Annotated in this window: 51 protein-coding genes, 2 tRNA genes, 1 other RNA gene and 3 pseudogenes (2 of these 57 cut by a window edge); 23 read left to right on the forward strand and 34 right to left on the reverse strand. The window is 71.3% G+C overall.

Annotated elements, in window-relative coordinates; translation table 11 throughout:
* Position 1: a 1-nt sliver of an SLATT domain-containing protein gene (locus C8250_RS21305; protein WP_244809256.1), read on the forward strand. The gene continues 743 nt to the left of window position 1, outside the view; only 1 of the gene's 744 nt is visible here; its start codon lies off the left edge, out of view; only part of the stop codon is in view: it crosses the left edge, with 1 base visible at position 1.
* A gap of 63 nt (positions 2-64) precedes the next feature.
* Here the strand turns inward: C8250_RS21305 and C8250_RS21310 are convergent, their stop codons facing one another.
* From C8250_RS21310 to C8250_RS21320, 3 genes are all read right to left on the reverse strand, one after another.
* The gene (locus tag C8250_RS21310; protein ID WP_138355838.1) at positions 65-715 is read right to left on the reverse strand and encodes a hypothetical protein; all 651 of its coding nucleotides are present in this window, start codon (positions 713-715) and stop codon (positions 65-67) included.
* 119 nt (positions 716-834) lie between these two features.
* The gene (locus C8250_RS21315) at positions 835-1,512 is read right to left on the reverse strand and encodes a GntR family transcriptional regulator (RefSeq protein WP_138355839.1); all 678 of its coding nucleotides are present in this window, start codon (positions 1,510-1,512) and stop codon (positions 835-837) included.
* Positions 1,513-1,715: 203 nt separating this feature from the next.
* Positions 1,716-3,086: an aspartate aminotransferase family protein gene (locus C8250_RS21320; protein ID WP_138355840.1), complete on the reverse strand. Its 1,371-nt coding sequence runs from the start codon at positions 3,084-3,086 to the stop codon at positions 1,716-1,718.
* A 260-nt stretch (positions 3,087-3,346) separates the two neighbouring features.
* Here C8250_RS21320 and C8250_RS21325 point away from each other — a divergent pair.
* A pseudogene (locus tag C8250_RS21325) lies at positions 3,347-5,016 on the forward strand (serine/threonine-protein kinase).
* A 113-nt stretch (positions 5,017-5,129) separates the two neighbouring features.
* Here the strand turns inward: C8250_RS21325 and C8250_RS21330 are convergent.
* A complete protein-coding gene (locus C8250_RS21330) occupies positions 5,130-6,413 on the reverse strand; it encodes an adenylosuccinate synthase (RefSeq protein WP_138358690.1) in 1,284 nt (427 codons plus the stop codon).
* 136 nt (positions 6,414-6,549) lie between these two features.
* Between C8250_RS21330 and C8250_RS21335 the strand changes: the two genes are divergently transcribed.
* Positions 6,550-7,437: a diacylglycerol kinase family protein gene (locus C8250_RS21335; RefSeq protein WP_244809258.1), complete on the forward strand. Its 888-nt coding sequence runs from the start codon at positions 6,550-6,552 to the stop codon at positions 7,435-7,437.
* Positions 7,438-7,485: 48 nt separating this feature from the next.
* Here the strand turns inward: C8250_RS21335 and C8250_RS21340 are convergent, their stop codons facing one another.
* The 5 genes from C8250_RS21340 to C8250_RS21360 all read right to left on the reverse strand — a co-directional run bounded on the left by C8250_RS21340 (position 7,486) and on the right by C8250_RS21360 (position 11,247).
* Positions 7,486-8,739: a cytochrome P450 gene (locus tag C8250_RS21340; RefSeq protein ID WP_244809260.1), complete on the reverse strand. Its 1,254-nt coding sequence runs from the start codon at positions 8,737-8,739 to the stop codon at positions 7,486-7,488.
* On the reverse strand, positions 8,739-9,578 hold the full coding sequence (locus C8250_RS21345) for an MBL fold metallo-hydrolase (protein ID WP_138358692.1): 840 nt from the start codon (positions 9,576-9,578) through the stop codon (positions 8,739-8,741). The genes C8250_RS21340 and C8250_RS21345 overlap by 1 nt, the downstream gene beginning before the upstream one ends.
* Entirely contained in the window at positions 9,575-10,525 is a 951-nt protein-coding gene (locus tag C8250_RS21350; RefSeq protein ID WP_138358694.1) for an NUDIX hydrolase, read from the reverse strand. The genes C8250_RS21345 and C8250_RS21350 overlap by 4 nt, the downstream gene beginning before the upstream one ends.
* Positions 10,526-10,627: 102 nt before the next feature.
* Positions 10,628-11,089 carry a RidA family protein gene (locus C8250_RS21355; protein ID WP_138358696.1) on the reverse strand — a complete coding sequence of 154 codons (462 nt, stop codon included), beginning with the start codon at positions 11,087-11,089 and terminating at the stop codon, positions 10,628-10,630.
* Positions 11,086-11,247, reverse strand: coding sequence for a DUF4177 domain-containing protein (locus tag C8250_RS21360; protein WP_138358698.1), 162 nt, complete (start codon positions 11,245-11,247; stop codon positions 11,086-11,088). The genes C8250_RS21355 and C8250_RS21360 overlap by 4 nt, the downstream gene beginning before the upstream one ends.
* Before the next feature lie 139 nt (positions 11,248-11,386).
* On the opposite strand from C8250_RS21360, the gene C8250_RS21365 reads away from it, so the two are divergent.
* A complete protein-coding gene (locus C8250_RS21365; RefSeq protein WP_138358700.1) occupies positions 11,387-12,397 on the forward strand; it encodes an ArsA-related P-loop ATPase in 1,011 nt (336 codons plus the stop codon).
* A 57-nt stretch (positions 12,398-12,454) separates the two neighbouring features.
* Positions 12,455-13,753, forward strand: a complete 1,299-nt coding sequence (locus C8250_RS21370) for an ArsA family ATPase (protein ID WP_138358702.1) — start codon at positions 12,455-12,457, stop codon at positions 13,751-13,753.
* On the opposite strand, the gene C8250_RS21375 is transcribed toward C8250_RS21370, so the two are convergent.
* Positions 13,735-14,067 (reverse strand): WhiB family transcriptional regulator, encoded by a 333-nt coding sequence (locus tag C8250_RS21375; protein ID WP_138358704.1) that lies wholly within the window; start codon positions 14,065-14,067, stop codon positions 13,735-13,737. The two genes, C8250_RS21370 and C8250_RS21375, sit on opposite strands and share 19 nt — an antisense overlap.
* A 384-nt stretch (positions 14,068-14,451) precedes the next feature.
* On the opposite strand from C8250_RS21375, the gene C8250_RS21380 reads away from it, so the two are divergent.
* Entirely contained in the window at positions 14,452-16,713 is a 2,262-nt protein-coding gene (locus C8250_RS21380) for a transglycosylase domain-containing protein (protein WP_138358706.1), read from the forward strand.
* Positions 16,714-16,824: 111 nt separating this feature from the next.
* On the opposite strand, the gene C8250_RS21385 is transcribed toward C8250_RS21380, so the two are convergent.
* Positions 16,825-17,292 (reverse strand): GatB/YqeY domain-containing protein, encoded by a 468-nt coding sequence (locus tag C8250_RS21385; protein ID WP_138358708.1) that lies wholly within the window; start codon positions 17,290-17,292, stop codon positions 16,825-16,827.
* Positions 17,293-17,609: 317 nt separating this feature from the next.
* Here C8250_RS21385 and C8250_RS21390 point away from each other — a divergent pair, with 317 nt between their 5' ends.
* The 6 genes from C8250_RS21390 to C8250_RS21415 all read left to right on the forward strand — a co-directional run bounded on the left by C8250_RS21390 (position 17,610) and on the right by C8250_RS21415 (position 22,177).
* A complete protein-coding gene (locus C8250_RS21390) occupies positions 17,610-18,551 on the forward strand; it encodes a hypothetical protein (protein ID WP_138358710.1) in 942 nt (313 codons plus the stop codon).
* Positions 18,548-19,486: an alpha-L-glutamate ligase gene (locus tag C8250_RS21395; RefSeq protein WP_187144932.1), complete on the forward strand. Its 939-nt coding sequence runs from the start codon at positions 18,548-18,550 to the stop codon at positions 19,484-19,486. Before C8250_RS21390 ends, C8250_RS21395 begins: the two co-directional genes overlap by 4 nt.
* Positions 19,453-20,403 (forward strand): metallophosphoesterase, encoded by a 951-nt coding sequence (locus C8250_RS21400; RefSeq protein WP_138358712.1) that lies wholly within the window; start codon positions 19,453-19,455, stop codon positions 20,401-20,403. The genes C8250_RS21395 and C8250_RS21400 overlap by 34 nt, the downstream gene beginning before the upstream one ends.
* A gap of 4 nt (positions 20,404-20,407) precedes the next feature.
* A complete protein-coding gene (locus C8250_RS21405; RefSeq protein WP_138358714.1) occupies positions 20,408-21,100 on the forward strand; it encodes a Pr6Pr family membrane protein in 693 nt (230 codons plus the stop codon).
* A gap of 12 nt (positions 21,101-21,112) precedes the next feature.
* A tRNA-Pro gene (locus tag C8250_RS21410) sits at positions 21,113-21,186 on the forward strand.
* A gap of 178 nt (positions 21,187-21,364) precedes the next feature.
* The gene (locus tag C8250_RS21415) at positions 21,365-22,177 is read left to right on the forward strand and encodes a methyltransferase domain-containing protein (protein WP_138358726.1); all 813 of its coding nucleotides are present in this window, start codon (positions 21,365-21,367) and stop codon (positions 22,175-22,177) included.
* Between the two features lie 410 nt (positions 22,178-22,587).
* Here the strand turns inward: C8250_RS21415 and C8250_RS21420 are convergent, their stop codons facing one another.
* Complete coding sequence (locus tag C8250_RS21420) at positions 22,588-23,481, reverse strand: methyltransferase domain-containing protein (protein ID WP_138358716.1); 894 nt, start codon at positions 23,479-23,481, stop codon at positions 22,588-22,590.
* Positions 23,482-23,535: 54 nt separating this feature from the next.
* Between C8250_RS21420 and C8250_RS21425 the strand changes: the two genes are divergently transcribed.
* A complete protein-coding gene (locus C8250_RS21425; RefSeq protein WP_138358718.1) occupies positions 23,536-25,320 on the forward strand; it encodes a prolyl oligopeptidase family serine peptidase in 1,785 nt (594 codons plus the stop codon).
* Between the two features lie 12 nt (positions 25,321-25,332).
* On the opposite strand, the gene C8250_RS21430 is transcribed toward C8250_RS21425, so the two are convergent.
* The 11 genes from C8250_RS21430 to ffs all read right to left on the reverse strand — a co-directional run bounded on the left by C8250_RS21430 (position 25,333) and on the right by ffs (position 35,443).
* On the reverse strand, positions 25,333-26,205 hold the full coding sequence (locus C8250_RS21430; protein WP_138358720.1) for an SURF1 family protein: 873 nt from the start codon (positions 26,203-26,205) through the stop codon (positions 25,333-25,335).
* An 85-nt stretch (positions 26,206-26,290) separates the two neighbouring features.
* Positions 26,291-27,109: a hypothetical protein gene (locus tag C8250_RS21435; RefSeq protein WP_187144933.1), complete on the reverse strand. Its 819-nt coding sequence runs from the start codon at positions 27,107-27,109 to the stop codon at positions 26,291-26,293.
* 466 nt (positions 27,110-27,575) lie between these two features.
* On the reverse strand, positions 27,576-28,139 hold the full coding sequence (locus C8250_RS21440; RefSeq protein WP_138359461.1) for a SigE family RNA polymerase sigma factor: 564 nt from the start codon (positions 28,137-28,139) through the stop codon (positions 27,576-27,578).
* Between the two features lie 392 nt (positions 28,140-28,531).
* Positions 28,532-29,593, reverse strand: coding sequence for an aspartate-semialdehyde dehydrogenase (locus C8250_RS21445; RefSeq protein WP_138359459.1), 1,062 nt, complete (start codon positions 29,591-29,593; stop codon positions 28,532-28,534).
* Positions 29,590-30,864: an aspartate kinase gene (locus tag C8250_RS21450; RefSeq protein WP_138359457.1), complete on the reverse strand. Its 1,275-nt coding sequence runs from the start codon at positions 30,862-30,864 to the stop codon at positions 29,590-29,592. Before C8250_RS21450 ends, C8250_RS21445 begins: the two co-directional genes overlap by 4 nt.
* A gap of 287 nt (positions 30,865-31,151) precedes the next feature.
* Positions 31,152-31,874, reverse strand: coding sequence for a DUF5063 domain-containing protein (locus C8250_RS21455; RefSeq protein WP_232485823.1), 723 nt, complete (start codon positions 31,872-31,874; stop codon positions 31,152-31,154).
* Positions 31,867-32,466 (reverse strand): recombination mediator RecR, encoded by a 600-nt coding sequence (recR, locus tag C8250_RS21460; protein WP_138359453.1) that lies wholly within the window; start codon positions 32,464-32,466, stop codon positions 31,867-31,869. Before recR ends, C8250_RS21455 begins: the two co-directional genes overlap by 8 nt.
* A 17-nt stretch (positions 32,467-32,483) precedes the next feature.
* Entirely contained in the window at positions 32,484-32,816 is a 333-nt protein-coding gene (locus tag C8250_RS21465) for a YbaB/EbfC family nucleoid-associated protein (RefSeq protein WP_138359451.1), read from the reverse strand.
* Between the two features lie 118 nt (positions 32,817-32,934).
* Entirely contained in the window at positions 32,935-33,813 is an 879-nt protein-coding gene (locus tag C8250_RS44870; RefSeq protein WP_346268762.1) for a hypothetical protein, read from the reverse strand.
* 112 nt (positions 33,814-33,925) lie between these two features.
* Positions 33,926-35,281, reverse strand: coding sequence for a DNA polymerase III subunit gamma and tau (locus tag C8250_RS44875; RefSeq protein ID WP_346268763.1), 1,356 nt, complete (start codon positions 35,279-35,281; stop codon positions 33,926-33,928).
* A gap of 71 nt (positions 35,282-35,352) precedes the next feature.
* An RNA gene (ffs, locus tag C8250_RS21475) (signal recognition particle sRNA small type) lies at positions 35,353-35,443 on the reverse strand.
* Between the two features lie 75 nt (positions 35,444-35,518).
* On the opposite strand from ffs, the gene C8250_RS21480 reads away from it, so the two are divergent.
* From C8250_RS21480 to C8250_RS43605, 3 genes are all read left to right on the forward strand, one after another.
* Positions 35,519-35,603 (forward strand) — tRNA-Ser (locus C8250_RS21480).
* Between the two features lie 291 nt (positions 35,604-35,894).
* Positions 35,895-38,324 carry a helicase-associated domain-containing protein gene (locus C8250_RS21485; RefSeq protein WP_138356222.1) on the forward strand — a complete coding sequence of 810 codons (2,430 nt, stop codon included), beginning with the start codon at positions 35,895-35,897 and terminating at the stop codon, positions 38,322-38,324.
* Positions 38,325-39,206: 882 nt separating this feature from the next.
* Positions 39,207-39,527: a hypothetical protein gene (locus C8250_RS43605; RefSeq protein WP_232485824.1), complete on the forward strand. Its 321-nt coding sequence runs from the start codon at positions 39,207-39,209 to the stop codon at positions 39,525-39,527.
* Between the two features lie 61 nt (positions 39,528-39,588).
* On the opposite strand, the gene C8250_RS21495 is transcribed toward C8250_RS43605, so the two are convergent.
* Positions 39,589-39,792, reverse strand: coding sequence for a hypothetical protein (locus C8250_RS21495; protein WP_138356224.1), 204 nt, complete (start codon positions 39,790-39,792; stop codon positions 39,589-39,591).
* Between the two features lie 75 nt (positions 39,793-39,867).
* Between C8250_RS21495 and C8250_RS21500 the strand changes: the two genes are divergently transcribed.
* Together C8250_RS21500 and C8250_RS21505 are read left to right on the forward strand one after the other, a co-directional pair.
* Positions 39,868-40,086: a hypothetical protein gene (locus C8250_RS21500; protein WP_138356225.1), complete on the forward strand. Its 219-nt coding sequence runs from the start codon at positions 39,868-39,870 to the stop codon at positions 40,084-40,086.
* 259 nt (positions 40,087-40,345) lie between these two features.
* Positions 40,346-40,624, forward strand: a complete 279-nt coding sequence (locus C8250_RS21505; protein ID WP_138356226.1) for a hypothetical protein — start codon at positions 40,346-40,348, stop codon at positions 40,622-40,624.
* A 29-nt stretch (positions 40,625-40,653) separates the two neighbouring features.
* Here C8250_RS21505 and C8250_RS21510 read toward each other — a convergent pair whose 3' ends face one another.
* The 9 genes and pseudogenes from C8250_RS21510 to C8250_RS21545 form a co-directional block, all read right to left on the reverse strand.
* Entirely contained in the window at positions 40,654-41,472 is an 819-nt protein-coding gene (locus tag C8250_RS21510) for a serine hydrolase domain-containing protein (protein ID WP_307811559.1), read from the reverse strand.
* Between the two features lie 160 nt (positions 41,473-41,632).
* Complete coding sequence (gene dacB, locus C8250_RS21515) at positions 41,633-43,237, reverse strand: D-alanyl-D-alanine carboxypeptidase/D-alanyl-D-alanine-endopeptidase (RefSeq protein ID WP_138356228.1); 1,605 nt, start codon at positions 43,235-43,237, stop codon at positions 41,633-41,635.
* A 187-nt stretch (positions 43,238-43,424) separates the two neighbouring features.
* A complete protein-coding gene (locus C8250_RS21520; protein WP_244809262.1) occupies positions 43,425-45,875 on the reverse strand; it encodes a SpoIIE family protein phosphatase in 2,451 nt (816 codons plus the stop codon).
* A gap of 380 nt (positions 45,876-46,255) precedes the next feature.
* Positions 46,256-47,380: pseudogene (locus tag C8250_RS43610) on the reverse strand (ATP-binding SpoIIE family protein phosphatase); the annotation flags it as partial.
* Positions 47,381-47,608: 228 nt separating this feature from the next.
* Positions 47,609-48,112 (reverse strand): annotated as a pseudogene (locus tag C8250_RS43615) (ATP-binding cassette domain-containing protein); the annotation flags it as partial.
* Positions 48,113-48,417: 305 nt separating this feature from the next.
* Positions 48,418-49,725, reverse strand: a complete 1,308-nt coding sequence (locus C8250_RS21530; protein WP_138356231.1) for a mannosyltransferase family protein — start codon at positions 49,723-49,725, stop codon at positions 48,418-48,420.
* Positions 49,726-49,852: 127 nt separating this feature from the next.
* Positions 49,853-50,374 (reverse strand): hypothetical protein, encoded by a 522-nt coding sequence (locus tag C8250_RS21535; RefSeq protein WP_138356232.1) that lies wholly within the window; start codon positions 50,372-50,374, stop codon positions 49,853-49,855.
* Positions 50,367-50,954, reverse strand: coding sequence for a SigE family RNA polymerase sigma factor (locus C8250_RS21540; RefSeq protein WP_138356233.1), 588 nt, complete (start codon positions 50,952-50,954; stop codon positions 50,367-50,369). The genes C8250_RS21535 and C8250_RS21540 overlap by 8 nt, the downstream gene beginning before the upstream one ends.
* Positions 50,955-51,156: 202 nt before the next feature.
* A complete protein-coding gene (locus C8250_RS21545) occupies positions 51,157-52,797 on the reverse strand; it encodes a helicase HerA-like domain-containing protein (RefSeq protein WP_138356290.1) in 1,641 nt (546 codons plus the stop codon).
* 197 nt (positions 52,798-52,994) lie between these two features.
* Here C8250_RS21545 and C8250_RS21550 point away from each other — a divergent pair, with 197 nt between their 5' ends.
* Positions 52,995-53,291: a type II toxin-antitoxin system VapB family antitoxin gene (locus C8250_RS21550; RefSeq protein WP_138356234.1), complete on the forward strand. Its 297-nt coding sequence runs from the start codon at positions 52,995-52,997 to the stop codon at positions 53,289-53,291.
* Positions 53,292-53,435: 144 nt separating this feature from the next.
* The gene (locus tag C8250_RS21555; protein ID WP_138356235.1) at positions 53,436-54,080 is read left to right on the forward strand and encodes a LytR C-terminal domain-containing protein; all 645 of its coding nucleotides are present in this window, start codon (positions 53,436-53,438) and stop codon (positions 54,078-54,080) included.
* Between the two features lie 153 nt (positions 54,081-54,233).
* Here C8250_RS21555 and upp read toward each other — a convergent pair whose 3' ends face one another.
* Complete coding sequence (gene upp, locus C8250_RS21560) at positions 54,234-54,869, reverse strand: uracil phosphoribosyltransferase (protein ID WP_138356236.1); 636 nt, start codon at positions 54,867-54,869, stop codon at positions 54,234-54,236.
* Between the two features lie 167 nt (positions 54,870-55,036).
* Between upp and C8250_RS21565 the strand changes: the two genes are divergently transcribed.
* The 3 genes from C8250_RS21565 to tadA all read left to right on the forward strand — a co-directional run.
* Positions 55,037-55,273: a hypothetical protein gene (locus C8250_RS21565; protein ID WP_138356237.1), complete on the forward strand. Its 237-nt coding sequence runs from the start codon at positions 55,037-55,039 to the stop codon at positions 55,271-55,273.
* Positions 55,274-55,480: 207 nt separating this feature from the next.
* Complete coding sequence (locus C8250_RS21570; protein WP_138356238.1) at positions 55,481-56,026, forward strand: hypothetical protein; 546 nt, start codon at positions 55,481-55,483, stop codon at positions 56,024-56,026.
* 62 nt (positions 56,027-56,088) lie between these two features.
* Positions 56,089-56,284, forward strand: partial view of a tRNA adenosine(34) deaminase TadA gene (gene tadA / locus C8250_RS21575; RefSeq protein WP_138356239.1) — the 5' end (the start) only. It continues 260 nt past the right edge of the window; the window shows 196 of its 456 coding nt (coding positions 1-196); the start codon lies at positions 56,089-56,091; its stop codon lies beyond the right edge, outside the window.

Here is a 56,284-nt window from a genome sequence, read left to right on the forward strand (position 1 = left end):
AGCGGCCGGCGGCCCCTCCGTCAGCTGAGGGCCGCCTCGAACGTCGCCTCGACCGGAGGCCGCCTCAGCTGAAGACCACCATCGAGCCCTGCGCCAGCGAGCGGGTCGCCGCCGCGTGCAGGCCGAGCCAGACATGCCGTTCGCGGGCGAACGGGCTGGGATCGTACGACGGCGGGGCGGCCGGCTCCTCCAGTCCGGTGGGCCGGTCCGGCGGGGCCGGGGCCTGCGGCGGGTTGGCCGCGTCGATGCCGATCGCCGCCGCGACGGACGCGAGATCGCGCAGCAGTCCGTGGCTCGAACCCAGCGGGCCGCCGCCTTCGAGCAGTTCGTCGTTGACGACCGGGTGCGGGAAGTCCAGCGGCACGTACGCGCCGGCGTGGTCGTAGTGCCAGACGAGGTGCGACTGCTGGGCGGTCGCCTCGAACATCTCCAGCAGTTGCTCGTAGTCGCCGCCGAGCGCGTCGACGGGGGTGACCTCCAGGCCCTGCAGGTTCAACAGGAAGGCCCGGCGCAGGAAATGCAGGGCGTCGTAGTCGAAGCCGGCGACCGGGCCGACGTCGCCGGACAGCCCCGGCATATAGGTGTGGACGGGCACCGGCGGCAGGCCCGCGTCGTTCAAGGCCTTGTCGTAGCGGGCCAGTTCCTCGGAGAAAGGGTTTTCGGGGCTGTGGCAGAGCACATCCACGAGGGGAACCAGCCACAAGTCGCAGGCCACAGGCGCTCCAAGTCGTCTATGCGATCGTCGGGCCAGCGTAGTGCGAGGCACGGTCGGCGTCAGGAGGTGGAACCCTTCCGGCTGTCCTGAAGGGTCGTTCGCGCGGTCGCCCGCCCTCGTTATCGGGGGGCCAGCTTCGCCATGAGGGCGAGGGCGTGCTCGTTGTAGTCGGCGACGATACGGCGTGCCGCGGCCAGATCGCGGTCCCGGACGGCGTCGACGAGTTCGACGTGGTCCGACCAGCAGACGCCCGCGAGCATCGGATGGGCGCGCAGATACGGGATCGAGTACATCCAGGTCTGGGTGCGGATCCGGTCGAGGAATTCGCAAATGTGTGGATTGCCCGACAATGCCGCGACTTCGCGCCAGAAGCGGATGTCACAGCCGATGAGTACGTCGAGCATGCCGGACCGCGCGGCCCGCGCCGCGGCCTCGCCACGGCGGCGCACCGACGCGAGGACATCGGCCGGCACTTCCCGCAGTTGGTCGCCCTCGATGCGCCGGAAGATCCCCTCGGTCACCAGGTTGCGGGCCTCGACCATGGAGACGAAGTCGTCGGGGCCGAACCGCCGGACCTGGAAGCCGCGGTGCTGCTCGACGTCGAGCAGGCCCTGCGCGGCCAGGTCGACCAGCGCCTCACGGACGGGCGTGGCGGAGACGCCGTACAGCTCCGCGATCTCCTTGACGGTGAAGTCCCGCCCGGCCGGGAGCCGGCCGGTGAGCACCTCGTCGCGGAGTGCGTCGGCGATCTGCTGCCGCAGGCTGTTGCGCTTCACCGGTGTGGTGTCCGCAAGCACTGCCGCCTCCTCGCCCGAACGTACGTTTCACTCCGATTACTCCGCACACGATAGGCGAAGGTTCGGAAATCAACCGCACGTCCGGGGAGGGAAGCGTGTGGGGGTTATGTGCATTTCGCGATGAGCCACGCGGTGTTGACGGCCGGCGGAGGCCGCTACCGGGGGTCGGCGGGCCGTTGCCGGGCGGTCGCCGGGGGCAAGCGCTATCCGTTGACGGCGTACCGGTCGGTCACCGCGAGCGCCTCGTCCAGTGCCGCCAGGCCCTCCTTGGCCTCGGCCTCGGTCACCGTGCACGGCGGGACGACATGCGTGCGGTTCATGTTGACGAAGGGCCACAGACCGCCCTTCTTGCACGCCGCCGCGAACTCGGCCATCGGCGCGTTGTCGGCGCCGGCCGCGTTGTACGGCACGAGCGGCTCGTGCGTCGCCTTGTCCTTGACGAGGTCGAGGGCCCAGAAGACACCGAGGCCGCGCACCTCGCCGACCGAGGCGTGCCGGGCGGCGATGTCGCGCAGCGCCGGGCCGATGACCCGTTCACCGATGTCGGCGGCGTTCTCCACGATCCGCTCCTCGCGCATCGCGTTGATGGTCGCGACGGCGGAGGCGCAGGCCAGCGGGTGGCCGGAGTAGGTGAGACCGCCCGGGTAGGCGCGGGTGGCGAAGGTCGCGGCGATCTCCGGGGAGATGGCGACGCCGCCGAGCGGCACGTAGCCGGAGTTGACGCCCTTGGCGAAGGTCAGCAGGTCCGGGACGACGCCCCAGTGGTCGGCGGCGAACCACGCGCCGGTGCGGCCGAAGCCGGACATGACCTCGTCGAGGATGAAGACGATCCCGTACCGGTCGCAGATCTCCCGCACGCCGGCGAGGTAGCCGGCCGGCGGCACCAGGATGCCCGCGGTGCCGACCACCGACTCCAGGATGATCGCGGCGACGGACTGCGGGCCCTCGAACGCGACGAGCTGCTCCAGGTGCTCCAGCGCGCGCTCGCACTCCTGCTCCTCGCTCGTCGCGTGGAACTGCGAGCGGTACAGGTACGGGCCCCAGAAGTGCACGACGCCCGCCGAGGCGGTGTCCGACGGCCAGCGGCGCGGGTCGCCGGTGAGGTTGATCGCGGTGGAGGTGGCGCCGTGGTACGAGCGGTAGGCGCTGAACACCTTGTGCCGGCCGGTGTGCAGCCGGGCCATGCGGACGGCGTTCTCGACCGCCTCGGCGCCGCCGTTGGTGAAGAAGACCTGGTTCAGATCGCCGGGGGTGACCTCGGCGATCAGCCGGGCCGCCTCGGACCGGACGTCGACGGCGAAGCCCGGCGCGATGGTGCAGAGCTTGGCGGCCTGCTCCTGGATCGCGGCGACGACCTTCGGGTGCTGGTGCCCGATGTTGGTGTTCACCAGCTGGGACGAGAAGTCCAGATAGCGGTTGCCGTCGTAGTCCCAGAAGTACGAGCCCTCGGCCCCGGCCACGGCCAGCGGATCGATGACCGCCTGCGCGGACCACGAGTGGAAGACGTGCGCCCGGTCGGCGGCCTTGACGGCGGCTCCGGTCTCGGGATCGGCGACGGCGAAAGGAGGGGTCATGCGCTCCAGGCTAAGGATCCCCGCCGGTCAGGGACACGGTCACCTTGTATGGCACACGCCACGTTCCCCGACAGGCTGTCATGGGATCCGGTCCCACGGAGCTCCCGGAACGGGGTCCCGGGAATCCGGCGCGGGACCTTACGTGGACCCGGTGCGGGCGCCTTTCAGGCCCGGGCCACCCGCCCCGGGGGCCCGCTCGAACGGTCAGACTATTCTTCGGCTACGGGTCGGCCGGAAGGCCGGGAGGAGGCACGGGGGGCATGGAAGAACTCAGGGCCGGCGATCCGCAGTGGATCGGCGCGTACCGGCTGCTGGGCCGGCTCGGCACCGGCGGTATGGGGCGGGTCTTCCTGGCCCGTTCGGAACGCGGCCGGACCGTCGCGGTGAAGCTGGTGCGGGCCGAACTGGCCGCCCAGGACGAGTTCAGGGCCCGCTTCCGGCAGGAGGTCCAGGCGGCCCGCCGGGTCGGCGGCGCATGGACGGCGCCGGTCCTCGACGCCGACACCGAGACCGAGATCCCCTGGGTCGCCACCGGCTACATCGCCGGGCCGACGCTGCAGCACGTCATCGCCAAGGAGTACGGCCCGCTGCCGGAGCGCTCGGTGTGGGTGTTGGCGGCCGGGCTGGCCCACGCGCTCAAGGACATCCACGCCGCCGGGCTCGTCCACCGCGATCTGAAGCCCTCGAATGTCATGATCACGATCGATGGCCCACGGGTCATCGACTTCGGCATCGCCCGCGCCCTGGAGACCGTCACCGGCGGGGTGACGAGCACCGGCGCACTGGTCGGCTCGCCGGGCTTCATGTCGCCGGAGCAGGTGCGCGGCGACCGGGTCACCCCGGCCTGCGACGTCTTCTGCCTGGGCTCGGTGCTGGCGTACGCGGCGACCGGGAAACAGCCGTTCGGCGCCGCGAGCAGCGGGGTGCACGCCCAGATGTTCCGGATCGCGCAGGAGCCGCCGGACCTGGACGAGCTGCCCGGCGCGTTGCGCGAGCTGGTCGCGGAGTGTCTGGTCAAGGTGGCCGACCAGCGGCCGGACCTGGACGCGGTGCTGGAGCGGATCGCCGCCCACCCGCCGGAGGACGGCAGGACCTGGCTGCCCAGCGCGATCGTCGCGCAGCTCGGCCGGCACGCCGTGCGGCTGCTGGAGGCCGAGAACCCGCACGACGGAGGTGCCACCCCGACGCCCCCGGCCGCGCGGCCCGCACCCGAGCCGGAATCCGGCTCCGCTCCCCTCCCGACCCCGGCCCCCGCCTCCGCGCCGTCGCTGCCCGCCCGGCCGACCGCGGTCGGCCGGCCCCCACCGGCCCCGTCCCGTACGCGCCCGGCGGCTACGGCTACCCGCACCCCGGATACGGACACCCGCCGGAGTACGCGGATCCGCCGCCGCGCCGGCGGCGGCAGGGTGTGCTGATCGCCGTCGCGGTGGCGGTCGCGGTGCTCGCGGGCGCCGGTGCGGCCGTCGTCGCACTCGACCTCGGCAAGGGCAAGGGCGACAGCACGGGCAACCAGGGCCTCGGCGGCGGTCCCGGGACGGGAACCCCGTCCGGCTCCGGTACGCCGCAGAACTCGCCGTCCACGTCGGAGACCGCCTCCACCCCGCCCGGTGAGGTACCCGACCGGCTCGTCGGCACCTGGCAGGCGGGGTTCGACAGCAACGGCACCAACACCCGCACGCTGACGATCCGGCGGAACGGCACCGTCACGCTGGCCGGCACCGGAAGCACCTATCAGTGCGAGTGGACGATGCACATGACGTCGGCCGGTCCGCCGCTGGCGCTGAGCCCTTCGCTCCTGACCAGCGCGGTGCCCGCCACCTCCTGCAACCCGGGGCTGTCCTCGACGCTCACGGCGATCGACGACTCCCATCTGCTGCGCGACTCCCGTGAGCCGGGCAAGGCCCCGCTCACCTACACGAAGATCGACTGACGGCGCGGAACGACGGACAGCTGGTCCGCGGACGGCAGAACGCGGCGCGCCCCGGTGGTCCTGCCACCGGGGCGCGCCGCGTCGATGCCGTCGGCCTGACCGGCCGCCGTCCGTCAGAGGAACGAGTTGATCTCGATCGTCTCGGTACGGCCGGGGCCCACGCCGATCGCGGAGATCGGCGCGCCCGACATCTCTTCGAGCGCCTTGACGTACGCCTGCGCGTTCTTCGGCAGGTCGTCGAAGGTCTGCGCCTTCGTGATGTCCTCGGACCAGCCGGGGAGCATCTCGTAGATCGGCTTCGCGTGGTGGAAGTCGCTCTGGTTGTAGGGCAGCTCCTCGACGCGCTTGCCGTCGATCTCGTAGGCCACGCAGACCGGGATCTGCTCCCAGCCGGTGAGGATGTCGAGCTTGGTGAGGAAGAAGTCCGTCAGGCCGTTGACGCGGGTCGCGTACCGCGCGATGACCGCGTCGAACCAGCCGCAGCGACGGTCGCGGCCGGTGGTGACCCCGCGCTCGTGGCCGATGACCCGCAGCTTCTCGCCGTCCTCGTCGAACAGCTCGGTCGGGAACGGACCGGCGCCGACTCGCGTCGTATAGGCCTTGAGGATGCCGATCACACGGCTGATCTTCGTCGGGCCGATGCCGGAGCCCGTGCAGGCACCGCCGGCGGTCGGGTTCGACGAGGTGACGAAGGGATAGGTGCCGTGGTCGACGTCGAGCAGCGTGCCCTGGCCGCCCTCCATCAGCACGACCTTGCCCTCGTCCAGCGCCTTGTTCAGAATCAGACCGGTGTCGGCGACGAAGTCCTTGATCTGCTCCGCGTAACCGAGGTATTCCTCGACGACCTGGTCGACGCTGATCGCACGCCGGTTGAAGAGCTTGACCAGGAGCTGGTTCTTCTCGTGGAGTGCGGCCTCCACCTTCTGGTGCAGGATCGACTCGTCGAAGAGGTCCTGAACGCGGATCCCGACGCGGTTGATCTTGTCGGCGTAGGCCGGGCCGATACCGCGCCCGGTCGTACCGATCTTGCGGCTGCCGAGGAACCGCTCCGTCACCTTGTCGATGGTCTGGTGATACGGAGTGATCAGATGGGCGTTCCCGCTGATCAGAAGCTTGGACGTATCGACGCCGCGGTCGTTCAGTCCGCTCAGCTCGGAGAGCAGGACCGCCGGGTCCACGACGACACCGTTACCAATGACCGGGGTACACCCCGGCGACAGGATTCCGGAGGGGAGGAGATGCAGTGCGTACTTCTGGTCGCCGACGACGACCGTGTGGCCGGCATTGTTGCCGCCCTGGTAACGCACGACATAATCCACGGAGCCACCGAGCAGGTCAGTGGCCTTCCCCTTGCCTTCGTCACCCCACTGAGCACCGAGCAGCACAAGTGCGGGCACAGGCGTACACCCCTTCCGGGCGGGGCATGTCCAACGTGCAGAGAGCCGTCGAACCGGTGCCCCGGAATAGACCAAGCCCCTGACGCAACGGCGCAAGGGGCTCTTGCACCGAGATTTTACCTGAGGAAGGACCAAGGTGTCGGCTCAGCCACCTGACGGGCGTCAATTGCTCGTGGTCATCGACCCCGCGGCACGTGCCGTCGACGGCGAATCCGTCCGCATCGCGAAGGATGTCCTGTGTGCGGGCGCGTCCTCCGTAAAAATCGCTCTTCCGGATTCGGCCGAAGAGGTGGCCCGGGTGCTGGCCCATCGCGGCCGGCGCCGTCCGGTGGTGCTGGGCGACGACCGGACCCTGCTGCGGGCGGTGCGGGCACTGCACCATGAGCGGGCACTCGGCGAGGCCCCGCTGGCGCTGGTGCCGATCGGGCCGCGCTCCTCGCTCGCCCGGGCGCTGGGCGTGCCGGGCCAGGTGCTGCCCGCGGCGCGGGCGGTGCTCGACGGCATGGACCGCGAGCTGGACCTGCTGGTCGACGACAGCGGCGGCATCGTGCTGGGCACGCTACAGATCCCCTCCAACGGCGCGGGATCCTCGTCGCACTGGTGGTCGCCGAATAGGGATGGGGAGCGAAGCGATTCGTTGAAAGGGTGGTGGCGGGTGACGGGTGGGCGCACCGCCCGGTCGCTGGTCCGGACGCTGACGATGCCGGCGCCCTCGAACGCGCACGGGCCGGGGCACGGGCACGCGCCGCGCCAGCGGCTGCGGATCGAGGCGGACGGGGTGGTGCTGGTGGACCTGGACCACCCCGTGCACGAGGTGTCGTTCCGGACGGTGAACCCGGGGCTCATCGAGGTCCGGGTGAGCCTTCCCGACAGCCCGGAACCGCTGTGCGTGGAGGCCGCGACCGTCACCGTCTCGGGCCGGGACTTCCGCTACCGCGCGGATTCCGCCCTCGCCGGACCGGTCAGGACCCGCACCTGGACGGTCCAGCCGGGCGCCTGGCGGCTCACGGTGCCCCGCGCCTGAGGAAGAGACGCAGATCACGTCGGGGGCCGGGCGCGTCACCAGCTCGCGTCACCAGCTGACGAGCAGTTCTTCCAGGCCCCGGATGACGTAGCCGGGCTTCCAGCGCGGTTCGGCGGCGAGCCGCAGACCCGGCGCGCGGCTCAGCAGCGTGCCGAAGGACGCGGCCAGCTCGATGCGGGCCAGCGGCGCGCCCAGGCAGTAGTGGATACCGGCACCGAAGGTGAGATGCCGGTTGTCGGCGGCCGGGCGGCGCAGGTCCAGCCGGCCGGGGTCGGGGAAGCGCGACGGGTCGCGGTTGGCGGACCCGAAGAGCAGCGCGACCTCGGAACCCCGCGGGATCACCGTGTCGCCGACCTGGATGTCGTCCAGGACCCAGCGCTCGAACATCTGCAGCGGGGTGTCGTACCGCAGCAGTTCCTCGATGGCGTCGCGGAGCAGCCCGGATTCCGCGCGGAGCAGTTCGAGCTGATCAGGATGGCGGAACAGGGTGAACCAGCCGTTCGCTGTGGTGTTCACCGTCGCCTCGTGGCCGGCGTTGAGCAGCAGCACGCATGTGGAGACCATCTCCTGCTCGCTGAGCGTGTCCCCGTCCTCGTAGGCGGCGATCAGGGCGCTGATCAGGTCCTCGCCCGGTGTACGGCGGCGCTCGGCGATCAGCCCGCGCAGATACTCCGAGAACTCCTCGCTCGCCCGCACCGCCCGCCGGGCGGTCTCCTCGTCCGGGTTCAGCTCGTACATCCCGCAGATGTCCGCCGACCAGGGCCGCAGCGGCTGCCGGTCGCCGGGCGGGATGCCGAGCGTCTCCGCGATGACCGCGACGGGCAGCGGTTCGGCGACCCGGGCCAGCAGGTCACCGCCGCCGTCCGCCTGCAGACCGTCGACCAGCTCGTCGGCGAGCCGTTGCACGGTCGGCGCGAGCCGCTCGACGGTGCGCGGGGTGAACGCCTTCGCGACCAGCCGGCGGATCCGGGTGTGGTCGGGGGCCTCCAGGTCCAGCAGGCCGTTGTCGTTGAGGACGTGGAACGGCTCGTGCCCGGCCGGCGGCGCCTCGCGGCCGAACTCCTCGTGGGTGAACCGGTGCAGATACGTACGCCCCAGCCGGCGGTCGCGCAGCAGCGCGCTCACATCGTCGTAGTGCGGGATCAGCCACTGCCGGGTGGGCTCGAACCAGTGCGCGCGGCCCGCCGCGCGCAGCGCCTCGTACGCCGGATACGGGTCCGCGACGAACGCGGCGGACCACGGGTCGAACTCCTTCACCGCCGGGCCGGACGTCTCCTGGCCGCTCATCGGTCGATCCGTCATCAGTAGGTCCGCCGGTCCTCGATCAACCCGTGCTCGCGCAGATAGTCCAGCTGCGCCCGCACCGACAGCTCCGCCGCCGGCCACAGCGACCGGTCGACGTCGTAGTAGACGTGCGCGACCACCTGGGCGGGCGTCAGACAGCCCGCCTCCACGGCGGTCTCCACCTGCGCCAGCCGGCTCGCGCGGTGCGCGAGGTAGTACTCGACGGCGCCGCGCGCGTCCTTCAGCACCGGGCCGTGGCCGGGCAGCACCGTGTCGACGCCGGCCATCGTCATCGCCTGCAGACGGCGCAAGGAGTCGAGGTAGTCGCCGAGCCGGCCGTCCGGGTGCACCACGATCGTCGTGCCGCGCCCCAGCACCGTGTCACCGGTCAGGACGGCGCTGTCGGCCGGCAGATGGAAGGAGAGCGAATCCGCGGTGTGCCCGGGCGTGCCGACGACGCGCAGCTCCAGACCGCCGGTGGTGATGACGTCGCCCGCCGCCAGCCCCTCGTCGCCCAGCCGCAGCGCCGGGTCGAGCGCCCGGACCTTCGTCCCCGTCAGCTCGGCGAAGCGCGCGGCGCCCTCCGCGTGGTCCGGGTGGCCGTGGGTGAGGAGCGTCAGCGCGACGCGCTTGCCGGCCGCCTCGGCGGTCGCGACGACGTTGCGCAGATGCGCGTCGTCGAGCGGGCCCGGGTCGATGACGACCGCGAGATCGGAACCCGGCTCGGAGAGCAGCCAGGTGTTGGTGCCGTCCAGGGTCATCGGCGACGGGTTCGGGGCCAGGACGCAGACGGCACGTGCCGTCGCGGGGCCGCCGACCGTCGGCTGCGGCCTGCCGGGCAGGATCGCCGACGTCATTCAGCAGCTCCTTGCGACGAGTTGGGTCCTTGCTCGGATCCTTGCCCGGTTCCTTGCTCGGATCCTTGCGGAATGTGCTTGGTGAATTCCTCGTGCCCCGGCCAGCTCAGCACGATCTGCCCCTCTTCGAGCACCGCCCGCGCCAGCACCGGCGTCAGATCCCGGCTGGCCGCGCCCGCCAGGGCCGCCTTCACCGAGTCGTACGGGAGCAGCGCGCGCAGCGTCGCGATGGTCGGCGGCATCATCACCATCTCGCCGCGCCGGTAGCCCTCCACGGCCTCGGCCGGGCGCAGCCACACCGTGTGGTCGGCCTCGCCCGAGACGTCCAGGGTGCGCTGCCCGGCCGGCATCATCGCGACGAAGAACCAGGTGTCGTAACGGCGCTCCTCGAACTCCGGGGTGATCCAGCGCGCCCACGGGCCGAGCAGATCGGAGCGCAGCACCAGCTCGCGCCGGGCCAGGAAGTCGGCGAACGACAGCTCCCGGCTGACCAGTGCCTCGCGGTCGGCCTCCCAGCTCTCGCCGGTGGTGTCCGCCACGACGCTGTCACCGTCGGGACCCGCCAGCAGGACGCCCGACTCCTCGAACGTCTCCCGCACCGCCGCGCAGACCACCGCCTGCGCCGACACCGGGTCCACCCCGAGGGCGGCCGACCACTGCGCGAGCGACGGGCCGGCCCACCGGACCGGCTTCTCGTCCCGCGGGTCGACCCCACCGCCCGGATACGCGTACGCGCCCCCGGCGAAGGCCATGGAGGCGCGTCTGCGCAGCATGTGGACGGCCGGGCCGTCGCTCGTACCGTCCGGGCTGTCCCGCAGGAGCAGTACGGTCGCGGCCCTGCGCGGGGTCACGGGGGTCAGATCCCCGTTCGCCAGCGCCCGGATCCGGTCCGGCCAGGAGGCCGGGAACCACTGTCCGTCACTCGTGCCGCCGCTGCTCGTGGTCATGGGCGGGATCGTACGTCCTGCCGCCCTGATGTTCGAGGGTGAGTCTCCGCGGCCGGGCACCCGGCCCGGCCTGCGGAGCGCTCGGACCAGCGCGACCCGGCGTCAGACCAGCTCGACCTGGATCTCGACCTCGACCGGAGCGTCCAGCGGCAGCACGGCCACGCCGACGGCGCTGCGCGCGTGCACGCCCTTCTCGCCGAGCACCTCGCCGAGGAGCTCGCTCGCACCGTTGATCACGGCCGGCTGCCCGGTGAAGTCCGTCGCCGAGGCGACGAAACCGACGACCTTCACGACCCGCTTGATGCGGTCCAGGTCACCGACGACCGACTTGACCGCCGCGAGCGCGTTCAGCGCGCACGTACGGGCCAGGTCCTTGGCCTCCTCGGGCGTCACCTCGGCGCCGACCTTGCCGGTCACCGTCAACTTGCCGTCCACCATCGGCAGCTGGCCGGACGTGTACACGTACACACCCGACTGCACGGCCGGCTGGTACGCGGCCAGCGGCGGCACGACGGCGGGCAGCGTCATCCCGAGCGAGGCGATCCTGTCCTCGACCGCGCTCACGCCTGCTTCTCCCGCTTGAAGTAGGCCACCAGCTGTTCCGCGTTGTTCCCATTGGGTACGACCTGGACCAGCTCCCAGCCGTCCTCGCCCCACGTGTCCAGAATCTGCTTCGTCGCGTGCACAAGAAGCGGCACGGTCGCGTATTCCCACTTAGCCATGGAGCCGACTGTAACGCCTGCTCCCACCCGCCCCGGCCAGCACCCGCCAGCGCTGCCCGGCGAGGTCCCGCCGGGAGATAGAGGCCACACCTGGGCAGTGGGCTGCTTGGGCCGAAGGCCGAGTGGTTAGGCTCGAAGGGTGAGCCCTCAACAGTCCACCCCCACCAGGCTCCATATCGTCACGGGCAAGGGCGGCACCGGGAAGACCACGGTCGCCGCCGCTCTGGCGCTCGCCCTCGCCGCCGAAGGCCGCCGCACGCTGCTGATCGAGGTCGAGGGACGGCAGGGCATCGCCCAGGTCTTCGAGACCGGGGCGCTGCCCTACGAGGAGCGGAAGATCGCCGTCGCGCCCGGCGGCGGCGAGGTGCGCGCGCTCGCCATCGACCCCGAGCTCGCGCTGCTGGACTACCTGGACATGTTCTACAAGCTCGGCCGGGCGGGCCGCGCCCTCAAGAAGCTCGGCGCGATCGACTTCGCGACGACCGTCGCCCCCGGTCTGCGGGACGTCCTGCTGACCGGCAAGGCGTGCGAGGCCGTGCGCCGCAAGGACAACGCGGGCTGGCGGGCGTACGACGCGGTCGTGATGGACGCCCCGCCGACCGGCCGCATCACCCGCTTCCTCAACGTCAACGACGAGGTCGCGGGACTGGCCAGGATCGGGCCGATATACAACCAGGCGCAGGCCGTGATGCGGGTGCTGAAGTCCACCGAGACCGCGGTGCACCTGGTGACGCTGCTGGAGGAGATGCCGGTCCAGGAGACCGTGGACGGCGTCGCGGAACTGCGGGCGGCCGGGCTGCCCGTGGGAGCCGTCGTGGTCAACATGCTGCGCCCGGTGCTGCTGGACGACGCGGACCTCGAATCGGCCGCCAACGGCCGGCGCACCGCCGTCGCCAAGGCACTGTCCCAGGCCGGCCTGGGCGGTGCCCGCAAGGGCGGGCAGGCGGAGCGGCTCGTCGACCCGCTGCTCGCGCAGGCCCACGAGCACGCCCAGCGCGTCCTGCTGGAGCGCCGCGAGCGCGCCGAGATCGCCACCCTCGGCCTGCCGACGTACGAACTGGAACTGCGCGGCGAGGGCGTCGACCTCGGCGGCCTCTACCGGCTGGCCGACAGCCTGCGCAAGCAGGGAATGACGGGCGGGGAGAGCTGACATGGGTAGGAGCCGGCGGGGAGAACCGACATGGGCACGTCGGCGGGGGGAACTGACATGAGCCTGGAGAATCCGGGGGATCTGGAGAGTCCGGTGCTGGCGATCGACCCGCTCCTCGACGATCCCAAGACCCGCATCATCGTCTGCTGCGGCTCCGGCGGCGTCGGCAAGACCACGACCGCCGCCGCGCTGGGAGTGCGTGCCGCGGAACGCGGCCGCAAGTGCGTCGTCCTGACCATCGACCCGGCCCGCCGGCTCGCGCAGTCGATGGGCCTCAGCGAGCTGGACAACACACCGCGCCCGGTCACCGACATCGACGAGTCCGCGGGCGGCACGCTGCACGCGATGATGCTCGACATGAAGCGGACCTTCGACGAGGTCGTGCTCCAGCACGCGGACCCCGAGCGGGCCCGCGCGATCCTCGACAACCCCTTCTACCAGTCCCTGTCGGCCGGCTTCGCGGGCACGCAGGAGTACATGGCGATGGAGAAGCTGGGCCAGCTGCGCGCGCTGGACGCCTGGAACCTGATCATCGTCGACACCCCGCCGAGCCGGTCCGCGCTGGACTTCCTGGACGCCCCGCAGCGCCTCGGCTCGTTCCTGGACGGGAAGTTCATCAAGCTGCTGATGGCGCCCGCGAAGGTCGGCGGCCGGGCCGGGATGAAGTTCCTCAATGTCGGCATGTCGATGATGACGGGCGTCCTGAGCAAGGTGATGGGCGCACATCTGCTGGGTGACGTGCAGACCTTCATCGCCGCCATGGACACCATGTTCGGCGGCTTCCGCAAGCGCGCGGACGCCACGTACAAGCTGTTGCAGGCCCCCGGGACGGCGTTCCTCGTCGTGGCCGCGCCTGAGCGGGACGCGCTGCGCGAGGCCGCGTACTTCGTCGAGCGGCTGGCCGCCGAGCGCATGCCGCTGGCCGGCCTGGTGCTGAACCGGGTGCACGGCAGCGGAGCGCCGCAGCTCACGGCGGAGCGGGCGCTGGCCGCCGCTCAGGCGCTCGAGGAGCCGCGGGAAAATCTTGTGGACGGCGGCATTGTGGATCGTGAGGCCGGGAAGGCTGACTCCGTTGCCGACGGGACCGACGACGGGACGGACCCGAAGACCCCGGCCGAAGCGGCCGACGACATGACGATTCCGCCCGAGCAGAGGCTTGCCGCCGGGCTGCTGCGGCTGCACGCCGAGCGCATGCGCGTGGTCGCGCGCGAACGCCGCACCAGGGACCGTTTCGTCTCCGTGCACCCTGAGGTGCCGATGGTCGACGTAGCGGCCCTACCGGGCGACGTGCACGATCTGGACGGCTTGCGCTCGATCGGCGAACGGCTTGCCGGGGATCACCCCGCGGCGGCGTAGTCGTCCTCTTCGTCCAGCGGCAGGATGCCGGTGCTCCGCTCGTACTCGGTACGGGCGGTCTCGAGCAGCCTGCGCCACGAGGTCACCGTTGGACGGCGTCGCAGCAGTGCCCTGCGCTCGCGTTCCGTCATCCCGCCCCACACGCCGAACTCGACCCGGTTGTCGAGTGCGTCCGCCAGGCACTCCGTCCGCACCGGGCATCCGGTGCATACCGCCTTGGCCCTGTTCTGGGCCGCTCCCTGGACGAAAAGCTCGTCCGGATCAGTCGTCTTGCACGCTGCCTGCGTGCTCCAGTCGGTTACCCAGCTGCTCATGCTGGCGCCGTCCTCTCCCGAATCGAGGCTCCCCCACGGCGGCAACCGGCATATTCACCGTTGCCAGTTGAGGACGTTACGGAAGGTAGGCGTGACGCAACAGCCCTTTCAGGCCCAATCTTCGATGGCCCGAATGGACTATGGGTGTGCGGCAGATCACCCAACGGAGTGAGCGGCACCCATTTCGGACTTATGGGGCAGAGCGGTCACTGCGCCTGGCATATCGCCCAAGTCGCCCGGCATATGACAGGAATTCGGGCAGTTCTCATCACCCACAAGAGTGACGATGGAGGACAGGCGCACGCTCAGCGACCGCGCCTGTCCGTTACAGAGTAGGCGAACAGATGGGCGCACGTCCGGGGAATCGCAACGTAGGCTGCCTCCATGCCTCACAAGCGATCGGGCGGGGGTCTCTCGACGGCCCAGCAGGCCGCCAAGTTCCTCGGTGTCAGTGTCCTGTCCGGAGTGGTACTGGCAGGAATCGCCCTGCCGGCCGCCGGCGCCCTCGGCCTGTCGGCGAAGGGCACCGCCTCAGGGTTCCAGGACCTGCCCGGTGAGCTGAAGCGCCCTCCGCTCAGCCAGGCCTCGAAGATCCTCGACGCCAACGGCGGACTGATCGCGACCGTCTACTCGCGCGACCGCACCGTCATCCCGATCCAGCAGATGAGCCCGAACATACTGAAGGCCATCGTCGCGATCGAGGACGCCCGCTACTTCGAGCACGGGGCGATCGACCTCAAGGGCATCCTGCGCGCGCTCAACAAGAACGCGCAGGACGGCGGCGTCTCCGAGGGCGCCTCCACCCTCACCCAGCAGTACGTGAAGAACGTCTTCATCGAGCAGGCCGGCGACGACCCGGACAAGGTCGCGCAGGCGGTCCAGCAGACCGTCGGCCGCAAGATCAAGGAAATGAAGTACGCGATCCAGGTCGAGAAGGAACTCGGCAAGCAGCAGATCCTGGAGAACTACCTCAACATCACGTTCTTCGGCGAGCAGGCCTACGGCGTCGAGGCAGCGGCCAAGCGGTACTTCAGCAAGCACGCCAAGGACCTGACCGTCGGCGAGGCCGCGATGCTGGCCGGCATCGTCCAGTCGCCCAGCCGCTTCGACCCGGTCAACGACGAGCAGGAATCGATCAAGCGCCGCAATCTCGTACTGCAGCGGATGGCCGACCTGAAGGACATCACCCAGGCCCAGGCCGACGCCACGAAGAAGCTGCCGCTCGGCCTCAAGATCAGCAAGCCGAAGAACGGCTGCATCACCGCCGTGAACGGCGCCGGCTTCTTCTGCGACTACGTCCGCAACACGTTCCTGCAGAACGCGGCCTTCGGCAAGACGAAGGAAGCCCGCGCGAAGCGCTGGCGCCAGGGCGGCCTGACGATCAAGACGACGCTGGACCCGCAGGCGCAGGCGTCGACTCAGAACGGCATCGCCAAGCACGTCTACAAGGACGACCCGATCGCCGCCGCCGTCACCCTCGTCGAACCGGGTACGGGCAAGATCCGGGCCATGGCACAGTCCCGGCCGTACGGCTTCGGCAAGAACGAGACGCAGATCAACCTCTCGGTCGACCGGAACATGGGCGGCGGGGCCGGGTACCAGCCGGGCTCCACCATGAAGCCCTTCACCGCGGCAGCCGCCCTGGAGAACGGCTACCTGCCGGCGCAGCAGTATCCGGCGCCGTACGAGATGCCCTTCCCGGACGTCACCGACTGCGCCAACAACAACTACACCGACCACTCGCCGGTCCACAACGAGGACGAGAAGGAGAAGGGGCCGTACGCGATGCCCGAGGCGCTCCAGAAGTCCATCAACACCTACTTCGTCTCCCTCGAGGCCGAGGTCGGCCTCTGCAACGTGACGAAGATGATGAACAACCTGGGTATGACCAAGGCCGCCGGTGGCACGAACTGGAAGCTGGGCGCCTCCTTCACCCTCGGGTCCAACGAGGCCTCACCGCTCAACATGGCCGCCGCGTACGCCGCCTTCGCCGCTCGTGGCACGTACTGCGTGCCCCTGGCGATCGAGTCGGCGACGGACACCACGGGCAAGCCGGTCCCCGTGCCGAAGGCGAACTGCTCGCAGGCCATGTCGGAGACGACGGCCGACACCATCAACACCATGCTCAAGGGCGTGGTCGACGACGGTACGGGCGCCAAGGCGGGCCTTGAGGACCGTGCCACCGCGGGTAAGACCGGTACCACCAACGACCGGTACGCCGCCTGGTTCGTCGGTTACACGCCCAACATGGCGGCCGCCGTCTGGATCGGCGACCCGCGGCACGCGGTGAAGATGTACAACATCACCTTCGGCGGCCAGACCTACGACAAGGTGTACGGCGCGGACGGCCCGGCACCCATCTGGAAGGACTCTGTCAGCGGGGCCCTGGAGGGCAAGCCGGTCGAGTCGTTCAACGAGGTGCCGCTCAACATTCCGGAGAAGCCGACCGGTACTCCCCCGCCCAACCCCGGCAACCCGCCCAACCCCGGCAACCCGGGCAAGCCCGGCCACACCACCGGCGCCACGACCGCCGGCACCGGCAAGCCGCCGGCCAGTCCGAACCCCTTCCCCTCGTTCACCATCCCGCCGGGCATCATCGGCGGCGGGAACGGGCACTCGGGCGGCGGGACGGGCGGCAACCGCTGACGGCGGGGGCCCGGAACGACTGCGATCGGAACGGCTGGAACGGCTGAGGGGCGCCACCCGGAATCTTCGGGTGGCGCCCCTCACGCGTGCGATCGTGCGATACCGGGTGGATCAGCCCGCGAGCTGCTTCTTCACCTCGGCCGCGACGCGGCCGCCCTCGGCGAGACCGGCGACCTTCGGGTTCACGATCTTCATGATCGCGCCCATGGCGCGCGGGCCCTCGGCGCCGGCCGCCTTCGCCTCGGCCACGGCGGCGGTGACGATCCCGACCAGCTCCTCGTCCGACAGCTGCTTCGGCAGGTACGCGTCGAGCACCTCCCCCTCGGCCAGCTCGCGCTCGGCCGAGGCGGGACGGTTGCCCAGGGCGAAGGCTTCGGCCGCCTCGCGGCGCTTCTTCGCCTCACCGGCGATCACCTTGAGCACCTCGTCGTCGGAGAGTTCACGGGCGGTCGTGCCCGCGACCTCCTTCTTGGTGATCGCGGTCAGCGTGAGGCGGAGCGTGGCGGAGCGAAGTTCGTCGCGGCCCTTCATGGCCGCGATGAGGTCGTCGTGCAGTCGCTGTTTGAGCGTGGTGGTCATGCCGTCGAGTCTCGCACCCGCAGGGCGGTGCTGCCGCCCATTAACGCCTGCGTCCAGGGTCCCGTCGGCGTTCCGTCGGGTCCTGTCGACGTCCCGTCGGGTCCCGTCCGCGTCCTGTCCGGGTCCCGTCCGCGTCCCGTCCGCGTCCCGTCCGCCTCCCATCCGCCTCCCATCCGCGTCCCGCCCAGGTCCCGTCCAGGTCCCGGAGGTGTCCCGGACCGGTCCCGCGCGCCGGAACACCAAGCGCCCCATGGCATCCTGTTCGGTCACAGCTCTGCCGGACGGATCGGCGGACGTCCGGGGGGCAAGGGGACCAGATGAGGCTCTGTTTCCTCGTCGAGGAGCACTACCGTCACGACGGCATGCCTCTCGACGTGGTCAGGCAACTGGGCGCCTGGGGACACCAGGTGGACGTCATCCGCCCCGGCGGTTCTCTCATCCGGCTGTCCGAGTTCTCCGAACTGTCCGGGCTCTCCGCCGCGGTGCAGTCGGGCGCGCACGATGCCTGGGTGCTCAAGACCGTCTCCGGCGGCCCCGGCCTGACCCTCCTCGAAGGCGCGGCGGCACTCGGCCTGACCACGGTCAACGACGCCCGCGCGATCCGGGCGGTCCGCGACAAGGCACTCACCGCGCTCGTCGCGCAGCAGCACGGTCTGCCGATGCCGGTGACGTACGCGGCCGCCAGGGCCGAACTGTTCGCGGAGGTCCCCGAGGAGCACTTCCCGCTGGTCGTGAAGCCCGCGGCGGGCAGCTCGGGGCGCGGGGTGCGGCTGGTGCACACGCCGGACCAGCTCACGGGGTCCGGCGACAGCGGCGAAGCGGCCTCCGGTCCCGGCCCGGGCCCCGGTCCTGAGGACGGTGGTCTGCTCATAGCCCAGCCGTACGTGCCCAACTCCGGGACGGACCTGAAGGTGTACTGCGTCGGCGGTGAGGCGTTCGCGACCGTACGGGCCTCGCCGCTGCGCCCGGAACTCGCCGTGGACGAACGGCTCGTGCCGCTCCCCCGCGAGGTGGCGGGGCTGGCGGCCGAGATCGGTGCCGTCTTCGGCCTGGACCTGTACGGGATCGACGTGCTGCTCGGGCCGGACGGCCCGGTCGTCGTCGACATCAACGACTTCCCGAGCTTCCGCAAGGTTCCCGACGCCGTCGCCCGGGTGGCGCGGGCCGTGCTCGACCTGGCCAGGACGGGCGGAGCGGGCGGGCACGCCGGACTCACTCCCCAGGCCGCGGCCTTCGTCCCCGCACAGGCCGGCACATGAACACCGCTGATTCCGCCGGACAGCGCGTCTGTTTCCTGACGGACAAGCCGGACCACCCGCTACTGGCCGCCACCGCCACCCTGCTGGCGGACCGTCACCACACCCACGTCGAGTTCACCGACCCGGCCCACGCCACGGAACCCGCACCAGGCGCGCTCGCCGACGTCTACCTCCTCAAGTCCCATACGCCGCAAGCGATCCGGCTCGCCCGGGCCCTGGAGCGGCGCGGTGCGCGTGTCGTCAACTCGGCCGCGTCGACCGAGCTGTGCCAGGACCGGGTCCGGATGGCGGAGACCGCGCTGGCCGCGGGCCTCCCGTTCCCCGTGACCCGGACCGTCGCTCCGCTGTCACGGCTCACCGCTCCGCCGCCGTCGGGCTATCCGTTCATCGTCAAGAGCCGGGCCAACCGGCGCGGCGATGTCGTCGCCAGGGTCGACGACACCGCCGGGCTGCGGGACCTCGCCCGCAGGTGGCCGGACGAGCTGGTCGTCGTCCAGGACTTCACGCCGGGCGACGGCTGGGACCACAAGCTGTGGGTGATCGCCGGCCAGGTCTTCACCGGCCTGCGCCCGTCCCCCCTGGGAGCCCTGGACAGCCCGGACGGCCCGGACGGCCCGGACAGCGCGGACGGCGCGGACAGCGCGGACAGCGCGGACAGCGCGGACAGCGCGGCAGCTGAGCCCGGGGGCCAGCCCCCGCCGCCTCCGCCGCCCCCCGGGGCCCACGATCTGGCGCTGCAGGCGGGCAAGGTCTTCGCCCTCGACGTCTACGGCGTGGACGTGATCGCCGACCGGTCCGGGACCCCGCTCATCGTCGATATCAACGCCTTTCCCGGCTTCCGGGGCGGCAGCGGAGCGCCGCACGCTCTGGCGGCGCTCATCTCATCTGCGACGATGGACACATGCGAGCGCGATACGGAGTTCCCCTCGGCGTAACGGTAGTCGGCGCGGCGTGCGTGGCCTATGCCACGGCAATCGAACCGCAGGCCTTCCGGCTGCGCCGCGTCGAGGTCCCGGTGCTGCCCGCCGGGATGCGGCCGATCCGGATCCTGCAGGTCTCCGACATCCACATGGTTTCCGGCCAGAACAGGAAGCGCCGCTGGCTGCAGTCCCTGGCGGGGCTGCGCCCGGATCTCGTCGTCAACACCGGTGACAACCTCTCCGACCCGGAGGGCGTCCCCGAGGTCCTGGACGCGCTCGGCCCGCTGATGGATTTCCCCGGCGCCTACGTCTTCGGCTCGAACGACTACTACGGGCCCCGGTTCCGCAACCCGGCCCGCTACCTCATCGAGAAGTCCCGCAGCCAGCACGGGCTCAACGGCAAGACGGACCCGGTCACCAATGTGGTCCGCAACCCGTGGGGCGATCTGCGCGACGCGTTCGACGCCGCCGGCTGGATCGGCCTCAGCAACACCCGCGGCCACCTCAAGCTCGACGACGGCATCGAGATCGCCCTCACCGGCCTCGACGACCCGCACATCAAGCGCGACCGCTACGCGGCCGTCGCCGGCGGCCCCGACCCGGCCGCGGACCTCAGCCTCGCCATCGTCCATGCCCCGTACCTGCGGGTCCTGGACGCCTTCGCGGCCGACCGCTACCCGCTGATCCTCGCCGGCCACACCCACGGCGGCCAGCTCTGCATCCCCTTCTACGGCGCCCTCGTCACCAACTGCGACCTGGACACCAAGCGCGTGAAGGGCCTGTCCGCCCACACCGCGGCCGGCGAGCGCTCCTACCTCCACGTCTCCGCGGGCTGCGGCGCCAACCGCTACACCCCGATCCGCTTCGCCTGCCCTCCGGAGGCGACACTCCTCACGCTGACCGCCCGGAAGGCGGGCCGCCCCGTACGGTGAGGCGATGTCCGAGCCGGCGCTCCGTCGTCCTTACGTCGCACTCTGCCGCGCCCTCATCGCCGCGGCCGCCGTCACCGGCATCACCATCGAGTGCGTGCACACCGACCCGCTGCGCGTCTTCACCTTCTTCACCATCCTGACGAACGCCGCCATCGCGATCACCTTCGCCTGGTCGGCGCACCGCGCCTGGACCGGCCGCCCGCCGCTGTCCCCGCGCATCACCGGCGCGGTCCTGCTCTGCATCGTGATCACCGGTCTCGTCTACCACCTCGTGCTGGCCAACGAGTCCAGCGGCTTCTCCGAGGCGGAGAACCTCGCCCAGCGCACCGGCGACCTGATCCTCTCCAACCAGCTGCTGCACACCGTGACACCCGTCACAGTCACCCTCGACTGGCTCCTCCTCACCACCCCGGCCCGCTTCCAGTGGCGCTACGCCTACCAGTGGCTCGCCCTCCCCCTCGCGTACGCCGCCTTCGCCCTCCTCCGCGGCCCCCTGATCGACCCCCCGAACCGCTACCCCTACCCCTTCCTCGACGTCGACCTGCACGGCTACCCCGCCGTCCTCCGCAACGCCGCCGTCCTCGCCCTCGCCTTCTCCGCCCTCGCCCTCCTCCTCATCACCCTCGACCGCACCCGCCCCCGCCTCCCCACCCAGGAAAACCGGATTTCGTCTCCGGCTTCCCGTCCGCTAAAGTAAATCTCGTTGCACCGGGGTGTGGCGCAGCTTGGTAGCGCGCTTCGTTCGGGACGAAGAGGCCGTGGGTTCAAATCCCGCCACCCCGACTGGTGACATTGCAGTTCAGGGCCCTGATCATCATTGATGATCAGGGCCCTGACTCGTTTCCGGGGGCGGAAAAGGCCGGGCTCTTCGGTGATCTCTCACCTACAGTCGCTGCGGCGGGGGCAGCGGGATCGGTGCAGGGAGATTCTTGTGGGCAGGGTCGAGACGATCGCGGGAGCCATGGCGGCCGCGGTGGGACATCTTGGGGTGCTGCGGGATCAGACGCGGTTCCGGGTGGGGCTGGTGGACGGCTGGGGGATTCCCGCCGGGGCCTCGGTGCTGGAAGTCGGGTGCGGGCAGGGGGACATGACCGCGGTGCTCGCGGACGCGGTCGGGCCCGGCGGGCGGGTGGTCGGGGTGGACATCGCGGAGCCTTCGTACGGCAGTCCGGTCACGCTGGGCGAGTCGGCGGCGTTCCTGGCGGCCGGGCCGCTCGGGTCGCGGATCGACATCCGGTTCGGCGTCGATGTCCTCGACGAGGCGGTCTCGTTCCCGGACGACGCGTTCGACCACGTCGTGCTGTCGCACTGCTCCTGGTACTTCGCTTCCCTCGACCAGCTGCTCAGGACGCTGACGCGCGTCCGGCCGTGGGCGCGGCGGCTGTGTTTCTCGGAGTGGGATCTGCGTCCGCGGGGTGTGGAGCAGCTGCCGCATCTGCTCGCCGTGCTCGTGCAGGGCCATGTCGAGGCGGTCGGGGCGCGGGGCGAGGGGAACGTGCGGACGCCGTTCTCGCACGAGGCGCTGCTGCGGATTCTCGCGGAGGCCGGGTGGCGGGTGGCGTCCGAGCAGGACGTGGACACGACGGGTCTGCAGGACGCCGACTGGGAGGTGGACGCCGCGCGGCGGATGGCCGGCTCCGACGAGCGGTTCGCGGATCTGTCGCCGCTGGCGCGGGAGTTCCTCACCAGCCAGCTCGATGTGCTCGGCTCCCTCGCGAAGAGCAAGGGCAACGAGCCGCTGCCGTCGTACGCCCTCACCGCGGATCGCGCCTGACGGGCTCTCGCCCCCCGGGCTCCGGTGAGGGGTGCTCGGGGGCATGGCCTTCATCTTCCTCATGACGCTGCCGGGTCTGGTGGTCCGCTGGGGGTCGCCGCGTTCGTCGATATGACGCTGCCGGGTCTGGTGGTCCGCTGACGGTCGCCGCGTTCGTCGATCAGGCGATGCTGCGGGCCGGGCGGGCCGGGCGGGCCGGGATGCTGCCGTGGCGGGGGGCCGGACGGCAGGGCCAGGTGGCGTCGACGGGGTTCGAGCTGTTGCACGCGACACTGTCGGCGGGCAAGCAGGAGGAGCTCAAGCAGCGCAGGACGTCGCCGGCGCTGCGCGACGAGGAGGGGGACGGGGCACCGCCCCCGGTCGCGGATCGATCCGGACGGCGGGACGGCCGTCCTCCGGATCCCGCCGGGCTAGGGCTGGGGCAGGTCCGGCGCGCGGGAAGCCCGCAGCGAGTACATCAGTGGCACGCGCGGGGTGCCCGGCGGATGCCGGTAGAAGCCGTCGCCCCTCCCGGAGGATCCCTGCCCGTCGCGTTCGAGCGTCCCGAAGCGCTGGAAGAGCGTCGCGTCATGCTCGTGCAGGAACTCCAGCCGGAGCCCGGTGGCGGCGATCGCGGTGACGACGTCGCCGAGGGTGTGCGCCCACTCCACCGTGCGGTTGTTCACCGTCGGGGCGTCGAAGTCCGCGTAGGTGCCCGGGGCTTCGTCGACCCAGGCGTCGCGAGTGAAGTAGTCGTGGGCGATCCGGGAGCCCGATTCGTCGTCGAGGGCGTCCGTCAGCGGGTGGAACTCGGCGAGGTACAGGAAGCCGCCCGGCGCGACGAGGGACGCGGCGGTCTCGGCCCAGCGGACGATGTCGGGGAGCCGGCACAGGGCGCCGGTGCCGGTGTAGACGATGTCGTAGGAGGAGTCGGGGACGGCCTCGGCCGCGTCGTACACGTCGGCGGCGACGAAGGACGCCCGGTCGGGCGGGAGCCCCAGGTCGGCGGCCAGCTCGCGGGCGGCGTCGACGGCGGGCTCGGAGAAGTCCAGGCCGACGACCCGGGAGGCGCCGCGGAGCGCCCAGGAGAGGGTGTCGAGGCCGAGGCGGCACTGCAGGTGCAGCAGCGACTTCCCGGTGACCGATCCCACCTCCGCCGCCTCGAAGGGGCGGATCACGTCCTGGCCGGCCCGGAAGGTGTCCGGATCGTAGGACTCGCTCGCCGTGTGGATCGGAACGCTTCCCCTACCTCCGGCTGGGGAGACCCCAACGTCCCACCTGGCGCGATCGGTCTCCCGCCGGTCCGCCGGGGTCCTCGTGTACATGGGGAGTGACGATAGTCGGGGTGAAGGCGGCCGGCCATCGGGTTTGATGGAGGCATGAGTGATGTCACGGCTGCCATGCCGGAATGGGAAAAGCGGTTCCGGGCGCCTCGGGTGGGGCTGCCCGAGTGGGCGGAGGACGCGCCGCAGCGCTGCCTCTTCGTGTCGAACGCCACCGGCACGTACGAGCTGTACGCCTGGGACCGGACCACCGGCGAACGCCGCCAGGCCACGGACCGGCCGAACGGGACGACGGAGGGCACGCTGTCCCGCGACGGCGAGTGGGTGTGGTGGTTCTCGGACACCGACGGGGACGAGTTCGGGGTGTGGATGCGCCAGCCGTTCGGCGGCGGCGAGGACGAGCCGGCCACGCCGGGACTCGACGCCTCGTACCCGGCCGGGCTGGCGCTCGGCGCGGACGGCACCGTCGTGATCGGCCGGTCGACGGACGACGAGGGCACGTCCGTCCACGTCGTGCGGCCGGGCGCCGCACCGGTCGAGATCTACCGGCACGCGGAGTCGGCCGGCGTCGGCGACCTGTCGGAGGACGGCACGCTGCTCGTCATCGAGCACACCGAGCACGGCGACGCGATGCACGGCGCGCTGCGCGTGGTGCGGCTCGACGGCTCGACCGTCGCCGAGCTGGACGACTCCCGCGGCGGCACCGAGGAACTCGGTCTCGACTGCCTGGGCTTCGCTCCCGTGGCCGGGGACACCCGGCTGCTCGTCAGGCACCAGCGCGCCGGGCGCTGGCTGCCGATGGTGTGGGACGTGAGGACCGGCGAGGAGACCGCGCTGGCGATCGACCTGCCGGGCGATGTCTCCGCCGAGTGGTATCCGGACGGTTCGGCGCTGCTCGTCGTGCACTCGTACCAGGCGCGCAGCGAGATGTTCCGCTACGACCTGGCCGCCGGTGCGCTGCTCCGGCTGGAGACCCCGCAGGGAACGGTGAGCAACGCCACCGCGCGCCCCGACGGGTCCGTGGAGTACCTGTGGTCGTCGGCGCAGCTGCCGCCGGTCGTGCGGTCCACGACGGGCGGGATCGTGCTGGAGGCGCCGGGGCTGAAGGCCCCGGACTCCGTGCCGGTCGAGGACGTGTGGGTGGACGGCCCCGGCGGGCCGGTGCACGCCCTCGTCCAGAAGCCCGAGGGCGACGGGCCCTTCCCGACGGTCTTCGAGGTGCACGGCGGCCCCGCCTGGCACGACTCCGACGCCTTCGCGGCCGGGCCCGCGGCCTGGGTCGACCACGGCTTCGCCGTCGTACGGCTCAACTACCGCGGCTCCACCGGCTACGGGCGCGAGTGGACGGACGCGCTCAAGCACCGCGTCGGGCTGATCGAGCTGGAGGACGTCGCGGCGGTCCGCGAGTGGGCCGTCGGCTCGGGGCTGGCCGATCCGGCGAAGCTGGTGCTCTCCGGCGGCTCGTGGGGCGGCTATCTGACGCTGCTGGGGCTCGGCACCCAGCCCACCGCCTGGACGGCGGGGCTCGCGGCGGTCCCGGTGGCCGACTACGTCGCCTCGTACACCGACGAGATGGAGGCGCTGAAGTCCCTGGACCGCACGCTCTTCGGCGGCTCGCCCGCCGAGGTTCCTGAGCGGTACGAGGCCTCGTCGCCGATCACGTACGTCGAGCGGGTGACCGCGCCGGTGTACCTCTCGGCGGGCATGAACGACCCGCGGTGCCCGATCCGGCAGATCGACAACTATGTCGAGCGGCTGGTGTCGCTGGGGAAGGTGCACGAGGTGTACCGGTACGACGCGGGGCACGGTTCGCTCGTCGTCGAGGAGCGGATCAAGCAGGTCCGCCTGGAGCTGGCCTTCGCGATGAAGCACGCGCTCTGACCGGGTGGGTCCTCAGTCGCCGGGCAGGGCTTCTTCCAGCTTGCCCGGCGCCGCCGCGTTCTCAGCATTCTCAGGGTTCTCAGCGGCCGGGTCCTGGTCCGGGATGAGGCCCAGCGCGGTGTCCTCGCGGAGTTCCGCCTCGCGGCGGACCAGCCGGAACCACATGAAGACCACGAAGCCGGCGAAGACGAACCACTCGCCGGTGTAGCCCAGGTTCTGGAAGGCCTTGAGGTCGAGCCCGGTGTTGCTGGGGGCCGCCGGGGGCACCGGCTCGAGCGGGGCGGTGGCGTCGGTGACCGTGATCCAACCGCTGTAGACCTCGTACGGCAGCACGTTGACGAGCGACGCGGCACTGATCATCCCGAGCTGGCCCTGCGGCAGTCCGCCGGCGGACTGGACGCCCTGGGTGCCGGTGTTCTCGGGGGGCTGCAGGGCGCCGGAGACGGTGATGTCGCCCGCGGGCGCCGCCGGGATGGCGGCGGGCGTCGCGGACGAGGCCTCGCCGGGCAGCCAGCCGCGGACGACGGGCAGCGCCGCGCCGCCCGCCGTACGCAGCGGGGTGAGCACGTAGTAGCCGGTGCGGTCGCCGAGGTCACGGCCGGGGACCAGGAGCTGGTGGCCGGTGTCGTAGCGGCCGGTCGCGGTGACCGTGCGGCCGGTGGTGTCCTGGGTGACCTGCGCCTTGGTGTCCGGGAGGACGGTGGCCAGCGGGACCGGGGCGGCGGACGCGGCGGCCTTCGGGGCCTGCTCGGCCACGTGGTGGCTGTTCATCCGGTCCTCGAAGCGGCTCAGCTGCCAACTGCCCATGAAGACGCAGAACGGCACGGCGAGCACGACGAAGAGGTGGACTCCCAGCCAGCGCGGGGTCAGCAGAAACCGGTACACGCCTCAACGGTACGGGGAGCGGGGCCGGCCGACGCCACCGGGCCCGCGGCCCGGCACTCCGCGGCCCTCCCGCGCCACGCCTCGCCTACTGAGGTGTGAGGGCCGTCGTCTTGTAGATCGTCCCGGCGCACGCGTCGGGGATCGTCGTGTCGGCCACGGCCGGCGCCCCCGCCTCCGGGGTGTGGCTGACCTCGACGCTCGCCGGGCCGGGCGTCGGCGGTACATCGGCCGCTGCCGGGGTGTTGTTCGAGGCACTGGTGCCGTTGTTGCCGCTGCTGGTGCTGCCGCCGGTGGTCGGGGTGGGCGTCGGAGTGGGCGGCGCCGGGCAGCCGTTGGGACCTGCCGCGTCCGGCACCCAGGCGAACCGGACCTCGTACGTGTCGCCCGGCTGGAGGAGCAGCGGGGCGGCCGCCACATCCGGCAGTCCGGTGGCCGGATCGCCCGGCGTGTGGTCCAGCACCTGGATCTTCGACGCGTCGGCGCTGCCCTGGGCGATCACGGTGACGGCGCCGCCGCCCTTGACCGTGCAGCCCTGCGCGGAGACGTTCGCGACCCGGAACCAGCCGTACACGTTGCCCTTGGCGTCCGGGGCACCGGTCTTGCTCGCGCCGCTGCCGAGCTGGGAGCGGTCGCAGGCCGGGGCGGTGCGGCCGGCCGAGCCGGTGGGCGTCGGGGCGACCGTGGCACCGTGCTCGTTCGTGGGTGTGGGGGTCGGCGACGGTGTCACCGACGGGGCGGGCTCGCTGCCGGCGCTGGTCCCGGTGTCGGCCGGACCGCCCGAGTCGTCCTGGCTGCTCTCCCCCGTGCCACCGGTGTCCTGCCGCGGCTCGTTGGGGCTGGAGGCGCCGGCCGCGGTGGTGTCCTGCTGGTCCGCGGTGTTCGCGACATGCAGCAGGGCCGGCACGGCGGTACACGCCAGCAGGAACGCGGCGGCGGCGCCACGGCCTGGCGGCGGCGCGTCCGGCGGGCCGGTACGGCGTGCCGCAGGTGGTCGAGCGCGTCGGGTGCGGGCTTGAGGCCCTTCACCGCGTCCTGCATCAGCCGGCGCAGCGCCAGCTCGTCGAAGCTCGCCCCTGCACCAGGCGGAGTCGCTCCGGACCCGGGCGGAGTCGCCCCGGCCCCAGGCGGAGTCGCCCCGGCCCCAGGCGGAGTCGCCCCGGCCCCAGGCGGAGTCGTCCCGGCCCCAGGCGCAGTTGTCCCGGCCCCGGGCAAGGTCATCCCGCCTTCAGCAGGGCTGGTTCTCGCTCCCAAGGGGCTTGATCCCGCCCCCTGAGGGCCGGTTCCGGTGGGCGCTGCGTTGCGCTCGTCGTTCAGTTCTTCGGGAAATTCGCGGTTCTCTGGATCCATGCCACGTGAGTCGTAGGGGGTGGTCATACGGTCGCCTCCATCGCGATGCGAAGCGCCGCGAGGCCACGGGAACCGTATGCCTTCACCGAGCCCAGGGAAATTCCGAGCGTTTCGGCGACCTGTGCCTCGGTCATGTCGGCAAAGTAGCGCAGCACGAGGACTTCGCGCTGACGGCGCTGGAGGGACCGCATGGCGGTCTTGAGCTGGTCGCGCTCCAGGATCTCGTAGGCGCCCTCTTCCGCACTCGCCATGTCGGGCATGGGCTTGGAGAGGAGCTTGAGGCCCAGGATGCGCCGCCGGAGCGCCGACCGGGAGAGATTGACCACCGTCTGCCGCAGGTAGGCGAGGGTCTTCTCGGGGTCACGGACGCGGCTGCGCGCGGAGTGGACGCGGATGAAGGCCTCCTGGACGACGTCCTCGCAGGAGGCCGTGTCGTCCAGCAGCAGCGCGGCGAGGCCGAGCAGCGACCGGTAGTGGGCACTGTAGGTCTCGGTCAGGTGGTCGACCGTGGTGCCGACGGCCATCGTGGCGTCAGCACCCAGCTCGGACGGCACGCGCACGATCGGCCAGGGCGCTATCACGGGCATCCCGCCGGGAGTGCGTGCCCTGCCGGACGTACGGCCGGGCGTACGCGGGCGCGGCACGCGTGTCGGAGCGCCGCCCCGCCCAAGTGCCGTCTCGATACCCAGTGCCTCTGCCACGACTGTTGGACACGCGTCCCCCCGTCAGGGTTGTACGCGCAAGGCGTCGCCTTTGATGTGGCGCCGAATATCCCCATGCGTACCAACTTCTTCCCCAATGCGCCCATTTGCCCAGGCACGAACTGTGCCTGCCCAATACCCCCCGGCACGCAGCACATTAGGGCAGTGCGCTGACACAAAGACGCTCCCCGTCTACTGCCGGTTGCAGCGGTCAGGGAGCGAATTGTCCATTGGTGCGCGACCCACTTCAAGTGGTCCAGACCAAGGAGTGGATCACATCATGCGTGCGAAGCGACGAACTCGGCCGCCACGACTTCGGCAATTTGTGCAGTGTTCAGGGCGGCGCCCTTGCGCAGGTTGTCCCCGCACACGAAGAGTTCGAGCGCGTTCGGATCGTCCATGGAGCGGCGTACCCGGCCGACCCAGGTCGGGTCGGTGCCCACCACATCGGCAGGGGTCGGGAACTCGCCCTCGGCGGGATTGTCGGTCACGACGACCCCGGGAGCGCTCCGCAGGATCTCGTGCGCCTTCTCCACGGTCACCTCGTTCTCGAACCGCGCGTGCACCGACAGCGAGTGCGTCGTGATGACCGGCACCCGTACGCAGGTCGCGGTGACCCGCAGCTCCGGCAGGCCCAGGATCTTCCGTGACTCGTCCCGGACCTTGAGCTCCTCCGAGGACCAGCCGTCCTCCCGCAGCGAGCCGGCCCACGGCACCACGTTGAGCGCGAGCGGCGCCGGGAAGGGACCGAAGTCGCCGACCGTGCGCCGTACATCGCCCGGCTGGGTACCAAGGTGGGTGCCGGCGACCTTGGACAGCTGGTCGCGGAGGGTGTCCACGCCGGACTGGCCCGCGCCGGAAGCCGCCTGGTACGAGGAGATGATCAGCTCGCTGAGCCCGAACTCGGCGTGCAGCGCGCCGATCGCCACGATCATCGACAGCGTCGTGCAGTTGGGGTTGGCGATGATGCCGCGCGGGCGCATCCGCACCGCGTGCGCGTTCACCTCCGGCACCACCAGCGGGACATCGGGGTCCATCCGGAAGGCTCCGGAGTTGTCCACGACGACCGCGCCCTTGGCGGCGGCGACCGACGCCCACTGCGCGGACACCTCGTCCGGGACGTCGAACATCGCGACGTCGACGCCCTCGAACGCCTCCTCGCTGAGCACGACGACCTCGGTCTCCACACCGCGCACCACGAGGCGGCGGCCGGCCGACCGCGCGGACGCGACCAGCCGGATCTCGCCCCACACGTCCTGCCGGGTGGAGAGCAGCTCCAGCATCACCGTGCCGACCGCGCCCGTCGCACCGACGACGGCCAGGGTCGGCTTACGGTTCATCGGCCCGTACCGCCGTAGACGACAGCTTCATCACTTTCACTGTCGAGGCCGAACGCGGAGTGCACCGCCTGGACGGCCGGCTTCACGTCGTCGGCCCGGGTGACCACCGAGATGCGGATCTCCGACGTCGAGATCAGCTCGATGTTGACGCCGGCGTTCGACAGCGCCTCGAAGAAGGTCGCCGTGACGCCCGGGTTGGTCTTCATCCCCGCGCCGACCAGCGAGATCTTGCCGATCTGGTCGTCGTAGCGCAGCGAGTCGTACCCGATGCGGTCCTGCGACCTGGTGAGCGCGTCCATCGCCTTGCGGCCCTCGGTCTTGGGGAGGGTGAAGGAGATGTCGGTGAGGCCGGTGGCCGCCGCCGACACGTTCTGGACGACCATGTCGATGTTGACCTCGGCGTCCGCGATGGCACGGAAGATCGTCGCCGCCTCGCCCGGCTTGTCCGGCACCCCGACGACCGTGATCTTGGCCTCGGACGTGTCGTGCGAAACCCCGGAGATGATCGCCTGCTCCATCGGCTTGCCTCCTAGCGGTGCTTCGTTGCTCACCCAGGTCCCCGGCAGGCCGGAGAAGGACGAGCGGACGTGGATCGGAATGTTGTAACGACGGGCGTACTCGACACAGCGGTGCAGCAGCACCTTCGAACCGGAGCTGGCCAGTTCCAGCATGTCCTCGAAGGAGATCCAGTCCATCTTCTGGGCGCGCTTGACGACCCGCGGGTCGGCGGTGAAGACCCCGTCGACGTCCGTGTAGATCTCGCACACCTCGGCGGCGAGCGCGGCGGCCAGCGCCACCGCGGTCGTGTCGGAACCGCCGCGGCCCAGCGTGGTGATGTCCTTCTTGTCCTGGGACACGCCCTGGAAACCGGCCACGATCGCGATGTTGCCCTCGTCGAGCGCGGTCCGGATACGGCCCGGCGTCACGTCGATGATCCGTGCCTTGTTGTGGACGGAGTCGGTGATGACCCCGGCCTGGCTGCCGGTGAACGACTGCGCCTCATGACCGAGGTTCTTGATCGCCATCGCCAGCAGCGCCATGGAGATCCGCTCTCCGGCGGTCAGCAGCATGTCGAACTCCCGGCCGGCGGGAATCGGCGACACCTGCTCGGCGAGATCGATCAGCTCGTCCGTCGTATCGCCCATCGCCGACACCACGACAACGACCTGATGGCCGTTCTTCTTGGTGTCCACGATTCGCCGGGCGACGCGCTTGATGCCTTCAGCATCGGCGACGGAGGAGCCTCCGTACTTCTGCACGACAAGGCCCACGTGCGCTCCTCGGGAAGGTCTGGTACTGCGGTCGGCTCAGTCTAACGAGCGGGCCGGGGCGGCCTCCGCGATACCGGATATTGAGACAGGTGGCCCACTCGGTGGGCCACCTGCCCAGGACGGAACGGAATAACCCCAGATCAGGCGCTGGATGCGTGACCGGAGGAAGATCGTCCGGATATCCGACGGTGGGGGTAGCGGGTGCGCGGCTACGGCGTGTCAGCGAGTGACGGGTTGACCGGTTCAGCCGGTGGTGGGCCAGGGTTCGACGGGTGACGGGCCCGGGATCAGCCGGCGGCGGGCTGGGCGCGGACGCCCAGCGGGGTGCCGAGCTCGGCCGCCATGACCTTGCCGGCCTCCTCGGCCAGCCGCTCCTCGTCGTCCGCCGAATCGTCCGTGTCCAGGCCGTCCAGCTCGTCCAGCGGGCTGTCCAGCCGGACGTGAGCGACCAGGGACTGCAGCGCGCGCAGCGAGGCGCTGGCCGTCGGTCCCCAGTTCGACAGGTACGAGAACTGCCACCACCACAGCGCCTCGCTCACGCGGCCGGCGCGGAAGTGCGCGAGGCCGTGCGTGAGATCGGTCACCACGTCGGCCATATCGTCCGAAATCCGGCAGGCGACGGGCGTACTGCGCGGTACGTACGGGTCGAAGACCTCCGAGTAGACGTCGATCGGCTCCAGCAGCGCCGCGAGGTGCTGGCGCAGCTCGTCCGCGTCCGGCTCGGGGCCGATGTCCGGCTCGTAGCGCTCGTCCGGAACGATGTCCTCGTGCGCGCCGAGCCGGCCGCCGGCCAGCAGCAGCTGGGAGACCTCCAGCAGCAGGTACGGGACAGCGCTGTCCGGATCGTCGCCCTTGGCGACCTCGCGGACCGAGAGGATGAAACTCTCGATCTGATCGCAGATCTGGACGGCGAAGTCGTCGGGCTCCTGGACGTTCGGATCGCCGAGGTCGCGTTCCGGAGAGCCCGGTGCGCCCTTCGAGTCCTGTGTGGTTACCGCGGTGTCAGACATCGAGCAGTCGTCTCCCTTCGAAGGCACGACCCAGCGTGACCTCGTCGGCATACTCCAGGTCTCCCCCCACGGGCAGACCACTGGCCAGTCGCGTCACCTTCAGCCCCATGGGTTTCACCATGCGGGCCAGGTACGTAGCGGTCGCTTCACCTTCAAGGTTGGGATCCGTCGCCAGAATCAGCTCGGTGACGGTGCCGTCCGCGAGCCGCGTCAGCAGCTCCCGGATCCGTAGATCGTCCGGACCGACGCCCTCGATGGGGCTGATCGCGCCGCCCAGTACGTGGTACCTGCCGCGGAACTCACGGGTGCGCTCGACCGCGACGACATCCTTGGGCTCCTCGACCACGCAGATCACCGCGAGATCGCGGCGCGGGTCACGGCAGACCCTGCACTGGTCGTCCTGCGCGACGTTCCCGCAGATGTTGCAGAACCGCACTTTGGCCTTGACCTCGGCCAGTACGTGCGCGAGGCGCCGCACATCGGCCGGATCCGCCTGCAGGATGTGGAAGGCGATCCGCTGCGCGCTCTTGGGACCCACGCCGGGCAGCCTGCCCAGTTCGTCGATGAGGTCCTGAACCACGCCTTCGTACACGGGGCGCCTTCTTTACGCTAGAACGGCAGGCCGGGCATGCCGCCCAGCCCCTGGGCGAGCGGACCGAGCTTCTGCTGCTGAAGCTCCTGCGCGGTCGCGTTCGCGTTGTGCACGGCGGCGACGACCAGATCGGCCAGCGTCTCCGTGTCCTCAGGATCGACCGCCTTGGGGTCGATGACCAGCCCCCGGAGCTCACCGGCACCGGTCACCGTGGCTGTCACGAGACCGCCGCCCGCAGAACCCTCGACCTCGGCCTCGGCCAGCTCCTGCTGGGCAGCGGCAAGGTCCTGCTGCATCTTCTGGGCCTGCTGGAGCAGCTGCTGCATATTGGGCTGACCACCGGGGATCACGGGTTCACTCCTGCCTCACGACAACGTTGCGCGGTAGGGCGAGCCTACGTGCTCGGACGGCCCTGCGCCCTACGCCGTACGGAGGATCGGACGACGTGACGCGGAACATCGGGCGACATCAGTCGTTCGGGATCTCCTCGATCACCGTGGCACCCATTTCGCGCACGAAAAGCTCGTATCCGGACAGCGGGGACTCGACCAGATCCACGTCGTCGTCCTCCGGAATGTCGTCCTCCAGGGGCGGCGGCGTCTCGTCCGACATCAGTGGCGGCGGCGCGCCCCCGGGCCGTCCGGCGGCCGTCTGAGGCGCGGCATGGGCCGCCTGGGCGGGCCCGCCCTGCGGGGCGGAGGGCCCGGACGAGGCGGAGTGTGCGGACTGTGCGGACGGGGCGGAGGATGCCGATGGGGCGTATGAGGCGGACGGTGCGGCCGGGGCGGCCGGGCCGGACGGACGGGACCCGCCGCCGCTTCCACCGCTGCCTCCGCCGCCGAAACCGCCACCCGGGCCACCGGAGCCGCCGGGACCTCCGGAGCCGCCGCCGGCCGTTCCCCCGCCGCCCGACGGGTCCACGATGGCCTCGATCCGCCACTCCACCCCGAGGGCGTCGCTGATCGCCTGCTTGAGCACCTCTTCGCTGCCGCTGTTGGCGAAGCTGTTGCGCGCTCCGGGGTTGTCGAATCCGAGCTGCAGCGTCTGCCCGTCGAAGCCCGCCACCTGCGCGTTGTTCAGCAGGAGCATCCACGTCAGCCTGCGGCGGTTCTTCACCGCCTCCAGAATGTCCGGCCACATCTGCCGTACGCGCGTCGAGTCCCCGGCGAACCCGGACGCCGCCGGGGCGGCGGGGTAAGCGGGCGGCGGTGTCTGGGCGGCCAGGGCGGGGGCCGCCGGGCGGCGGGTGCGGCCTGGGCGGCCGTCGGCCAGGCGCCGGGACGAGCGGCCTCGGGCGGTGCGGCGGCAGGGGCCGCCGAAGCGGCCGCTGGGTGGCCACTGGAGCACCGGCAGTATCCGGACCGGTCGTGGTCGGCCAGGCGCCGGGGCGCTGCCGGGCGCCGCCGTCCGAGGGAGCCGGAACCGCGGCGGGAGGGGGCCGGCAGCGGGTTCGTGCTGCTCAGGGGGGCGGGTGCGCGGGTCGGGGCGGGGGGGCCTGCTGCGCGGCCGGAGCCGGGCGTCCGCCGCCCACGGCCGCACGGACCGAGGCCGCGCCGCCGGGGCCGCCGGGGCCGCCAGGACCTCCTGGGCCGCCGGGGCTGTGGTCGGCGTGCGCGGGCTGATAGGCGAAGTCCGGGACCTGCGGGGCACCGGGGGCGAAGCCCCGCCGCTCCAGCTTGTCCAGCCGGGCCTGTACGGAGCGCTCGTCGTCGTACGCCGCGGGCAGCAGCACCCGGGCGCAGATCAGCTCCAGCTGGAGCCGCGGCGACGTGGCGCCGCGCATCTCGGTCAGACCGGTGTTGACCAGGTCCGCCGCACGGCTCAGCTCGGCGGCGCCGAAGACGGACGTCTGGGCCCGCATCCGCTCGATGACATCGCTCGGGGCGTCGATCAGCCCCTTGTCCACCGCGTCCGGAACCGCCGCGATGATCACGAGGTCGCGCAGCCGCTCCAGCAGGTCCGCCACGAAGCGCCGCGGATCGTGCCCGCCCTCGATGACGCGGTCGACCATCTCGAAGACCGCCGCCCCGTCACCCGAGGCGAACGCGTCCACCACCTCGTCGAGCAGCGCCGCGTCCGTATAACCGAGCAGCGCCGTCGCCATGGCGTACGTCACACCGTCGGCACCGGCGCCCGCCAGCAGTTGGTCCATCACCGACATCGAGTCCCGCACCGAACCCGCGCCGGACCGCACCACCAGCGGATACACGCCGTCCTCGACCGGGATGTCCTCCCGGGCGCAGACCTCCGCGAGGTAGTCGCGCAGCGTGCCCGGCGGCACCAGGCGGAAGGGGTAGTGGTGGGTACGCGACCGGATCGTGCCGATGACCTTCTCGGGCTCGGTGGTCGCGAAGATGAACTTGAGATGCTCCGGGGGCTCCTCGACCACCTTCAGCAGGGCGTTGAAGCCCTGCGGGGTGACCATGTGCGCCTCGTCGATGATGTAGATCTTGTACCGGCTGCCCGCCGGCCCGAAGAACGCCTTCTCCCGAAGATCACGCGCATCGTCCACACCACCGTGCGACGCCGCGTCGATCTCGATCACATCGATGGACCCCGGCCCGTTCCGCGCCAGGTCCTGACACGACTGGCACTCCCCGCACGGCGTCGGCGTCGGCCCCTGAACACAGTTCAGACACCGCGCCAGGATGCGCGCGCTCGTCGTCTTCCCGCAGCCTCGGGGCCCACTGAACAGGTACGCGTGATTGACCCGGTTGTTGCGCAGCGCCTGCTGCAACGGGTCGGTTACGTGCTCCTGCCCGATGACCTCGGCGAAGGACTCGGGACGATAGCGGCGGTACAGAGCGAGGGACACGCCTACGACGATATCGGGGCCCACCGACATCCGACGTCCCCCGGACCTCCCCCGACCGCCCCCGGGAACGCAAAGACCCCCCACGCACCCGCCAGAGCCCACCTACCCTTGCTGCCTTCCGGCCCTGGGGGAGTTCAGCGAGATAGCGCCACGTGAGGGGCTGCGCACAGCGTACCCGATCGGATCACCCACTTACGAGTTCGCGAGCACCCCTCCGCGTCTTGTAGTGTTCGTCGCGGAGGATTCGCCTAGTGGCCTAGGGCGCACGCTTGGAAAGCGTGTTGGGGGCAACCCCTCACGAGTTCGAATCTCGTATCCTCCGCACTTGCCTGAACAGGCAAAACGAGAAGCCGAGCCGCGACCGCGGCTCGGCTTCTTGGCGTGCACCGGTTGCACTCCTGGTTGCTCTTACCAGCTCCCAATCGGGACATTTCGGTGAACGGTCGGCTCGCTCGCGGCGCAATTTGGAGGTGGCCGACAAGCCGCCAACGCCCGTCAGCGGTGAACCTGCCCTCATGCGGCACCGAGGATCCCGGTGATACGCCATCCTTGAACCGGTCCCGGGGGCTTCGGCCCCGTCACGAATTTCCCTGGTCTGGCGAGGTGTCCCCGCATGAAGTCCCGATCAACGCTGGCGACATGGCTGGGCAGCCTCGACGGCTCTCATCTGGTTCGCGTGCTCGGGACGCGGCAGGACGCCGTTTCCCCTCCGGAGCCGCGCTCGGTGGGGGAGTTGGCGGACCGGCTGCAGCGCCCGGGATCGGTGGCACTGGCTCTGCCGCGACTCGCGCTGCCGCACTTCCAGGTGGCCGAGGCGCTGGCAGCGCTGGGGGTGCCCGCATCGCGCGATGCTCTGGCGGAGCTGCTGGGAGCGGCGGACGACGAAGCCGCTCGCCAGCTGGACGACGTGCTGGAGGTGTTGGCCGATCATGCTCTGGTCTGGCCGGACGGCGCGGGGCAGCTCCGCATGGCCGGACCGCTGCGGCAGGCATGGGACGCACCCCTGGGGCTTGATGCTCCGCTGAAGGAACTGCTGGCGGGCACGACGTCCCAGGAGCTGCGCGGCATGCTGGCGGCACTGGGCGTCAAGCCACCGGGCACCAGGCCGCAGCGACTGGCCGCGCTAATGGAGCACCACAGCGACCCGGAACGGATTGTCTCGGTGGTCGCGAAGGCCCCCGCGGCGGCGCGGAAGCTGCTCGAACGCCAGGCGGCGGCCGGGCCGGGGCAGCCCTCGCAATTCGTCGTGTTCGGCACTCCCGATCCAGGGCTTGAACCGGGCGAGCGATGGGCATCGGACCGGGGGCTCCTGATCCAGGACCGTCACCGCTACGGTCCGGCCCGTATGCCCGCCGAGGTGGCGCTCGCGCTGAGGGGGCCCGGCCGGCACGCCCCGTTCGAACCCGTTCCGCCCTACGCGCCGCTGACGCCTGTCACCCCGCAGGAGGTGGACCGCGAGGCGTCGGCCGCGGCTGCGGCGTTCACTTCCCGTGCTGTCTCGGTCCTGTCGGTCTGCTCGGCGACTGCGCCGGCCCGGCTGAAGTCCGGCGGGATCGGTGCGCGTGAACTGGCCCGGATCGGCAAGGCCGCCCAGGCCGACGACGCCGTCGTGCGCCTTACTCTCGAAACTGCGTACGCTGCCGGGCTCCTGGACCGGAACGGCGATCGCGTGGCTCCCACCGAGGCGTACGACGCCTGGGCGGAACAGGAACCCCCGGAGCAGTTCGCCGTACTGCTTCAGGCGTGGCGGAACCTGCCGCTCACCCCCACCCAGGCGCGCGACGAGGACAACAAGGCGCTTCCCGCTCTCGCCGGAGCACCGCCCTGCAACGGCTGCGTGCAGGCCCGCCACGGGCTGTTGGCCGCAGCCGCACAGCTCCCGGCAGGGCAGGGCGCGAGGGTCACGGCGGATTTGGGACCCCTGATCGCCTGGCAACGCCCGCTCGCCGACTCGTCGCCCCAGGACGGAACGCCGTTCGCCGCCGTGATCCGTGAGGCCGAGCTCCTCGGCGTACTCGCTCGCGGCGTCGTGTCCGTCCTCGGCATCCACCTGCGGACGGACGACACGGAGGGGCTGAGCGCCGAGTGCCGGCGTTTGCTGCCCGCGGCCACCGCAGTGGCCCGGATCGGCGCCGACCTCACCGCCGTCGTCACCGGCACACCGTCCGCGCGGCTTGCCTCGCTCCTGGACTCCGTCGCCGAGCGGGAGGCCAGCGGCACGGCATCAGTGTGGCGGTTCAGCGCCGGCAGCGTCCGCCGAGCCCTGGACGCCGGCCGTATCCCCGACGACATCGCGGCCGACCTGGCCGCCATCGCCGCCGGGCCCCTGCCACAGCCCTTGTCCTACCTCATCGCCGACACCGCACGCAGCCACGGCCGCGTGCGCGTCGCCCCCGCCGTCTGCGTCATCCACGGCGAGGAGCCCGCGCTCCTGGCCGAACTCGCCGCCCACCGCAAGCTCTCCAGGCTCGGCCTGCGGCAGCTCGCCCCGACGGTGCTGCTCAGCCGCAGCCCGGTCGAAGCGACCCTCACCGCCCTCCGTGCCGAGGGCTACGCCCCCGTCGCCGAGACGGCCGAGGGAACCGTACGCATCGAGAAAGCCCGGCCTCAGCGGGCCGCCACTCCCATCCCGGCCCCCCGCAGAACAGGTGGTAGGGCGGCCCTCCGGAGCGCGGCCAATCGCGCGGCGAAGGCCCCGGCACCTGTCGACCTGAACGCCGTGGCCGCCCAGCTGCTCACCGCCCCACCGACCGCCCCGGCCCCCGACCCATTCGGCAGCGGAGTGCCCTACGGCACGGACACCGAAGAAATCGTCTCCGGGTATGCGAAGCAGCTGTCGTACAGCGATGTCCGCCAGCTCGCCCATGCCCTCGACGCCGGTACGGCCATCACGGTCGAATACGTCGCCGCCTCAGGAAGCCGCACCGTACGCACCCTCAGCCGCCTCGCTCTCGACCCGCCCTTTCTCGACGCCTGGTGCCACCTGAGGGACGACGAGCGAGTCTTCACCCTCTCCCGGATCCACGGCGTCATGCCCGCGTAGACCGCGCATACGTCCGCGTACAGCACATCTCGCCATGGGCGAGATACCCCATAGGCGGCGTTACGCGCATCGAGCCGAACGAAGCCGGTCTGGCCGTCGCGCTCACCGATCCGACCGGGAGCACCGAGCGCTACGACCGGGACGCGTTCGGCCGGGTCGTCGGAACGCGCGACCCGATGGGCGGCCTCACCCGCCTGGGCTGGACAGTGGAGGGCCTGCCGGCGTGGTCGGTGGCGTCCGACGGTGCCCGGGAGACCTGGACCTACGACGCGGACGGCAATCCCGCGGAATACCGCGATCCGGCGGGTACGGTCACGAGCACCGTCACCGCCGGCTTCGGCCTGCCGGCTTCGCGCACCGATCCCGACGGCACGGTTCACTACACGTACGACCGGGCGACGCGGCTCGTCGCCGTCTCGAATCCGGCGGGAGCGACGTGGTCGTACACGTACGACGCGGCCGGCCGACTGATCCGTGAGGTCGACTTCAACGGACGTGCGGTCGAGTACCGCTACGACGCGGCGGGGCAGTTGGTCGAACGGGTCAACGGCGCGGGCCAGAGCGTGCGTTACACCAGGGACGCCCTGGGCCGGGTGGTCGAGAGCCGTACCGACGCGGCGACCGCGTCCTTCGCCTACGATGCCGCGAACCGCCTGCTGCGCGCGAGCAACCCGGACGCGGAACTGACATACCTCCGAGACGCCGCGGGCCGGATCCTCACCGAGACCCTGAACGGCAGCGCGATCAGCAACACTTACGACCGGTTGGGCCGTCGCACCAGGCGGAGCACACCGGCCGCACTGGGGACTGGCGGTTGTTCGAGAAATTCAGCAACCTGGCGGTGGACACCCACCCGAGGGACTCGCCGCCGTCATCATCCCCGTGATCGCCGACGGAACGGCGCCGGCCAACTACGAGGACCTCGTCGAGATCCTCGGCGAGGTCGCCAGCGACGACGCGGACCCGAATGCCGTACCCGCCCTGCATGCCCTGCTGACGGCTCGCCTGCCGACCGAGACTCCTCCGTACGCCCTCTCTCTCAAGACCCTCCAGGCGCTCGGTGCGATCGGTGGCCGGCGCGCCGAGGAGATCCTGCGTGCCGTCGCCATCGGCGACCACCTCAAGGTGCTGAAGTGGGAGGCGGCCGTCGAGTTGGGCATCGAGGACGACCTCGGCTTTGACGAGGACGAGATGACGAGCTGACGGGCCGTGGTTTCGGCGCAATCGGACTCGCCGGCTTCGGCGTCGGCTGTTGTGTGTGGCGTCAGTACCGCAAGGCGCTGAGGACTTCGGCGGTGACCGTACCGGTCAGGGTCCGGTTGCTCCGGGCGGTGGCGTCGGCGGTGGCGCCTGCGGCGACCTCGGGAACGTTGAGGGCACTCACGTCGACCACGGTGCCTGACTGGTTCTTGAAATTGACCAGGACGGTGTAGCGCCTGGACTTTGCGTCGTGGTTGGTGACCTTCACCGGGACGTCCGTCCGGCCGTCGGATCCGGTCGTCAGGGGGCCGAGAGTGACGTCTGCCTTCGCGTCCAGGCCGCCTTGACGTTGTCCAGCGCGGACGACGCGGCCGCTTGGGCGGAGGCGGCCGCGGATGCCGCCGCGCTGCTGGCGGCGGAGGCGGCGGACGACGCCCCCGACCTGACCGCGGAGGCTGCCGAGGACGCCGGGGCGCTGGCAGGGCTGTCCGACGAGCAGCCGGTCAGTCCGGCCCAACCGAGCATGACGGCCAGCGCGGCAGCGGCGCATCAGTTGATCTGACGTTTCATGGCTTCTCCCGGCTCGACGGCATTCTCCCGTCCAGCGTCGGCCAGCCCGGCCCTCCGTACGAGCAGGGCACGCGCGGCACCCGGGTGACGTCGGGGGCCGGAGGACCGGTACGGAGACTCGCGTAGCCATCGGTCGGTCAAGATCTCTTGAAGACCGTTTCACTGATTCCGCCGATGTCATGCCCTGCCGCCGGAACGACGACGCGACGCGATGCGCGCGGTGCGCCGAGAGGTCGATGGCACAGGAGCCGATGAGAGACCGAGAAGACGTCGGCCCGGCCGGGGGCGCTCGCGCGCGGATGGTGCGGAGCCGGGTCGGCGAGGCCTGGGACTTGGCGTTGTCGGCCGAGGAGTTCGCGGCGATCAAGGGCGTCGTGGTCGGGGAGGTCTGCAAGGAGGTGCGCGGCATCGTGCTTTCGCGGCGCCAGGTGGGCCTGGACGAGTGGATCGACGCCCTGGCCCAGGCGCTGGCCGACGCCGCGGCCTCGAACGCCCGCGCCCGCGAGGCCATCGAGCGCTTCCTGTCCTGACCGGCCGGACCGGGGTGAACGAGCAAACCTCAGGTGGCGGCTTCGGCCCTCCTGAGGTGCTCCACCGCGGCTTCATCGGTGCCCTCGGAACTTCCGCCGAGTCGGTGGACCACCACCCAGCGGCCCGTCTCAGGGAACGCTCCGGCGAAGACGGAGGCGTCGCGGGTGGCGCCGTTGTGCCACTTCAGCGGGCCGGCCGACTGCCAGGACAGTGCGGGCGGGCCCAACGTCCGGTCCAGGAGCAGGCCGGTGAGCAGGTCGGCCGTGGCGCGGGGGGTGGCCCACAGTCCTCCCGCGGGCAGGATCGCTCCGGTCATCGTCCACGGCGCGCGTTCCCTCCCGAACCACCCGGTGGCGCACAGCCGCCGGTCGGCGGGCGGCCGGGCCGTCACCTCGTCCACGCCGAGCGGGTCGAGCACGTGCTCCCCCACGAGCTCTTCGTAGGGCCGGCCGGCGGCGGCGACCAGCGCCGCACCGAGGACGGCGTAGCCGAAGTTGGAGTACTCCTCCGTCTGCCCGGCGGGCCTGACGGTGAGCGAGTCGAGACGGCTCAGGAGTGCCGACAGCGCATCCTCGTCGAAGGGCGCGTAAGGGTCTCTGCGCGACAGGCCGGGCGGCAGCCGGGGCAGACCCGAGGTGTGCTCGGCCAGGTGCCGCAGGGTGATTCCGGTGCCCGCCGGCACCCGGTCGAGCCGGCGCTCCACGGGATCGTCCAGGTCGAGCAGTCCCGCGGCGGTCATGCGCGCGAGCACGGTTCCGGTCAGGACCTTGGTGAACGAACCGATCTCCACGAACCGGTCCGGGTCGTGCCCGCCGTCGGCGAAGGGCGGAGCGCTGCTGCTCAACACGCAGGTGGGTATGGGGCGCACGATCGTTGAGATCCCTTTCCTGAGGGTGGTGGGAGCCGGCACGAAGCTCAGGATCTCGCACCTTCATCGACGAAGGCCCGCACCGCACAACGCGGTCCGGGCCCTCGTCGATCCGTCGATGCGTCAACCGGCGAATCCGTCAGGAGCGGCTCCTGGCCTCCGCCTGCTGCTGCAGGAGGCCCGCGATCCGGGCCACGTCGTTGCCGATGTCGAGGACTCCGTTGATGTCCGGGGCGGAGCCGCCGGTCATGGCGATGTAGAAGGTGTTCAGCTGTCCGTGGCCCGCGGAGAGGTAGCCGCCGAGGGTCCATGCGCCGACGGTGGCCCGCTGGTTGACGGCGTCGTAGCCGGCGAAGGTGCCGGGCTTGCCCCATACCTTGCCCTTGCCCGGGCAGGTGGGAGAGCCCTCGCAGACGGAGGTCAGTGAGCCGTCCACCCCGAGGATCGGCAGCGCCTCACGGAAGCGCTTCGCCTCCTCGGTCCCCTGCCAGTAGTGCAGGATCTCGTCCTCCACGCGCGGGGTGACCCGGTCATTGGGGTTGCCGCCGCGGCCGTCGAGCATCTGTACCTGGGTCGGGTCGATGCCGGCCTGGCGCAGGAAGCTGTTGATCACGGGGAAGCCGTCCGCGCACGCGTGGCTGCCCGTCGAGACGGCCATCAGGCAGATCGTGAGGTTCGCCCCGAGGTTGTGGCTGACCTTGAAGATCAGCTTCGTGTACTCGGCGAAGATCGGCGAGACGTACGCGGCGACGCGCTGCGTACCGTCGTAGGAACGCGGCAGCAGGCCGGACGGGTTCGGTCCGGTCGGCCGGGCGGTGACCGTGACGCCGGCCCGGGCGAGCGCCTCGATCAGTGCCGTGCGCCCGAACGCCGCCGGGCCCTGGACGGGGGAGATCCGCAGCTCCGGCTTCGCGCCGGCCGCGATCGTTCCCGACAGGCTGATGCGGGTGCCGTCCGGCGAGGCGTTGACCACGATGTTCGTCGTGCCGCCCGCCGCGACCGTCTTCACGGTCGACGTCACCTGGTAGGGCGCGACCTGGGGCCGCCAGCTGAGCTGCGCGGGGCGGCCGGGGGTCGTCGCGGTGGTCAGCAGGTCGATGACGTTGTCGTTGATGATGAGCGGGGTCGGGAGCGGGTCCAGCTGCGGGGCGGAGGCGGTGCTGAAGATCCGGGAGTCGATGGCGACGTCGCCCTGGATCTTGGTGAGGCCCGACCGGCGGACCTGATGGGCGATCATGTCCAGCCCCGCGAGCGGGTTCTCGGGCGTGAGCGTGGCGCCCGGAACATCGTTCGCGTACGTGTGGTCGATCGGGGTGTAGGCGACGGAGCCGTCCGGCTTCGTCCGGCCGCCCATGGTGAGGTCGCCCTGCGCGACCAGCGCCAGCGACCCGTTCAGGACGCTGCCGGCCCGGCGGCCGAGGGCCTGCACGGGAGTGGTGAACCGGTGCTCGCCGCCCAGCGCGTGCCAGGCACTCGACACGCTGACCAGCTTGCCCGTCGAACCGGGGATGAAGAACTGGTCCGGGTACTGCGAGTGGACGACGCGTCCGGTCGAGCCCTCGACCTCGAGCAGGCCCCACTGGGCGTGCTCATAGGCGGGCTTCTCCATGATCGCCCTGATCTCCGGGCCGAGGTCGTCGTGGTGCCCGGGTACCGGACCCGCCGCACCGAGCGTCGCGACCGTGGCCATCACCGTGGTGACGATGCCGGCCCAGGTACGCCGGCCTCGCGGAATCGATCTCATGAACCCTCCAGTGCAGGGCCGGCGCACCAGCCAGTTCTGACGGTTGATCAGTTGAGCAGCACCGGGAGGCATACCGTGCGGAGGTCGGTCGTCGAACGTTCCAGCGAGCTGTTCACCCGCTTGCGCGGTGCTATTACCAGCGCGGTGTTCTTACTGGTACGGCTGTTCGTGGTCGGTCGGACAGCCCCTAGGCGTCGAACGCGGTGAGCAGCAGCGCCACGTCGTCCGCGCGGTGCGTCGACAGGCGGGCGTCGGCCAGCAGCCGGTCGGCGAGGTCCTCCAGCGAGCTCTCGTCGGCGTGCGCGAGCGAGACCCGCAGCCGGTCGATGCCCTCGTCGATCGGGATCCCCGGCTCCTCGACCAGCCCGTCGGTGTACAGGGCGAGCACCGAGCCCGGCGGCGGCACCAGTTCACTGATCGGGTACTCCGCCAGCGGATCGACGCCGAGCAGGGCGCCGCCCGCGAACTCCAGCACGTCGGTGTGGCCGTCGGCGTGCCGCAGCAGCGGGGGGAGGTGGCCGGCGCGCGCGATACGGGCCCGGCTCGCGGTCCTGTCCAGCTGGATCAGACAGCAGCTGGCGAGCAGGCCTGGGTCGAGCTCGGACAGCAGCCGGTTGGTGCGGACCAGCACTTCGTTCGGCTCGCAGCCACTGGTGGCGAAGGCCCGCACCGCGCTGCGGAGTTGGCCCATGGTGGCGGCGGCGGCCACGCTGTGACCCTCGACGTCGCCGATGACCAGGCAGAGTCCCTGCGCGGTGACGATCGCGTCGTACCAGTCCCCGCCGATCTCCATGCTCTGTGTCCCCGGCAGATAGCGGGCGGCGATGGCGACACCGGGCACCTCGGGCAGTCGGTGCGGCAGCAACGCGTTCTGGAGGCCGCGGGCGAGGGCGAACTCGGTGTCGTACAGCCGGGCGCGCTCCAGCGCCTGGGCGATCAGACCGCCGAGCGCGGTCAGCACGCCGCGTTCCTCGGACGTGAACGGGTGGGGCTCGTCGAAACCCAGGATGCAGCTGCCGACGGGGTGCCCGGAGGCGATCAGCGGGAGGAAGGCCCAGGCGCACATCTCGTCCAGCGGTATCCCGGGGTAGGCGCCGGACAGCTCGTCGACGGACGCGAAGAAGATCGGCGCACCGGTGCTCAGCGTCTCCACCCCGGGCAGCCGGGCCCCCATCGGCGTGCCCTCGAAACGGTCCAGGAACGCCTCGGGGTAACCCTCCTGGTGGGCGAGGTTCAGCCGGTTCCCCGCGACGACGTAGATCGCCAGTTCCTGGCCGCCGAAGGCCGGCAGTATCTGCTCCGCGACGGCCGTGCACACCTCACGGACCGTGACGGCCTGGGTCAGCGTGCTGGCCAGTTCCAGCAGGCGGTAGATGGCCCCGACGCCGGCGCGCCGTGCGGGGGTCGACGGCCCGAACGCCGAGGCCGGGGTCTCCGCGTCCTCGGTCGGCTGCGGCGCCGGACCGTCGTGCTCGGGGGGCCCGCTCGCCGGGACGACGGTGCCGGTGACCCCGTGCGCGTCGGGGTAGAAGGCGAAGGCCAGCCACCGGTCGGGCGGGCGGCAGGCGAGATACGCGGTGGACTGGCGGGAGATCATCGCGGCTCGGTGGCTGTCCTCGTACGCGGGGTCGGAGAGCCAGCTGAGGCAGTCCCACAGCTGCCGCCCGAGCATTTCCTCGCGATGGGCCCCCAGCAGCAGCTCGGCGCCGAGGTTCGCGTAGGTGATCCGGCCGTCCGGGTCGAGCGAGAGGATGCCCTGCCGCAACCGCTCGACGGCCTCGGCGGCGGCGACGCCGGTCCCGGTGTCGAGGACGGTGCCGACCAGATGATCAGCGTCCTGACCAGCAGCTGTCCCGGAGGTCCTGCCCCGTACCTCGATGGTCCGCGACCGGTTCGGCCCGGCCGTCACCCGCAGTCGCGTGGCGAGCACCCGGCCGTCCAGCAGCGCGCTGCGGGCGGCGGAACAGAATCCCGGCAGGTCCTCCGGGTGGATCCGGGCGGCCAGGGTCTCGGCCCGGCCGTCGAACTGGTCGGAGGCCCAGTCGAAGATCGCGCACAGCTCGTCGTCGGCGGCGACGGTGCCGGTGGTGAGGTCCCAGTCGAACAACCCCAGCCGGATCGCCGTACCCGACGCGGTGGGCAGCTCGATCACCGCCGTGTCGCCCCCGCCCTCCACCCGGTCCCCCCGGGCGGTCAGTTCCGCCAGCAGGGCCCCCAGCCGGTTGGCCGCGGACCGCAGGTGCCGGCGGGCGCCAGGCGGCAGCCCGACGGACGAGGGCGTCCACAGCCCGCACAGCACCCCGAAGCTCTCCTGACCTGCGACGATCGGCGCGCAGACGGAGGCGAACGAGTACGGCAGGCCCACCAGCAGCTGCGGGAAGCGCCGCAGCGTCTCCTCCGTCCCCGACAGGCACACACTGCGGCCGGTGCGATAGGCCATCGGGGCGGGCAGCGGGCTGCGCACGGAGATCCGGCGGAACGACCCCAGCGCCGACACGGGGACGCCGGCGACGGTGCTCAGCACGAGCGAGCGCCGGTCACGGGAGCGCAGGTACACCATGCCGCAGTAGGCGTCGGTGTCCCTGAGCACCTTGCGCACGGCAGCGGCGAGCAGCTCGTCCCGCTCCTCGGTCTCCACAGGCGGGAGGGCAGGGGCAGCGCCGCCCACAGTGGCCTGTGATGTCGGTGCGGTCGGTGCGGTCTGCGGGGCCTGTGGTGGGTCGGGCCCGCGCCGAAAACGGCGGACACCATCGGGACCGATCCCGGTGCGCGTCGCCTCGGTACTGCCGGTCACTTGCGTCCCTCGCGGGTCCGCCGGCACACCCTGGCGCATCTCTTCTCTGTACGCCCGCCCTCCAGGGGTGTCAAGGCGAACCAGGAGTGGCGGGGCCATCTTCCGTCACCGAGCGTTACCGAATCCTGGCCCCGACCGAGGCGGTCGGGGCGGAAGATATCGCCCGTCACAGGGCCCTGAGGCGGGCAGTCGGCCGTGTATCGCCGACGCCGGCGACGCGCTCCTCATGCGTCAGGGTTCGGTGCCACGTGCTTCGTGGGGATGCGCTGTTCGGACCAGATGATCTTTCCGGCGCTGGTGTAGCGGGTGCCCCAGTGTTCGCCCAGTTGGGCGACGAGGAACAAGCCGCGGCCGCCTTCGTCCGTGGTGGCCGCGTAGCGGAGGTGGGGGGAGGTGCTGCTGGTGTCGGTGACCTCGCAGATCAGGCTGCGGTCCAGCAGCAGGCGGACGGTGATCGGGCCTGCGGCGTGGCGGATGGCGTTGGTGATCAGCTCACTGAGGATCAGCTCCGTGGTGAAGGCCAGTTCGTCCAGTCCCCACTGCTCCAACTGCCGCTCGGCGGCGGCCCGTACGGCGGAGACGGCGGAGGGTTCCGACGGTACGGACCAGCGGGCGATCCGGTCCTCCGGCAGCGCGCGGGCCCGGGCGACGAGGAGGGCGACGTCGTCCTTCGGTTCTGCGGGGAGCAGGGCGTCGAGCACCGCGTCGCAGGTCTGCTCCGGGTCGCGGTCGGCGCCCGCCAGGGCGGTGCGGAGGAGGTCGAGCCCGACGTCGATGTCCCGGCTGCGGTCCTCGACCAGGCCGTCCGTGTAGAGGACCAGCTTGCTGCCCTCGGGCAGTTCGTGTTCCACCGCTTCGAAGGGCAGGCCGCCCAGGCCCAGCGGCGGGCCGGCCGGCACGTCGAGGTACTCCACCGATCCGTCGGGATGGACGAGCGCGGGCGGGAGATGGCCGGCGCGGGCCAGCTCGCAGCGCCGCGAGACCGGGTCGTAGATCGCGTACAGACAGGTCGCGCCGGCGGCGGGGGTGCCGGTGCCCGGGGCCACGTCGTCCTTGTCCATCCGGCTCACGAGGTCGTCGAGGTGCGCCAGCAGATCGTCGGGCGGCAGGTCCAGCATCGAGAAGTTGTGCACCGCCGTCCGCAGCCGGCCCATGGTGGCGGCGGCGTGCATGCCGTGCCCGACGATGTCCCCGACGACCAACGCGACGCGGGCGCCCGGCAGCGGGATGACGTCGAACCAGTCGCCGCCGACTCCCGCCCGCGCGGGCAGATAGCGGGTGGCGACGTCGAGAGCGTCCTGCTCGGGCAGTCCGTGCGGCAGCAGGCTCTGCTGGAGGGTGACGGCCATCGCCTGGTTGCCGGTGACGGCCGAGTCGATCTGCTCCTGGGTCGTGTACTTCGTGTCGAAGAACCCGGTGTTGCGGCCGACGCGCAGCACCGCCACCCGGTCCGTGACCGCACGGACCTCCTCCATCTCATGGCTGACCAGGAGCACCCCGAGCCGCTGGTCCCGCAACCGCTGGACCAGTGCGAGGACCACGGCGGCCTGTTGGGGGCCCAGCGCGGCGGTGGGCTCGTCCAGGATGACGAGTTCCGGCTCCCCGAGCAGCGCCCGCGCAATGGCGACGCCCTGCCGCTGCGCGGCGGAGAGCGAGGCGACCGGGACGCGCAGGCTCGGGATCCGGACGGACAGCACGTTGAGCAGCGCACGGGAGCGCTTCTCCATCTCGACCTCGTCGAGCCTGCCGAACCGGCGGACTTCGCGGCCGAGGAAGAGATTGGCGACGGTGTCGAGGTTGTCGCAGAGCGACAGGTCCTGGTGGACGGCGACGATGCCCAGCTTCTGCGCGTCGAGCGGCGTCCGGAGGTCGACCGGCCGGCCCTTCCACTCGATCACCCCGCTGTCCGGCGGGGACACCCCTGCGATGACCTTGACCAGGGTGGACTTACCCGCCCCGTTGGCGCCGACCAGACCGATCGCCTCGCCCTCGCCGATCTCGAGGTCGACCCCGCTCAGAGCTTGTACGGCGCCGAACCGTTTGGAGATTCCGCGCACGGCCAGCAGGGGGGTGTCTCGCACCAAAACTGCCTCCTACCCCGGGCCGGCCGGACTCGGGGACAAATATGCCCGGCGGACTCCGTCAGTGCACCGCGACGCCCTCGGGCGTTCGGATTCGCGATCGTAGAGGACATCGGCACGGATCGTCCCCATCTGGATGATCCTGAGGCCGAACAGATGAAAGCCCCGACCGGGAATCCGGTCGGGGCCCTCTATGAGCAACGGCTGCGGCCGTTGCTACAGGTACGGCTCAGTGAAGTTGACGATGGCTCACCTCTTGGTGGTCGGCACCGACGAAGGGGTTCCGGCGAGTCGGCAGGTGTTCGTCAGCCGGCCCAGCGGCCGGAGGTGAAGGCCACCGCGAGGACGGTCATCAGCGGGGCGGACAGGCAGACGTAGGCGGTACGGATCCAGGGGTGGTGGAGGGCCCAGCGGGCGAGACCGGTCCACAGGGGCCACCACAGGAGGGTGGCGCGGGGGATGGACATGTACCAGTACGAGGTGCCGAGTGCCCAGAGGGTGAGGGCGATGTAGGCGGCCTCCGGCCACCGGCGGCGTTGCAGGAGGCGGGCGAGGAGGAGCAGGCCGACCACCATGGCGACGAGTTCGGCCCGGAACATGAAGGCGTAGCCGGTGGTCTGGGCGTGGGAGAAGGCCGAGTCCCAGGTGTTCTGCCAGGCCTCCCTCGGGGTGTGGAACTGCCGGAACCAGCCGCGTTCCTGGGCGTGCTTCCAGGCCATCCAGTCGCCGGTCCTAGCGTGCAGGTACCAGGTGTAGGCGAAGGCGGGCAACGCGGGAAGGGCCAGCCAGGGGAGTGCGCGCAGGCGGTCGCGGAGGCCGGTGGCGGTCAGGAATTCGACGGCCAGGGCGGCCGCGAGGAACAGTCCGCTGATCCGGACGGTGGTGGCGCAGCAGGCCAGGACCGCCGCCAGCGGCCAGCGGCCCTTCTTCGCGGCCAGCCAGGCGGGCAGGGCGAGGGCCAGGAAGAGGGCTTCGGTGTAGCCGACGGCCAGGAACACCGCGCAGGGCGACAGCAGGAGGAAGAACACCGCGTGCTCCCCCGGGTCGCCTTCGCCGGTTTCCGTGTTCTTCGCGGCGAGGTGGAGGCGGGCTATTCGGGCGAGGGCCAGGACCGCGACAGCCCCGGCGACGAGCGAGATCAGCAGGCCCGCCACCGTCCAGCTGGGCACGACGGTGTGCACGGCGCGGAGCAGCAGGGGAAGGCCGGGGAAGAACGCCTCGCGGTTGTCGGGAGGGGCGGAGGCGGACCCGTCGGGGCTGCCGAAGTAGCCGTACTGGGCGATGCGGACGAAGTACGACCAGTCCCACTGCTCCCACCGCGAGAGCAGCGGTGGTGCATCCTTTGCCCGGCCGTCCCCGGTGAACAGCCAGCCGGTGCAGTAGGCGGTGATCCAGATCCCGGCCCGGGTGAGCAGATAGAGCGCGAGCACCTTCCGGTCATTGGCGCTGACCGAGGCGAGCAGCCGGTGTACGGCCGAACGCGCCGGTGCCAGTGCCGGTGGACGGTGCTCACGTGGGCGGCCGCTCTGGCCCCGCCTGGGGGAGGGCAGCAGCTGGTGCGGCCCCGCTTCGGCCTCGGCCTCCCGCGTCCGCGGGGCTGGTACGACGGACATGTTCGGCTCCGGACGGTGAGGTGGGAGGGCGGGGGCGGGCGTTTTTGGGCATGCGGGATCGCCCGGCGGCGCGACCGGTTCGTTCAGGAGGTGGTGCGGGAGGTGGCGGAGATCAGCCGGGCGGAGATCAGCCGGGCGGCGAGGTGGTCCGCAGCGTCGACTGCGTCGTGCTGCCCGGCGGCGGGACCGAGGTGGCCGTACCGGCGGGCGGCCCGCCCGGCCCGTAGGTCGCCATGCCGTGGGAGTCCGTGCCGTGTGTCGTCCCGGTCGCGGTCGGCGAGTCGCTGGGCTGCCCGGACCTCGACTGCGTCGGCAGCGGTTGTGGCGGGGTCGGTGATGCACCGTCCGGGTACGAAACGGAGGGCGATGTCGCGGGAGCGACCGTTCCGCCGCCGAACGGCAGGACGGCTGCCGCCGCGATGCCCGTACCGCCGACCATCAGGCAGGCGGCGAGCGCGTACGCGGCCGTCCGGCGGCGCCGGACCCGGTCGCCGCGCGCCATGATCACGGCGACGGGGACGGGGGCCGCCGCGGTCTGCCCGGCAGCGGCGGCGTTCTTGAGCGCGCTCGTCAGCGCGTCCTCCGGCGCATTCGGACCGTGCGGGTCGTGCCGGTCACGGGGGTCGTGGGGGTCGTGGAGCTCAGGCACCGGGAGCCTCCTCGGCGTGCGAATCGTGCGAACGATGCGAAGCGTTCGGATCGCCAGGACCGCCCGGATCACCGGAACCGCCGGAACCGCCCCGGCCGCCCGGATCGGCCGGATCCGTCAGGCGGTCGGCGAGCGCCGCCCGGCCCCGGTGCAGATGCGTCTTGACGGTGCCGCTGGAGACTCCGGTCTCGGCCGCGATCTGGTCCACGGACAGATCGCAGACGTAGTGCAGGACCACCGAGCGCCGCTGCCGCGGCGACAGTTCGCGCAGCGCCGACACCAGGGCCACCGGCTCGGGACCTGGTCCCTCGACGGACGGCGTGCCGCCGTGCCGCTGCCAGGCGTCGTCGGAGCGCCGGCGGCCGCGCCACCGGCTCACCGCGAGCCGCCAGGCGACCGTACGGATCCAGGCCTCCGGAGCCCCGTTGCGGTCCAGCTGCCGCCGCCGGCTCCAGCCGCGGACGAAGGCCTCCTGTACGACGTCCTGCGCCTCGTGCAGGTCGCCGAGCATCACATAGAGCTGACCCGTGAGGCGTCCCACCGCATGCGCGTAGAACTCCTCGAACTCCTCGACGGTCAACACTCACTCCAGATTCTCCGCGGACTCACCAGGCATACGCCTGGGCCCCCGCGTCCGGTTGACAGTGAACGCCGAAAAGTTTTTCCGGGGAGCCAAAGTTCTTCCGGGGAGCCAGGAAGGGCGGGATGCAGCGGACTCCTGGGGCCCCGACTGGGGCGCCGGCTGGGGCGCCGGCACCCGTCCGACCGGAGCCCCGATGATGTCAGCGCTTGCGCGTGCCGAAGAGCGAGCGGCTGATCTCGCGGCCGATCTGGGTGCCCAGCGAGCGCGTCAGTGATGTGAAGACGCCGCTGCCGACGACCTGCTCCACGACGCTCTTCTCCCCCTCGGCCGCTTTCCCCGCGGCTTTCCCGCCCGCCTTTCCAGCGGTCTTCGCGGGCGCCTCGGCGGCTTGCCGGCCGGCCGCCGGGGCCATGGCGGCGTCGGCGGCCGCGTTCAGCTTCTCGTAGGCCGATTCGCGGTCGACGGCCTGCGCGTAGCGGGCGTAGAGCGGCGACGACTTGACGGCCGTGTCCATCGTGGCCGCTTCGATGGGTCCCATCAGGGACTGCGGGGCCCGCAGCCGGGTGGCGGCGACCGGGGTCGGCGCGCCCTTCTCGCTGAGGACGGTGACGACGGCCTCGCCGGTGCCCAGCGCGGTCAGCAGCTCGCCCAGGTCGTAGGCGGAGTTGGGGAACGTCGAGACGGTCGCCTTCAGGGCCTTGGCGTCCTCGGGGGTGAAGGCGCGCAGGGCGTGCTGGACGCGGTTGCCGAGCTGGGCGAGGACGTCGGAGGGCACGTCCTTCGGGGTCTGGGTGACGAAGAAGATGCCGACGCCCTTGGAGCGGATCAGCCGCACCGTCCGGGTGATGGCGTCGAGGAACGCCTTCGACGCGCCGTTGAAGAGCAGATGGGCCTCGTCGAAGAAGAAGACCAGCTTGGGCCGGTCGATGTCGCCGACCTCCGGGAGGTCCTGGAAGAGGTCCGCGAGCAGCCACATCAGGAAGGTGGAGAAGAGCTGCGGCTGGTCCTGGACGGCGGGCAGTTCCAGTACCGACACCATCCCGCGCCCGTCCGGCGCGGTCCGCAGCAGTTCGCTGGTGTCGAACTCGGGCTCGCCGAAGAACGGCTCGGCGCCCTGCGCCTCGAACGCCGTCAGGGTCCGCATGAGGACGCCGGCGGTGGCGGACGAGATGCCGCCGATGTTCTTGAGCTCGCCCTTACCGACGTCGGAGGTGAGGAAGGCGATGACGGCCCGCAGGTCCTTGAGGTCGATCAGCTCCAGGCCCTTGGTGTCGGCGTAGTGGAAGATCAGGCCGAGCGACTGCTCCTGCGTCTGGTTCAGCCCGAGCACCTTCGACATCAGGATCGGGCCGAAGCCGGTGACCGTCGCCCGCAGCGGGATACCGGCGCCGATGCCGCCGAGCGCGTAGAACTCGGCGGGGAAGCCGGACGCCGCCCAGCTCTGGCCGACCTCGGCGGTGCGCTGCGCGACCTTGTCGTTCGGCTGACCGGGGGCGGAGATCCCGGAGACATCGCCCTTGACGTCGGCGAGGAACACCGGCACCCCGTTGGCCGACAGCTGTTCGGCGATCAGCTGCAGCGTCTTGGTCTTGCCGGTGCCGGTGGCGCCCGCGACGAGGCCGTGCCGGTTGAGCATGCCGAGCGGGATGCGGATCTGGGCGTCGGCGTGGCAGGTGCCGTCCCACAGCAGCGCGCCCAGGTCGAGCGCCGGCCCGGTGAAGGTGTAGCCGGCCAGGATCGTCGCGGCGGGGCCCGGCAGATCCGCCGCGGGGCCGGGCCGGTCGGTGGAACGGACGGCGGACGCCCCAGCGGACGGGACGGATGGCGCATCGGGAGACATACCGGACGGCGCATCGGCGGACTGCGCGGGGGACGCGCCGACAGGCGAATCCGCGGGCGGATCGGCCGGAAGTGCCGCCTGGGCTTGCGGATCGGTCATGGCAGGCTCCCGCTAGGTCCGGCTATCGACGTAAATACCACCTTTGCACTCCTCCGCCACTGCTGCGCCCGCACGGGCTCGCCCGGTAGGCTTTCCGTGTGATCTTCAAGCGCATCGGAAACGGGCGGCCGTACCCCGACCACGGCCGGGTCAGCACGCGAGAGTGGGCGGATGTCGCTCCACGTCCGGTACGCCTCGACCAGCTGGTCACCACCAAGGGCCAGCTCGACCTGGAAACCCTGCTCGCCGAGGACTCGACGTTCTACGGCGACCTCTTCGCGCATGTCGTGAAGTGGCACGGTGACCTGTATCTCGAGGACGGTCTGCACCGGGCGGTCCGGGCGGCGCTCCAGCAGCGCCAGGTTCTGCATGCCCGCGTCCTGGAGATGGACTGACCGAGGCGGCCGTACGGACCCGCCTGCGGACCCGCCCTGTGGGGGCGGCTGTTCGGAGGCGGGTGTTCGCCCTTTCGGGTTCGGCTGTCCGCCATTCATTGATCATTTAGTACGCTCCGGCGATGAGCGCACTACGCTGCGCCCATGAGCATGCTCACCCCTTCCGGCATGGGCGGGAAGTACCGGATCACCGGAAACCAGTACCCGAGAATGGGCCGGCCGCGAAGGCGCGGCCGTACCGCCCTGGCCATCGTCGCCTCGGTGGTGGTACTCGGCCTGATCGGCTGGGGCACGCTACAACTCATCGACGTCTTCACCGGCGGCAAGGACAAGGGCCCCGCCCAGGCCCACGCGGCCCCGGCGAGCTGCAAGCCGACGGCCGCCGCCACGCCGAAGCCGACCGGCAAGCCCGCCCCGCTGCCCCCGCCGGCCTCGATCGGGGTCACGGTCTTCAACGCGACGGCGAAGGGCGGGCTGGCCAAGACCACGGCCGATGAGCTGGCCAAGCGCGGCTTCCGCGTCATCAAGTTCAGCAACGCGCCGGTCGAGTACGACAAGAAGGTCACGGTGCCGGCGCTGATCGTGGCCGGCCCCGCCGGTGCGCAGGCGGCGAAGGTCGTCGGCACGCAGGTCGCGGGCTCCACGGTGAAGATCGACCCGAAGCGGGCGGGCCCGGGCGTGGACCTGCTGATCGGGACGCCCTACACGAAGCTGGCCGACCCGAAGGACGCCGCGAAGGCCCTGGCCGTCGCGGCCAACCCGACCCCGGCGCCCTCGCCCAGCTGCTAAAGGCCGCAAGGGCACGACAGCCGCCCGGAAGACCGAGAACCCCGAGAACGCCGAGAAGCCCCGGACCACCAGGTCCGGGGCTTCTCGCATCCGACGTCCAGTTCGTGTCGCGGCCCTGCGGCGGCTATCCGGCGGTGCCGTAGAGCCGGTCGGCTATCCGGCGGTGCCGTAGAGCCGGTCCCCCGCGTCGCCCAGGCCGGGGACGATGTAGCTGTTCTCGTTGAGCCCCTCGTCGACCGAGGCGGTGACGACGGTGACCGGCTTGCCCGCCAGCTCCCGCTCCATGACCTCGATGCCCTCGGGCGCCGCGAGCAGCACGATCGCGGTGACGTCGTCCGCGCCGCGCTCGATGAGCAGGTTGATGGCGGCGACCAGCGTGCCGCCGGTGGCCAGCATCGGGTCGAGGACGTACACCTGGCGGCCGGAGAGGTCCTGCGGCATCCGGGTGGCGTAGGTCTTCGCCTCCAGGGTCTCCTCGTCACGGATCATGCCGAGGAAACCGACCTCGGCGGTCGGCAGCAGCCGGACCATGCCGTCCAGCATGCCCAGGCCGGCCCGCAGGATCGGGACGACGAGCGGACGCGGGTAGGAGAGCCGTACGCCGGTGGTCGGGGCGACCGGGGTCCGGATGTCGACCTGCTCGGTACGCACGTCGCGGGTCGCCTCGTAGGCGAGCAGGGTGACGAGTTCATCGGCCAGCCGACGGAAGGTCGGCGAGTCGGTGCGCTCGTCGCGCAGGGTGGTGAGCTTGTGCGCGACCAACGGGTGGTCGACTACGTGGATCCGCATGCACCCGACATTAACCGAGTCCCAGGGGTCCCCGCCGCCGCTCGCTCTCTCCACCGATGCTCTGCCGACTCTCCGCCGAACACGCATCAAACCGCACGGTAGAGGGAAACTGTGCACATACGCCCGGAGCGCCCCCGGGTGCCCCGACCCCCCACGGGTGGTGCCACATGCCGGAGCGGAGCGAGAACGGTGACAAGCCGGAAGAGCCCGGTCAGCCGAAAGCGCGGAACAAGCAGACCAAACGCAAGACCCAGGAAGAACGCGACGCGGAGCGCCGCAGACGCCGGGTGATGTTCCTGCGCGAGCTGAACGAGGCCAAGGAGCTGCGCGAGCGCGTACAACCGCGCAGGGCGCGCGCGGCACGCATGCGGCAGGCCATGCGAATGCGGACGTTCCGCTGGTGACCGGCCGGACCTCCGGAACGTCCGGAAACGGTGCGGGGGCGGGCCGGAAGCCGCCTCCTGAGGGTGTTCCGCAGCCCGACGTGATGAAGACCTGGCACGTCGGAGTGCGGAAGACCCTTCGCAAAGCCCAGCTTTCTGCCACGATGCCGAGTGGGTGGGGTGCTCCCCGCCCGGTCCGGACGGCCTGAGACCTGTGGGAGAGTCACGGTGTACTTCGCCGCACTGCTCGCGCGCAACGAGAACGGTTGGCAAGCGAGCGAACCTGATCTCGACGATGTGGAAACCCTCGGCGACCTGAGCGACCTGGCCCGTGCGGCCATCGCCGAGGAGGAAACGGTTCTGGTCTTCATCGAGCAGGAGGACGCCTGGTTCGGTGTCATCCGCGTCGATGGTGAAGAGGACCCCAGGATCTATGTGTCCGATGCCGCCGCGGCAGCCCGTAGTTCGTACGGAGAGATCCTGCTCACCGACGAACTGCTCGGCCGGGACCCCGAGGACCCCCTCGACGTCCTGGTCGACCTCGACGGTACCGAGGACGGCGACGACGACGATGCCGACGAGGACGTGGTCCCCGGCCCCACCGAGGACCATGTGCCGGCCGGCCCGCTCGGCGAGGCCGGCCTGCTGTCCGATCTCGGTATGAGCGACAAGGAGCTGCTGGACCTCAGCGGTGACGGCGCGCTCACCGGAGAGGCGCTCGGTGAGATCGCCGAGGCGATCGGCTGTGCCGACGTTCTGGAGGCGGTCCGCTGAGCACCGCACCACCCCCGCCCGGTCCTCCCCGCGATCCGCTGCGCGACCCGTGGACCGGGCCGATGCGCCATGCCCTGGAAGAGGCCGGGCTCGCCCCGCGCACCGGCGATGTGCCGGTGGGCGCGGTCGTACTCGGCCCGGACGGCGTGGTCATCGGCAGGGGCCGCAACGAACGCGAGGCGACCGGTGACCCGACCGCCCACGCCGAGGTGCTCGCGATCCGCGACGCCGCTCAGGCGGTCGGAGAGTGGCGGCTGA

The sequence above is a fragment of the Streptomyces sp. So13.3 genome, assembly GCF_005860785.2.
GTDB lineage: Bacteria > Actinomycetota > Actinomycetes > Streptomycetales > Streptomycetaceae > Actinacidiphila > Actinacidiphila fildesensis.

Excerpts from the sequence above, each read along its gene's own strand:
- C8250_RS21375 (WP_138358704.1), bottom strand. The coding sequence starts at position 14,067 with ATGAGCAGCTGGGTAACCGACTGGAGCACGCAGGCAGCGTGCAAGACG.
- C8250_RS21425 (WP_138358718.1), top strand. The coding sequence starts at position 23,536 with ATGAGTGATGTCACGGCTGCCATGCCGGAATGGGAAAAGCGGTTCCGG.
- C8250_RS21395 (WP_187144932.1), top strand. The coding sequence starts at position 18,548 with ATGAACACCGCTGATTCCGCCGGACAGCGCGTCTGTTTCCTGACGGAC.
- C8250_RS21380 (WP_138358706.1), top strand. The coding sequence starts at position 14,452 with ATGCCTCACAAGCGATCGGGCGGGGGTCTCTCGACGGCCCAGCAGGCC.
- C8250_RS21445 (WP_138359459.1), bottom strand. The coding sequence starts at position 29,593 with ATGAACCGTAAGCCGACCCTGGCCGTCGTCGGTGCGACGGGCGCGGTC.
- dacB (WP_138356228.1), bottom strand. The coding sequence starts at position 43,237 with ATGAGATCGATTCCGCGAGGCCGGCGTACCTGGGCCGGCATCGTCACC.
- C8250_RS21345 (WP_138358692.1), bottom strand. The coding sequence starts at position 9,578 with ATGACGTCGGCGATCCTGCCCGGCAGGCCGCAGCCGACGGTCGGCGGC.
- C8250_RS21320 (WP_138355840.1), bottom strand. The coding sequence starts at position 3,086 with ATGACCCCTCCTTTCGCCGTCGCCGATCCCGAGACCGGAGCCGCCGTC.
- C8250_RS21385 (WP_138358708.1), bottom strand. The coding sequence starts at position 17,292 with ATGACCACCACGCTCAAACAGCGACTGCACGACGACCTCATCGCGGCC.
- C8250_RS21390 (WP_138358710.1), top strand. The coding sequence starts at position 17,610 with ATGAGGCTCTGTTTCCTCGTCGAGGAGCACTACCGTCACGACGGCATG.
- C8250_RS21505 (WP_138356226.1), top strand. The coding sequence starts at position 40,346 with ATGAGAGACCGAGAAGACGTCGGCCCGGCCGGGGGCGCTCGCGCGCGG.
- upp (WP_138356236.1), bottom strand. The coding sequence starts at position 54,869 with ATGCGGATCCACGTAGTCGACCACCCGTTGGTCGCGCACAAGCTCACC.
- C8250_RS21405 (WP_138358714.1), top strand. The coding sequence starts at position 20,408 with ATGTCCGAGCCGGCGCTCCGTCGTCCTTACGTCGCACTCTGCCGCGCC.
- C8250_RS21415 (WP_138358726.1), top strand. The coding sequence starts at position 21,365 with ATGGCGGCCGCGGTGGGACATCTTGGGGTGCTGCGGGATCAGACGCGG.
- C8250_RS21455 (WP_232485823.1), bottom strand. The coding sequence starts at position 31,874 with ATGTCTGACACCGCGGTAACCACACAGGACTCGAAGGGCGCACCGGGC.
- C8250_RS21545 (WP_138356290.1), bottom strand. The coding sequence starts at position 52,797 with ATGTCTCCCGATGCGCCATCCGTCCCGTCCGCTGGGGCGTCCGCCGTC.
- C8250_RS21360 (WP_138358698.1), bottom strand. The coding sequence starts at position 11,247 with ATGGCTAAGTGGGAATACGCGACCGTGCCGCTTCTTGTGCACGCGACG.
- C8250_RS21350 (WP_138358694.1), bottom strand. The coding sequence starts at position 10,525 with ATGACCACGAGCAGCGGCGGCACGAGTGACGGACAGTGGTTCCCGGCC.
- C8250_RS21565 (WP_138356237.1), top strand. The coding sequence starts at position 55,037 with ATGCCGGAGCGGAGCGAGAACGGTGACAAGCCGGAAGAGCCCGGTCAG.
- C8250_RS21440 (WP_138359461.1), bottom strand. The coding sequence starts at position 28,139 with ATGCCCGTGATAGCGCCCTGGCCGATCGTGCGCGTGCCGTCCGAGCTG.
- C8250_RS21485 (WP_138356222.1), top strand. The coding sequence starts at position 35,895 with ATGAAGTCCCGATCAACGCTGGCGACATGGCTGGGCAGCCTCGACGGC.
- C8250_RS21555 (WP_138356235.1), top strand. The coding sequence starts at position 53,436 with ATGAGCATGCTCACCCCTTCCGGCATGGGCGGGAAGTACCGGATCACC.
- C8250_RS21340 (WP_244809260.1), bottom strand. The coding sequence starts at position 8,739 with ATGACGGATCGACCGATGAGCGGCCAGGAGACGTCCGGCCCGGCGGTG.
- C8250_RS21370 (WP_138358702.1), top strand. The coding sequence starts at position 12,455 with ATGAGCCTGGAGAATCCGGGGGATCTGGAGAGTCCGGTGCTGGCGATC.
- C8250_RS21400 (WP_138358712.1), top strand. The coding sequence starts at position 19,453 with ATGCGAGCGCGATACGGAGTTCCCCTCGGCGTAACGGTAGTCGGCGCG.
- C8250_RS21420 (WP_138358716.1), bottom strand. The coding sequence starts at position 23,481 with ATGTACACGAGGACCCCGGCGGACCGGCGGGAGACCGATCGCGCCAGG.
- C8250_RS21530 (WP_138356231.1), bottom strand. The coding sequence starts at position 49,725 with ATGTCCGTCGTACCAGCCCCGCGGACGCGGGAGGCCGAGGCCGAAGCG.